Source organism: Actinoplanes sp. NPDC048967 (genome assembly GCF_040649415.1).
Lineage (GTDB): Bacteria > Actinomycetota > Actinomycetes > Mycobacteriales > Micromonosporaceae > Actinoplanes.
In genome coordinates this window covers 55206-111841 of sequence record NZ_JBEZFL010000004.1, presented here as the reverse complement: position 1 = coordinate 111841, position 56636 = coordinate 55206, and the positions used below count along the sequence as shown (strand labels likewise).

Here is a 56636-nt window from a genome sequence, read left to right as displayed (position 1 = left end):
CCGAAGTCGGCGGTCTCCTGGTACGACGTGGTGAAGCGCAGGCGCCCGGCGGCGAGGTTGCGCCGCAGCAGCTCGTCGAGACCCGGCTCGTGGAACGGCACCGCGCCGGCCGACAGGGCGGCGATCCGGGCCACGTCGACGTCGAAACCGAGCACCTCGTAGCCCAGCTCGGCGAAGCAGACGGCGTAGGTGGCACCCAGGTAACCGGTGCCGACGAAGGTCAGCCGCGGTCGCTCCATCAGTTCTTCCTTCCTCGGGTACGGCGTCATCGCGGGTCCTTGCGGTCCAGCACGAAGATCCGGATCTGCTCGAAGCCGCGGTACTCGCTCAGGGTGTACGCCGTGAGCAGGAAACCCTGGGTCGGACCGGGCATGCCGTCCATCGGGTCGAGGTTGGCCGCCGTCGTCGACACCAGCCAGATCCGCCGGGTGTCCCCGACACACGGTCCGGGATCGGCGCATTCGTGGGCGCCGAAGGTGCCGTTCTCCTGCGACGTGCGATCGACCAGCACGTCCCGCAGCAGGCCGAGGCGCCGCACCTCGTAGTCGAAGGCCCGGCGGCCGTTACGGGTCGTACCGGCGTAGGCGATGCCGTCACCGGGCCGCGCCACCGTGGCCAGGGCAGCGGCCGCGCTGCGGAAGTCGGGCTCGCCGTAGACCGGGCTGTGCCGGGCCGCCTGCTGTCCCGGCCCGCTGACGAGCAGTACCGCGGCCACCACCAGCAGGCCGCTCAGCGACAGCAGCCAGGTGGACCCGGCCCGGCGGGTGAACCGGGCCAGGGAGAAGCCCAGGGCACCGGCCAGCAGCGCCCACGCCGGGACGGTGAAGAGCAGGTAGCGGTGCAGGAAGAGATGCAGCACCGGGAAGGTGACGTAGCAGAACAGCGGCGGGAACAGCGCCCAGCTCAGCAGCAGGACCACCGGTCCCCGGTGGCGCGACCAGAGCAGCATCGTCGCCGACAGCGCCGCCACGCAGACCACGAGCGCGACCTGCCAGGAGCCGAAGATCCGCTCGGGCAGGCTGGTCAGCGCCGCGGCGTCGGCCTTGATCCAGGCGATGACGCTCGACTGCTGGGAGCCCTTGGCCGCCAGCGGCAGCGCGGCGGTCACCGCGATGAACGCCCCGGCGAACCAGCGCAGCAACCGCAGCTCACCGCTGGCCCGGAAGGCCCGCCACATGAACACCGCATGGGCCAGCAGCACGGTCAGGGTCACGATGTGCACGAGCCCGGCCAGGACGAGGCCGACGCCGTACCAGATCCACCGCCGCCAGGTCGGCCGTTCCATCGCCCGCAGCAGCAGCAGTGTCGCCAGGGTGGCGAAGCCGATCGCGAACGCGTACGGGCGGGCCTCCTGGCCGTAGCGCGTCGCCGCGGGCAGCCCGGCCACGATCAGCCCGGCGGTCAGGCCGGCCCCGGTGTCGAACAGCCGGCGGCCCAGCACCGCGACCAGCGCCGCGGTGGCGGCCATGGCGAGCGCGGACGGCATCCGCAGGCTGGTCTCCGAATCGCCGAAGACGTCGATCCAGAAATGCAGGACCAGGTAGTACGGCGCCACGACGGCGTCCACGTTGGCCAGCAACTTCGCCAGGTCCCGGAAGCTGAGGGTGGCGGCGTACCAGCTGGCGTACTCGTCGTTCCACATGCTCCGGGAGCCGATGCCGACCACCGACAGGGTGAGCGCGAGCAGGGCCGGCGGCAGCGCCAGGGCCACCGTGCTCAGGACGGACCAGCTCCGGACCAGGGGCGCCGGTACGTGCCCGTCCGGACGGCGCTGCCCGATGATCCGGGGGACGGCGGGGGACAACAGTTGCGCGTCGGTCATCGCTTCCTCATTCGGCCAGTGCCTCGTCCAGGACGCCCGCGAGCTGCTTCGCGTAGACGGACGTCAGGTGGTTGTCGTCGCGGTAGACGACGGTGCCGCCGATGACGGCGGGGCAGATCCTGGGCGTGCAGAACCACGCGGTGGAGTCGACGACCCGTCCGCCGTGGGCCTGCACCAGAGCCCGGACGATCCGCTGTCGGGGCAGGAACAGGGACCGGAACACGTCGAGATGACACTCGTTGACGGCGGTCGGGTGGGTCGCCAGGCACCGCGGCACGTCGTAGTGCGTGACCGGGGTGTCCGGGATGACGACCGGCAGCGCCCCGGCCCGCTTGATCCGGGTGACCGTGGCGGCCCAGGCCGAGGCCCAGTCCTGGTCGGGACCGGCGCTCGCCGCGACGTCCAGCGGGCCGCCCTCGCGGTTGCGGGCGGACATGACCACCATGGCCGGTCGCAACTGCTGGATCCGGTCCAGGGCCCGCAGCCGCCACTGGTCGCATTCCGCGTACGGAACGGTGGTGCCGACCTTGTTGACCCTGCCGAGGGCCGGTCCGCAGTCGGTCTTCGTGAAGACGACGAGCCGCCAGCCCCGCTTGCGGGCGATCGTGTCGACGGCGTCGAACCACTGCTGGGCGTGCGAGTCACCGAACAGCACCATGACCCGGCTGCCGGTCTCGACGCCGTGCCGCTCGCAGCCCCGGCCGATGTTGTCGGAGACGAACCGGCTCGCGGGTGGCACCAGGCATCCGCCGTCCCGGGGCGAACTCGCCGCCGCCCGCGCGAGGGCGGGTGTCAGCTCGCGGGGCAGGACCGTCGGGAGGACGCTGTCCCGGATGATCTTCTGCAGCTGCGGGACGGTGGCCGTGCCCGAGGCCAGCACGTCGGCGGGCTTGCGGGCGGCCACCGTACCCGTGGTCTGCGTACTCGGCAGGTGCGGTGCGGCCAGCGCGAGGGCCACGGTCGCCGCGGTCAGCGCGCCGCCCAGGGCGAGCGCCCGGCCGGGGCGCAGCCGCAGGCCGCGATGCAGGTGGATGCGGTTCTCCACGGCCGCCACCGACATGGCCGCCGGCACCAGCGCCCCGGCCACCACGGCCACCTCGGCCGCGGTCGTCAGCGGGCGTCCCAGCACGTACGGGGCGAGGACCAGCAGCGGCCAGTGCCACAGGTACCAGCTGAACGAGACCCGGCCGAGCTCCTGCACGGGCTTGAGCCGCAGCAGCCGGCGCGCACCCCAGGCCGGGCGGGCGCAGCCACCGGCGATCACCAGTCCGGCCCCGAGCACGGCCGGTACGACGTCCCCGACCGCGACCGCGGCGGCCACGGTTCCCAGCCCCAGCCAGGTGAGCACGGCGGCGGGCGTGGCCGGGAGAGCCGACAGCCGGCGCGCGCCGAGGGCGATCAACCCACCGACGCCGAACTCCCAGAGCCGGGCCGGCAGGCCGTAGCCGGTCCACGGGTTCGCCGCCGGCTCCAGCCAGAGGGCCAGCGAGGCGGCGCTCAGCATCGTCAGCAGCAGTGCGGCCGACAGCACGCTGGGGCGGCCACGGCGGGCCCAGGCCAGCGCGACCACGATGAGCAGCAGCGGCCACACCAGCGCGAACTGGACCAGCAGGGACAGCGGCCAGAAGTGCTGGAGCGGCGACACGTCGACCGGCACGGTGTCCTGGGTCGCCAGCCGCACGTTCATGGTGGCGGTCGCGGCGGCGACGGCGTCCCAGGAGACCGTGCTCCGGTCCGCCGGTGGCATCCAGTGCCAGGCCGCACCGAGTGAGCCGAGCACCACCACGGTCGCGGCCGGCACCATCCGGGTCGTGCGCCGGGCGTAGAACCGGCGCAGCGACAGCCGGCCGTCCTGGCGCAGCTCCCGGAACGCCGTAGCGGTCAGCACGAAACCGGAGATCACGAAGAAGAGGTCGATGCCGACCCCACCGCCGCTCAGGCCGGCCACGCCGACGTGACAGCCGACCAGCAGCAGGACGGCGAGCGCACGCAGGCCCTGCACGTCACGCCGGAAGACCGGCGGTTCGGGTGCCGGCACCGGCTGGGCCGCCGGCCGGGCCCGTTCGAGAAGCCCCGCGGTGCCGGTCATGACGCCACGACCGGGATGTAGGTGGGCATCTGGCGGGCACCCGGAATCGGCGGATCGGCGTCCGGACCGCCCGGCGCGTTCGGGTGCCGCTGCGGGGTGGACCGTCCGCCGAGCAGCAGCGGCCAGACGAAGTACAGCATCGGGCCGGCGAACAGCACCGTCGCCCAGAGCTGGTCCAGGCCGTAGTGCATGACTCCCAGCACGATGCCCGACCAGGTGAGCAGCTGGGCGGCGATGAGCCAGACCCGCAGCAGGCGCAGCACCCGCTTGGCGGTCGACGTGCGCTTGGCGGCGCCGGTCGGCACCCAGGCGGCGGTACGGCCGCGCAGGAAGTCGAACAGGGCCAGGGCGTGGCAGAAGCCGATGAGCATCTGGACCCGTACGACGGCCGGGGACCAGCGGTAGTCGGTGACCCGGGGCATCAGGGTCGACCACACGAAGATGGTGCCGATCAGCGGCAGATAGTTGAGCGGCCGGATCTGGTCCGGGAAGAACCACAACATCAGGAAGCCCGGCAGCTGACTCGTGAAGGCCGCGACGGCGGTGGTGATGTAGTAGAGGAACCCGGTCCAGAAACAGAGCTTCTGCTTGACGGTGAGCGCCGAGCGGTGGAAGTCCGGATCGGCCAGCAGGCTCATGCTGCCGGTGCACCAGCGGTACTGCTGGTTGGCGAAGCCGTCGAAGTTGTCCGGGCAGACGCCCTTGGCCAGATTCACCGGCACGTAACGCGTCCGGAATCCGGCCTTGGCCATGTTCACTCCGGTGTGGACGTCCTCGCTGTGCCCGATCTGCGCGAAACCGCCCGCCGCCCGCAGCGCACTGCGGCGGTAGACGGCATTCGTGCCGACACAGATGGCCGCGTCGACCGCGTCGCGGGCCGGCTGAATCCAGCGGTAGAACATCTCCTGGGTCGCGCCGGCCGAGCGCTGCAACCAATTGAAGTGCTCCTGCTGGACATCGAAGAATTGCGGCGACTGGACGATCCCGACGGCCGCATCGTCGAAGTACGGGGCCAGTTCGCGGATCATGTCGGCGCGCGGGGCGAAATCGGCGTCGAAGACATGAATGAGATCGCCGGTCGAGTTCTCGTATCCGTGGCGCAGGTTTCCGGCCTTCTTCAACTCTCCGCGGTTGGGCCGGGAAAGGTAGCGGAAGCCGTACTGCGCGGCGAGCTCGGCAACCGTGTCGCGGCCCGAGTCGTCCAGCACGTGGACGGTGAGCAGGCCCGGCCAGTCCAGGGCGGCGACGTGGCGGTAGGTGTTGTCCAGAATGGCGAGCGATTCACCGGCCGACGGCAGGAAGACGTCGACCGAGGGGTACGCCGCCGGCCGGTACTCCGCCACCAGGGCGTCGTGCTCGGCGCGGGAGCTGCGGCGCTTGCGGGTGCTCGACAGCAGGCTGATGAGCACGGCCACGACCTGCAGGGCGATGAGCTCGTAGAGCAGGCTGGTCCACATCGAGTTGGCCGCCAGCCGGGCCAGGCCGAACATGACGCCGGCGAAGGCCAGCAGGAACACGCAGAAGATCCAGCGGCCCTGGCGCCCGTAGTAGAGATACTTCTCATGATCGGAGGGCGGCAGCGGCACGTACTCCACCACTGCCTGGGGAGAGGTGCCGGCCCGCGAGCCTCTCTGTTGCCGAGTCTGTGCGACTACCACCGGTAAAGGCCTTCCGTATGTGATGACGGAGCCGACTCGGGGATAGAGCCATCGAACGACCGACGACCGCAGCTGAGCCGGCGGTAGTCAGTCGATCACCCGGAAACAGAGCTCGAATGCATTTTCGCCGACGTTCACCGGACCCGTACGGGTTAAGCCGATCGGTCGGCGATAAAGGCACCTTTCACGGCGCGGCGCGGTGGCGGAACCGCCGACGGATAGCTGACCTGCAAAGACTTCTTTTATGCCATTCAGGGACGGCGAAGAAACGAAAAAGAGACGGGACGGTGCTGGTGATGTATATCACACCAAGCACTGTCCGATGTGTTCAGCAATTGGTCAGCCGAGCCGGTCGAGAAACTCCACCGAGCGGCGGGCGGCCAGTGCCGTCGCGTCGGCGTCGTAGGACGGCAGCGAGCTGTCGGTGAACAGGTGCCGGTCGCCGGGGTAGACGAACAGCTCGGCCAGCTCGGGCCCGGCCGCCGCGACCAGCTCACGGGCGGCGTCGAGGTCGCCCTCCAGCGCGAAGATCGGATCCTGGTCCATGCCGTGGATCTGCACCGGCACGCCGGCCGGCCACGGTCCGAAGGTCCATTCGCCGCTGATCGGCACGCAGCTCTCGAACAGGAGGGCACCGCGGGCACCGGGTCGCGTCTGGGCGTACCGCTGGGCCTGGGCCGCACCCCAGGAGAAGCCCGCGTACGCCAGGGGCCCGGACAGCTCGGCCACCGCCCGGTCGGCGCGCTCGTCCAGGAGCTCGCCACCGACGCTCCTGACGAAGGCGACGCCCTCCTCGACGCTCGCCGGTCGCTCGCCGTCGAACAGCTCGGGGGTGTGCACGGTGTGCCCGCCGGCCCGCAGTTGCTCGGCGAACGCGAGCACCCCGTCGGTCAGACCCTGCACGTGGTGGAACAGCACGACGCCGGCCATCTCTACACTTCCCCTCATCGGACGACAGTGGTCGAATGATCCACGATAGTAGAACGGTCGAACTTTGTCGGTCAATGAGCAGATCCCCGACTACGACCTCGACGAGATGGTCGTGGTCACCGCCCCCGCCCAGCTCCGGGCGCTGGCCGACCCGCTGCGCAGCACCCTGCTGGAGCTGGTGCTGGAGCGGGCCGCGACGGTCACCGAGCTGGCCCAGGCGGTCAGTCGCCCCAAGGGCACGGTCGCGTACCACGTGAACCTGCTGGTCGACGCCGGGCTGCTCCGGGTGGTCCGGACGCGGCGGGTGCGGGCCATCGAGGAGCGCTACTACGGCCGGGTCGCGCGGACCTACTACATCGGGGCGCTCAACCGCCCCGAGGACAAGAAGGTCGTCGCCGCGATCAACGGGCTCGCCGAGGCAGCGGCCGAGGCCGCCCCGGCCCACGAGGCCGACGAGCTGCGGTGCCTGCTCGTGCACGCCCGCATCCCGATCGAGGAGGTCCGCAACTTCTGGGCCGAGGTCCAGGAGGTGGCCCGCCGCTTCGCCCAGATCCCGCGCTCGGGCGACCAGGCGTACGGCTTCGTCGCCGGTCTCTATCCCACCGACGCTCCGACCCTGCCGGACCCGCGGTCCACCACGAAGGACTGATCCTTCCTCTTTAGACCGTTTTAGGGGCATTCGCGTCCGTAGGGTGGCCGATTGCCGGGCGCGCGAGGTGCTCCGGCGATCCGAGGGAGTGACGCATGACCCGTCTGGCCGTACCGCTCGCTGTGCTGTTGGTTCTGGGGTTGGGTGCCGGACCGGCCGGCGCCGCGGCGGTGAGCCCGTCGAGCGAACCCGTCGAGTCGGCCGCGCTGATCAACGGGCGGGTGGTCCGCGACGCCGCGACCGCGCAGCGGCTCATCGACGCCTACTGGACGCCGGAACGGATGCGGACGGCCATCGCGGTCCCCGACCCGCGCGTCATCGAGGACCCGGCGCTGGAGCAGCGGGACCGGCCGGGCAACGTCGGGCGTCCGCAGACGGCAGTGCGGCCGGCCGGGCCGTCGGCCGCCGGCGGCACCAGGAGTACGGGCCGGGCGGTCAACCCCTCGGCCGGCGTGGGCAAGGTCTTCTTCACCAAGTCCGACGGCAAGAACTACGTCTGCTCCGGCAGCACGCTGAACAACGAGACCCGCAACCTGGTCTCCACCGCCGCGCACTGCATCCACGGCGGCAAGGGCGGCGTGAACCACGAGAACTGGATGTACGCGCCGCTCTACGCCGCGGGCAAGACCCCGTACGGCAAGTTCGCGGCGAAGTGGTTCCACGCCACCAAGGGCTGGACCCAGCACAGCTACCACTGGTGGGACTTCGCGTTCGTCAACGTGTGGCCGCTCGCCGGGGTGCGGCTGGTCGACAAGACCGGCGGCAACGGCATCAGTTTCAACCAGAGCAAGTCCATCGGGGTCACCGTGCTGGCGTACCCGTCGAAGGCGCCGTACGACGGGCAGAAGCAGGTCTCCTGCGTGACCAGCCTGCAGTGGGCGGCCGCCGCGCAGGTCAAGGTCTTCTGCGGGCTCACGCCGGGGGCCAGCGGTGGCCCGATGTTCCAGAACTTCGACCCCACCGTCGGCTTCGGCTTCACCAACACGGTGGTCGCCTACGTGTGGAAGAGCCGCAACTACGGGCCGTACTTCGACAGCGACGTGCTGACCGTCTTCAACCGGGCTCGCAACAAGACCTGATCAGGCGAGCAGCGACTCCCGCATCGTCCGGCCCGGATTGAAGGCGCCGGCGATGCGGTGCTCGGTGGGGGCGTACACGTCGACGGTGTTGTTGCGCCGCATCAGCTCCCGGACGGGCGGCGGCAGCGGCGGAGGCTCGTCCGGCATGGCGGCGCGCAGGTCCCGGGCGGTCGCGATCAGCCGGTCGGCGAGGGCGGCCCCGTCCACGTCGACCCGCACCCGGCCGTACTCCCAGCCGGCCACGGTGAGGTCGAGCACCTCGAACACGTGCGCCAGCAGCGGCTCGGGGTCGGTCACCCGTACGCTCCGCTTGGCCTGTGCGCCGACCACCGTGACGGCCGCAGCGACCTGGACGTACGGGTGCAGCCCGCCCGGCAGCTCGAACAGCGACCACCGCAGCTCCGGCCCGGCCGTCTGCCACAACGGCCGGTAGTTGCGGCGGTCCACCGCGAACCCGCGACCGGTACGCCGGTAGAGCTCCCCGGCCTGGGTGAACAGATCCCCGTAGGCGGCGTCGGCGAACTCACCCAGGATCCGGGTCGCCACGATCAGCCCGTCATCGTCGGTCAGCAGCCCGGCCACCGCTTCGGCCTGGGTCCCGAAGGGCGCGGGCACGTGCGCACCGAACCGCTGCCGGAGGTCGCGCAGCAGCGCCTCCTGCCGGGCCGGATCTTGCTCGACCCGCCGCTTGCCCAGCTGGAACCACCGCATGTCGCCTCGTCTCCGCAGTCACCTGACGAACGCGGCAATGCTAGTTGAGCCGGCTCACCGGCCGGCCCGCTGTCACGTGCCGCGGATGGTGAACGCCTTCGAGCTGCCGCCCACGGCGTAAGCGTCACCCGGTGCGTAGACCCGGTACGAGTAGCTCGCCCTGCCCGGCGGCGTGGCCACCACCGTGTAGCGGCCGCTGGCCCGGACCCGGCCGGTGTTGACGTTCTTCCAGGTGCCGCCCGTGTAACGCTGGAGCCGGATGACCTTGCCCTTGTTCAGTGGGGACGCCGAGCCGGTGACGTCGACGGCGGACCCGGCGGGCGCGGCGGTCCTGGCCGGTGCTGCGCTGACCTTGTACCGGCTGTAGCGCAGGTGGGCGGCGTCGATGGCGATGACCGTCCGCTCGTCCTGGCCGGTCGGCTTCCTGGACGTGCCGGGCACCCAGGCGCAGTGCAGCCACTCCGCCTGGTTCGCGGGCACCGTGCGGCGGAACGTGCCCGTCGAGTCGGTGCGGCCGTTCACCCGGAAGCCCCACTCGACGCAGCCGTTGTCGTTGCCGATCACCAGGGGTGCGTTCGGCCACGGCCGTCCGGTGTCGGTGTCCCAGACCCGTACGGTCATCACGACCGGCTTGCCGCGCTTGGCGGGCTCGGGGAACGTCATGTCGATGCCCGGCCGGTGCGAGCTCGTCACCTGCAAGGTTGCCGGGTCGATGACCGTGTCGGGGTCGATGTCCAGCAGGTTCCACAGCTTGTCGTAGGCGGCGAGGCGGTTGACGCGCGTCGTCCCCTTCCAGGCGCTGGTGACGGCCACCTGCCCCGTCCAGATGCCGTCCTGCGGCGTGCCCTCGGTGAGGGCCAGCGCGGCGTAATTGTTGGGCGCCTGGGAGAGGGTCACGTAGGGGAGGAGCCCCCCGACGCCGTCGCTGGTCTGTTCCACCCCGGTCTCGTCGGTGAGCCGTACCCGGATTTCGAGCATCACGGTCTGCAGGCCGGAGACGGTGACCGCCGAACGGGACAGCTCGATCGATCTGAGCTCCGGCGGCGTGGTGTCCGCCGCGGGCGCGGCGCCGGCGGGGCCGGCCGGAATGAGCACGGCCGGGCCGAGCAGGGCCGTGGTGAGAGAGATGGCGAGGAGCAGACGGCTGCGCATGACTGTCACGTCCTGGACTCGTGCATCACCGGCGGCGGACGTGCCGCGTGTCCACAAGGTACGCCTGTCGCCCTGCCTATGACTGTCCTCGGGGAAATCGGACGGTGACAGTGGTTCCGGTGGGCCGGTTCGGGGCCAGAGTGATGGTTCCGTGGTGGCGTTCGACCAGGACCCGGCTCAGCGTCAGGCCGAGCCCGGCGCCGGGGATGCCCGCCTGATGGGCGTTGCGGCCCCGGTAGAGGCTGCGGAACATGCTGGCCTGCTCGGCGACCGGGATGCCGGTGCCCCGGTCGGTGATGGTCAGCACGGCGAGGTCACCGTCGGCGGCCAGCGTGACGGTCACCGTGGAGTCGTCGGGGCTGAACTTGACGGCGTTGCTCAGCAGGCTGTCGACGACCTGGCGCAGCCGGCGCGGATCGCCGGGCACGGTCAGCCCGGCCGGTACGCGGACGTCGACGGTGATCCGGTGTTCCCGCGCCACCGGGGTGATCGCCTCCACGCCGGCCGAGGTGATCTCGGCCAGGTCGACGTCGACGCTGGTCAGCTGGGCATGACCGGATTCGAGGGCGGCGAGGTCGAGCAGCCGTTCGATCAGGGTGTGCAGCCGGCTGTTGTTGCGTTCGATGACCTCGATGAGGTTCCGGACCTCGCCGATCGTGGTCTCGTCGGGGGACTCGGCGATGAGGTCGGTGTAGGCGCTGATGGACGTCAGCGGCGTACGCAGCTCGTGACCGACCAGCGCGATGTATTCGTCGGTGGCCGCGGCCAGGTGCGCGGCCAGCTCTTCGGCGCGGCGCCGTTCGAGGTAGGCCCCGATGGTCCCGGCGATGCCCCGCAACAGCACCGCGAGCGCCGGCTCGGGCTCCTGCGGACTCCAGGAGAAGAACGTCAGGACGCCGTTGACCTGATCACCGCTGCGCAGCGGCACGGCGCCGGCGGCGCGGTACTTGGCGGCGGCGACGACCTGCGGCAGCAGCGGGGAACCAGGGGCGTGCACGTCCGGCACCCACAGCAGGTCGCCGCGCTGCCAGCACAGCCCGGCCAGCCCTTCGCCGCGGGCGATGGAGTCCGGCATCGGCATCGGCGTCGCGTTCTCGGCCAGGAACGCGGCGGCGGGCCGCAGCACGTCACCGGCCGGATCGACCAGCCACAACCGCAGGTAGGGCCAGCCGACGCCGGTGCCGACGGCCCGCAGGACCTCGTCGCCCAGGGTGAACGCGTCCGGGCTCCGCGACAGCACCGCGAGCACCTCGGTCGTGCAGTCCTGGAAGCGCCGCGCACGGTGCTCGACGGTGACGTCGTGCACCGCGGCGACGGCTCCCGTGATGGCGCCGGTCGTGTCGCGGATCGGCCGGGCGTTGATCGAGAGCCAGTGCTCCTGCCCGCCGGCGTCGCCGGCGAGCACGAGCGCATCGCGGACGTCCTCGCCGGCCAGGGCGCGGACCAACGGCAGCTCTTCGGTACGCAGCAGCGTGCCGTCGTGGTGGCGCAGCCCCGCCCGCGGCACCCACTCCTCCAGCGGCACCGGCCCGTCCGGGCTCCCGTCGCCGCAGAACAACTCGCTCATCCCCGGGCTGCGCACTGTCAGCCGGCCATCGGCGTCACAGGTGACCACCCTGACGTCGAGGCCCTCCAGCAGCGCCTCCACGAATGCCGCGTCGGGCGGGTCGGGCTGCACTGCGGCGCCGCCGGCGGCGGGCGGCGGGTCCTCGCCCAGTTGCCGGCGCAGGGCGGAGGTCAGCTCCTGGACACTGAACGGTTTGGTCATCACCGTGGTGGCGCCCACCGAGGCCAGCTGCGGGTCGCTGGGCGGCAGGTAGCCGGTGAGCAGCATGATCGGGATGTCCGCGAGCGCGGGATCGGCGCGCAGCGTGCGGCACAACTGCACGCCGTCCAGATGCGGCATGTCGATGTCGGTCACGACCAGGTCGGGCCGGCGCCGGGCCACCGCGGCCAGCCCGGCGCGTCCGTCGCCGACCACGGTGACGTCATGCCCGAGTCGTCGCACCACCTCGGCGACGATCCGCTGATGATCAACGTTGTCCTCGGCCAGCATCACCAGTGCCATGCCTCATTCTATTCGGGCAAAAGCCAGAAAAAGTCTGTTTCCGGACTACCGCCCGGACATCACCTCGATCAACGGCAGTGGATCGAGGTAGTCGCGGTACGACACGATCTGACCGTCGCGCACCCGGATCACGGCAATGACCGTCTGCCGGAACGGCGCGCCCGTCGCGACGACGGTGCCGTGGGCCTCGTACTCCACGATGATCACCTCCGGGTCGGTGGTCTCGTGCAGCACGAGGTCGCGGTAGTCGTCGAGCCGGATGAAAGCCTCGGCTGCCGCGGTCAGGTGCTGCTTGATCGCCGCGCGGCCCCGCACCTGCGCGGGCAGGCCCGGCGGCCGGTACGGCCACTCGAGGTAGCCGTCGGGGGCCATCAGCCCCACGAAGGTCTCGACGTCCAGCTCGCGCCCGGCCCGCAACACCCGGCCGACGATCTCCCGTGCCGTGCCGGTCATCGCTTCCCCCTCATGGATCAGGCGTTGATTCAACGACCGTAGAACGAAGGGTGTCTTGAGTCAACGTCCGTAGAATGAACGGGTGACCGACCCGAGCCCCAAGCCGACCCGGGCCCAGCAGCGCCGCCGGACCGAGGAGAACATCCTGGCCGCGGCCCGCCGGATGTTCGCCGACCTCGGCTACGACCGCACCACCATCCGGGCGGTGGCCAGGGATGCCGGTGTCGATCCCGGCCTGGTCATGCACTACTTCGGCTCGAAGGACGAGCTCTTCGCACGGGCCGCGAGCCTGCCCACGGACGAGCTGCCCGCCGGCAGTGCCGAGCAGCTGGCCGACGCGTTGCTCGCCTCGCTGGCCGGGCGCCTGGACAGTGAGCCGGTGGGCTCCCTGGCCGTCCTGCGCTCCATGCTGACCAACGCCGACGCCGCCGAGCGCTACCGGGCCGCGGGGGAGCCGCAGCTCAGCAGGATCAGCGCCGCGATCCCGGCCGCCGACGCCGACCTGCGGGCCGGTCTGCTCAGCGCGATCGTGCACGGCGTGATCATCGAGCGGTACCTGCTGCGCCTCGGCCGGCTCGCCGACGCCTCCCCGGAGCAGATCATCGACCTGCTCCGGCCGTGCTTCCAGCTGCTGGCCACGCCACCACCGCCGGATCCGCACCGGCCCGAATAGCCGGCTCAAACCTCCAGCGCGTCGCGGCGGCGCTGCGGCGGGCGCGGTGACGGCGGCGCGGCGCGGTCCTCGACGCGGGGGATCGGCCGGGTGGCCGGGTCGCCGTCCACGGTCAGCGTCTCGCCGTGGTGGGTGATCTCCACCGGTGGCCCGCTCACCTCGTACGTCGCCTCGCCCGGGGTGACCGTGACCCGCAGGCTGCTCTCGCGCCAGCGCAACCGGAAGCACATCCGGGGCAGGTGCTCCGGCAGCCGGGGCGCGAAGCTCAGCCGGCCGCCGTGGTCGCGCAGCCCGCCGAAGCCCATCACCAGCGCGATCCACGAGCCCGCGCACGCCGCGATGTGCAGGCCGTCGCCGCTGGACTCACCGCCCGCGCGCAGGTCCAGCAGGGCCGCCTCGGCCAGGTAGTCGTGGGCCAGCTCCAGGTGCCCGGTCTCGGCGGCCAGCACCGCCTGCGCGGGCGCGGACAGTGACGAGTCGCGGACCGTACGGGCCTCGTAGTAGGCGAAGTTGCGGGCCTTCTCCTCGGCGGTGAACGCGTCCGAGCGCAGCGCCATGGCGAGCACCACGTCGGCCTGCTTGATCACCTGCTTGCGGTACAGGTCCAGGTACGGGAAGTGCATCATCAGCGGGTAGTCGTCGTCCTTGGTCTGGGCGAAGTCCCACTCCTGGAGCTTGGTGAAGCCGGCCGCCTGCTCGTGCACCTGCCGCACCTCGGAGTACGGCAGGTGCAGGTTGTCCGCGACCTCGCGCCACGCGGCCAGCTCGTCGGCGCCGACGTCCAGGTCGTGCGCCTGCCCCGGGAAGCGGGCACAGGCCTCGGCCGCGCCGCGCAGGTTGTGCCGGGCCATCAGGTTGGTGAAGACGTTGTCGTCCATCAGCGCTGTGTATTCGTCCGGGCCGGTGACCCCGGCGATGTGCCACTCGCCGTCGTCGGCCACGTGCGCGACCCGGCACCACAGCCGGGCGGTCCCGACCAGGATCTCCAGTCCGGCCCCGGCCAGGAAGTCGTCGTCCCCGCTGGCTGCGGCGTAGCGCAGCACGGCGTCGGCGATGTCGGCGTTGACGTGCAGGGCTGCCGTACCGGCCGGCCAGTAGCCGGAGCACTCCGCGCCGCTGATCGTCCGCCACGGGTAGCTCGCGCCGGCCAGGCGCAGCTCCCGGGCCCGGTCCCGGGCCGCCCCGAGGGTGCCGTGCCGCCAGCGCAGGGCCAGCCCGACACAGGCCGGGTGGGTGTACGTCAGCACGGGCAGCACGAACGACTCGGTGTCCCACAGTGTGTGGCCGTCGTACCCGTTGCCGGTCAGGCCCTTCGCCGCGATCGGGTGCGGTCCGGCCTGGGCGCCGGCCTGCAGCACGTGGAACAGGCCGAACCGGACGGCCTGCTGCACCTCGGGGTCGCCGTCGAGCTCCACGTCCGCGGCCGCCCAGAACTCGTCCAGATACTCCCGCTGGTCCGCCATCAGAGCGTCGAAGCCGAGCGACACCGCCGCATCGCGGTCCTGGCGGGCCCGGTCCGCCGACGCCTGCGCGCCCCAGGCGTACGCGAGGAACTTGTCCACCCGCAGTGTGCCCTCGCCGGTGATCGTGCAGCGGATCCGGTCCGGCTCGCTGGTCACCTGCTGCGGGCCGGTGGTGTGGTGGCTGACGGCCGCGGCGACCGCGAGGTCGCTGCGCCGGGTGCGGTGCTCCAGGACGTCGTCGCTGTGCCGGACCGGCCGCAGCGCGTTGTGCAGAGTGGTCGCGGCCCGCGGGTCGTCGCGCTGCTCCGGCTGCTCCTCGTTGGCCAGCAGATCGGACTCGACGCGCAGCCGCACACCCGGGCCGGCGGTCACCTCGTAGCGGATCGCGGCCACCGACGGGTGCGGGAAGGAGACCAGGCGGGTGCTGACGATCCGCACGGCTGCGCCGGCCGGCGACACCCAGGCGACCTCGCGGCGCAGGGTGCCGGCCCGCAGGTCCAGCACGCGTTCGTGGGAGACGAGCTCACCGGTACGCACATCGAACGGCTCGTCGTCGACGCACAACCCGATCAGTTTGCCGTTCGGCGCGTCCACGATGGTCTCGGACAGCTCCGGGTAGCCGTATCCGGCCTCGGCGTGCTGGAGGTCGCGCAGCTCGAAGAACGAGTTGAGGTAGGTGCCCGGCATGCCCTGGGGCTCGTTCTCGTCCAGGTTGCCGCGCAGTCCGATGTGCCCGTTGGCCAGTGCGAAGAGGGATTCGGCGTGGCGCAGTCCGGCGGTGCTGAGCGACTCCTCGGACAGCCCGGTCTCGCGGACGCACCAGGGCTCGGCCGCGGCGAGGTCAGCCACGGGCGGCCGTACCGGAGAGGTCCGGGCGGCCGCCGGCGTGCCCGACGGTGGCGCCCGAGGCCGCGGTCGCCCGGCGGGCGGCCTCCGGGTACGGATCACCGCGCAGCAGCGACGCGGTCAGCGCGGCGACGAACGCGTCCCCGCCGCCGGTGGTGTCGACCACCTTGTCGTCAGTGAGCGGGACGTGCACGTCCCCGTCGGCCCAGACGAAGAGGTTGCCGTCGTCGACCGCGACGGCGATCAGTCGTGGTCCCTTCGCCAGCAACTTGCGCGCCGCCTCCCGCATGTCCTCCGGCGGTACGCCGAGCAGCAGCTCCGCCTCCTTGTCGTCGGCGCGCACCACGTCGGCCCGGGCCAGCAGCGCGTCGTCCGAGGTCGCGCCGTCGAGAACCACCAGCCGGCCGGCCTCGTGCCCGATCCGGGCGGCGGCCGCGCACACCTCGGCGGGCTGCTGGAGCTGGACGACCACCGCGTCCTGGCGGCGGATCGTGTCGGCGCGCTCCTCGACGTCGGCCACGGTGAGCAGCGGCAGGTGCTCGATGTAGCGGTACTCCGTACCGGAGAGAACCTCGACGATCAGCCCGGTCAGCACCCCGCGGCGCCGCACGACGGCCGACACGTCGATGCCGTCGCGCTCGGCCCGCTCCAGCAGGACGTCGCCGATGGCGTCGTCGCCGGCCACGGCGACCAGCGTCGGCCGCACCCCGAGCTGGGCCAGTCCGACCGCCTGGTTGGCGCCCTTGCCGCCCAGCTGCTCGCGCCGGTCGGTGGCGTCGGCGGAGGACCCGGGCTCGGGAAGGTCATCAACGGACAGCACAAGATCCCGGGCGAGCTGACCGACCACGGCCGCAGTTGGTGTCGTCACGGACCGTCTCATACCCGGAACAAGGCCCGTTGCACGAACCGGCGGCTGAGAGGCAGCTGACAATCCTGGCCGGGTTACGCCGCCGGCGAACCGCCTTGTCGCCGGGGGACCCGCGCTGATCAGATCGGTCGATGGACATCCTCATCCTCGGCGGCACCCGGTTCCTCGGCCGGGAGGTCGCCCGGCAGGCCGTCGGCCGGGGCCACACCGTCAGCTGCCTGGCCCGGGGCCACAGCGGCGGCCCGGCGCCCGGCGCCCGGCTGGTCACGGCCGACCGGCGGGACCCGGCCGCCTACGACGAGGTACGGCAGCTGTCCTGGGACGCGGTCGTCGAGGTCTCCTGGCAGCCGGGCTTCGTCCGGGCCGCGCTCGACGCCCTGGCCGCCCGGACCGGGCACTGGACGTACGTGTCGTCCGGCAACGCCTACGCGACCTTCGACACCCCCGGCGCGGACGAGTCGTCGCCGCTGCGGGAGCCCACCGACCAGGACGAGGCCGATCGGGAGCGCTACGGCGAGGCCAAGGTGGCGTGCGAGCAGGCGAGTGCCGCCGCGCTCGGCGACCGGCTGCTCATCGCCCGGTCCGGCCTGATCGGCGGCCCCGGCGACACCAGTGGCCGTTCCGGCGCCTGGGTGGCCCGCGCCGCCCGCGCCCCCGAGGAGCCCCTGCTCGTCCCCGACACTCCCGGCGTGCCTACCCAGGTCGTCGACGTACGGGACCAGGCCGCCTGGATTCTCGACTGCGCCGAGCGCGGCGCCACGGGCGCCTACGACGTCGTCGGGCCCACGGTGCCGTTCGGCGAGTGGATCGAGCTGAGCCGCCGGATCGGCGGGCACACCGGCCCGGTGGTACGCGTGCCGGGGCGGTGGCTCGTCGAGCGCGGGGTCGAGCAGTACATGGGCGTCGACTCGCTGGCGATGTGGCTCGTCGAGCCGGGCTGGGAGGGCTGGTCCACCCGTACCGGGGCAGCGGCGGTCGCCGCCGGCCTGCGCCACCGCGACCGGGCCGAGCTGATCACCGACGTCCTCGCCTACGAACGCGCCGAGGGGCTGGACCGGCCGCGCCGGGCCGGCCTCAGCCCCGAACGGGAACGCGCTTTGCTGGCGGACTTCGCGGCGGCGTCACCACTGCCCTGACGCCGCCGCCGCCCTCTCAGTCGGTGTTGCGGCCGCTCAGCTTGTCCCGCAGCCGGTCGACCAGGCCCACGCCGGGCCCGACGAGCTTGTGGAACAGCTCGTTGTTGGGCGCGGCCGGGTGGGGCCGGGTGGGTGCGAGCTTCTTGGCCGTCTCGACCTTGCCGGCCAGCTCGATCAGCTCCTCGCGCGGAATCCGGCGCCGCAGCTCGGGGAACTGCTCGGTCTCCTCGTCCTGGACGTGGTCGGCGAGCAGCGCGTCGAGCTCCTGCAGCGCCGCGGTGAACTCGGCGCCCGACGCGTCCGCTCCCTCGAGCTTCTTCAGCGCGCGTTCGATCTCCTTGTGTTCCTCGACGTCGTGCTCGACGGCCTTGTCACCGTCGGGCAGGTGCTTGCGCATGGCCGGGTAGACGTACATCTCCTCGGCGACGGCGTGGCGCACGAGCTCGCTGATGGCGGTGTCGGCCAGATCGCGCCGCTGCTGCGGATCGGTCGTGGACCGGATCTCGGCGAGCAGGGCGATGACCTCACGGTGATCCTGGGTGAGGATGTCGACGACGTCGCCGGCGGTGGGGCTGCTGGTCATGATTCCTCCGCGGGGTGCTGGGCATGGTTGCGCCTGGCGCCTACCCCGGATGCCGGCGGTTACTCCCGTTCCTCGGGCACGGCGAGCGGGCGGGCCGGTGGCTGGGGGAGCATGGCGGCATGAAGGTGCATGACAACATCGACAGCCGGCTGCGGGAGTTCATCGTCAGCCAGCCCATGTTCTTCGTGGCCACCGCACCGACCGGTGCCGACGGCCACGTCAACGTCTCGCCGAAGGGGATGAGCGGCACCTTCGCGGTGCTCGACGAGCTGCGGGTGGCGTACCTGGACTTCCACGGCAGCGGGGCCGAGACCACCGCGCACCTGCGGGAGAACGGCCGGATCACGCTGATGTTCTGCGCGTTCGACGGCAAGCCCAACATCGTGCGCCTGTACGGCACCGGCCGGGTGGTCACCGCCGGCGACCCGGGGTACGCGGACCTGCTGGCCTCGTTCGCCGCCCCGCCGGATCTGCACGGACTGCGGTCCGTCATCGACGTCGCCGTGCACCGGGTCAGCGACTCCTGCGGTTACGCGGTGCCCCTGATGACGTACGAGGCTGACCGTGACCTGCTGACCCGCTGGAGCTCCCGGCGCAGCGACGAGGAGCTGGCCGAGTACCGCCGGCGCAAGAACAAGGCGAGCATCGACGGCCTGCCCGCCTTCGACTGAATTCGCTGTCCCGCCCTGGCCCCCGGCAGTTAGGGTCGGGCGGCGAGTGACCCCAACTAGGAGCTGAGAGATGCCCGGTCGTCCGAGCGCGCGTTGACGTCGTAGGCCGCATGCGGCCGGTCATCGCGTGCTGCCCCTGATCGCGCGGCACAGCGAATCCTCTCTGCCTCCTCCCAAGGGATCACTGTGCCTTCTTCCGCTGTCTCCCGTCCGCTGTGGCGTGACTCCGACTTCCGCCGGCTCTGGGCCGGCCAGACCGCGTCCCAGCTGGGTGAACACGCCAGCCTGGTGATTCTGCCGCTGTTCGCCGTCCTGACGCTGCACGCCGACGCCGGTCAGCTGGGCGTCCTGCGCGCGGTCGGGCAGGCGCCCGTCTTCCTGCTGTCGCTGCTGGTCGGTGCGTGGGTGGACCGGTGGCGTACCCGCACGGTGATGGTGCTGGCGGACCTCGGCCGGGCGGTGGCGCTGGCCGGCGCGGTCCTGGCCGTGCTGCTGGGCGGGATCGGACTGCCGATGCTGCTCGTGGTCGCCTTCACCGTCGGGGCGCTGTCGGTGTTCTTCGACCTGGCCTACCAGGCCTCGCTGGTGCGGCTGCTGCGACCCGATCAGCTGGGACAGGGCAACAGCCTGATCGAGGGCAGCCGGTCCGCGGCCCAGATGGGCGGCCCGGCCCTCGGCGGGATGCTGGTGTCGCTGCTCTCCGCGCCGATCGCTGTGGCGTCCAGCGCGCTGTTCTTCGTCCTTTCGTTCGCGTCCATCGTGCGGATCCGCCGCGCGGAGTCGGTTCCCGCGCGCACCGGGCCCGTTCCGCGGATCTGGCGGCAGATCCATGAGGGCCTGCGTTTTGTCGTCGGCGACGCGTTCCTGCGGACCGTGGGACTCGCCTCGGCGGCGTACCAGTTCTGCTTCGCGGCCACGATGACCGCGTACCTGGTCTTCCTGCCGCGGGAGCTGCAGCTGTCGGGCACCGCCATCGGGCTGGCCCTGGCGGCTACGGGGCCGGGCGCGCTGGTCGGCTCGCTGCTGGCCGCGCGGCTGCCGAGCCGATACGGGTACGGCGTCGTGCTCGTGACCGCGGCGCTGATCGGCGACGGCGTGCTGCTGTGCGTGCCGGCCCTGCACGGCCCGCCCGGGGTGACGGTCCCTCTGCTGGTGGCGATCAACTTCGTGTTCGGCGCCTTCGGTCAGCTGATCAACGTGACCGTGATGGTGGTGCGGCAGGCCGTCACGCCGTACGGGATGCAGGGCCGCGCGGCCGCGACGATCAACTTCGCCGGGATGGGTCTGTTGCCGTTCGGCTCGCTGGCCGGCGGCTTCCTCGCCCAGGAGTGGGGCCTGCGCACCAGCCTGCTGGTGACAGCAGCGGGCCTGCTGCTCTCGCCGCTGTTGATGGCGTTGTCGCCGATCGCCCGCCTCGGCCGCGACCTGCCCGCTCCGCGCGAGTGATATCCGGGTGCGGCCCGGCGGCGCTGGACGTAGGGTTCCCGGCTTGTGGGCAGAGCAGCGGAGATCCTGGTCCCGGCGCGCCTCGGCGCGGGCTTCCGCTGGCTGATCGCGTCGTCCTGGTCGACGAACCTCGGCGACGGCATCGCCACCGCGGCCGGCCCCTTGCTGCTCGCCTCGCTGACCCACGATCCGTTCCTGATCTCGCTGGCCGCCATGCTGCGCTGGGCGCCTCCGCTGGTGTTCGGCCTCTACGCCGGTGTGCTGGCCGACCGCCACGACCGCCGCCGGGTGGTGATCGCGGCGAACCTCGCCCGGGTCGCGGTGCTCGCCGTGCTGACCGTCACGCTGGCCACCGGGACCATCTCGGTCGCCGGGGCGCTGGTGGCGCTGGGCCTGCTCGCCACCGCGGAGGTGTTCGCTGACAACACCGTGACCACGCTGACGCCGATGCTGGTGCACCGCGACGATCTCGCCCTGGCCAACTCCCGGTTGCAGACCGGGCTGCTCACCCTGGACCAGCTGATCGGCCCGTCGATCGGGGCGGCACTGTTCGCCGCCGGAGTGGGCTGGCCGTTCGCCGCCGAGCTCGTCCTGGTCACCGCGGGCGTGCTGCTGATCTCGAAGGTCGTGCTGCCGCCCCATGGCCGCTCCACGGGCCGGAGTCGTGGGGACGTGCGCCGCGACATCGCCGAGGGCTTCCGGTGGGTGCGGCACAACCCGGCGGTGCGCACGCTGGTGCTGACCATCATGATCTTCAACGTCACCTTCGGTGCCGCCTGGTCCGTGCTGGTCCTGTACGCGACCCAGCGGCTGGCCCTCGGCGCGATCGGCTTCGGTGCGCTCACCACGGTCATGGCCCTGGGTGGCCTGGTCGGCACGGGTGTCTACGGCCCGCTCACCCGCCGCGTGAGCCTGGGCAACGTCATGCGCGCGGGACTCGTCCTCGAGACGCTCACCCACCTGGCCCTCGCCCTGACCACCTCGGCGCCCGTCGCGTTGGTGATCTTCTTCGTCTTCGGCGCGCACGCGTTCATCTGGCACACGACCTCGATCACCATCCGCCAGCGGGCCGTCCCGGCGCACCTGCAGGGCCGCGTCACCAGCGTCAACACCATCGGCCTGTACGGCGGGCTGGTGGTCGGCTCGGCCATCGGCGGCACCCTGGCCACCCACTACGGAGTGACCGCGCCGTTCTGGTTCGCCTTCGCCGGCTCGGCGGTCTTCGTGCTGCTGCTCTGGCGGGAGACCAGCCGCATCGCGCACACCGACGACACGGTCGGCGCCGAGCCGTCGTGAGGCTGCCTCACACCCGGCGCAGCACCGAGACCACTTTGCCCAGCACGACCGCGCGGTCGCCGTCGATGGCCTCGTACGCCGGGTTGCGGGGCTCCAGCAGCACGTGACCGCCCCGGCGGCGGAAGACCTTGACGGTGGCCTCCTCGTCGATCATCGCGGCGACGATGTCCCCGTTGTAGGCCTCGCTCTGGCGCCGCACCACCACGATGTCTCCGTCGCAGATCGCCGCGTCGATCATCGAGTCGCCCCGTACCCGGAGGCAGTAGAGCTCGCCCCGGCCGACCAGCTCGCGCGGCAGCGTCAGGGTCTCGTCCAGGGTCTCCTCGGCCAGGATCGGGCTGCCGGCGGCGATGGACCCGACCACCGGGAGGGTCACCGTCGTCGCGTCGCCCTCGGCCCGGGCCGGCGGTTCCAGGAACATCCGGACGTCGATCGGGCGGGTGGTGGCACCACCCCGGCGCAGGAAGTCCCGTTCCTCCAGGATGCGCAGGTGGCGGCTGACCGACGACGTCGAGACCAGCCCGACCGCGTCGGCGATCTCGCGGGTGGACGGCGAGTAGCCGTACCGGGTCGCCCAGTCCCGGATGACGGACAGGATCGCCCGCTGCCGATCAGTGAGCGTGGACGTGTCGAGGTCCTCAGCCAGTAGCACCTCACGATCTTGACCTATCCGCCTCGCCGGGGGCCGTCCGGCACGCCCATCGGGCCGGTCCGGGCCGCTGGACGGCGGGGTAGGGTCGGTGCGGGCCCGGGGGCACACGGAGGTGGATCATGGTGCGGGTGACCCGTCGACTCGCCCTCTGGCAGGCAGATCTCGACGGCGGCGTCTGCGCCGCCCCTGAGGAATGCGTCGAGACCTTGCGGGACCGCGCGGCCATCCCGCTCGTGCTCGAGCACCGCGAGCACGGCGTGACGCCCGCCCGGCAGGTCTTCGAGACCGCCCTGCGCCAGGACGTCGAATGGCAGTTCGGCGACATCGTCTGGCCGGCCGACCTGCGCCCCGGCGTGCTCGTCTCCGTGTCGTGGCAGTCCGCCAAGGACGAGATCGTGGTGCGGACGGCTCCGCTGGAAGAGCCGATGCGGGTCGACGGCGTGAACTACTACCACGAGTACGACCCCAGGGTCGTCACCCGCGAGTTCGACGCCGGCAGATCCAACCGGGGCCAGGTGCTGCACGCCGTACGCAAACTCGGCCGCGTCTTCACCGACGGCAGCGCGGTCCTCGCCGAGTCGGGACTGGCCGCGCACTGCGGGCTGGGCCGGGGCGCCCGCGGCACGTTCCTGCTCCGCAACGCCGTCGACCAGCTGATCCGCGAGGGCTACCTGACCCGGGTGCCGGGCAGCGTCGACAAGGCCGGCTACCCGTCCTACCCCGCCGTCGAGGGCCAGAAGCCGGCCGAGATGCTGTTCTACGCGCCCCTGGTCGAGCCGGCGCCGTACCCGGGTGATCCGGACTTCGACGAGGGCGAGGGAGCCGACCGCCGCGACCACTGGGTCAACGGCTTCGTCCGCAGGCTCCCGCCGGGCGCGCAGCCCTCGGAGAAGCAGGTGACGCTGCACGAAAAGGCGGTCGAGAGCGAGCAGGTCCCGGCCAGCCCGCTCGCGCCCGGCTACACCTTCGTGAAGAAACATCACCGCACCTGAGCCCTCCTTCCGCTCCGCTTGTGGATCCACCACAGGGCAAGCGTGGTTGCGAGAGCGCCGAGGGTGAGGTCGTAGCGACCGCCGAGCCCGACCACGGCGTCCAGCATGAGGAAGAACGCGAGGATCCCGGTGACGACCCACAGTCCGTCGCCCGTCGTCAGGCGGCGGCGGATCAGCACGGCGGCCGGCGCTATCGGGAGCAGGGCGGCCGCTGTGCCGATCGGCCAGCTGACGCCGGTCGACGGGACGGTGTAGACGAGGACGAAGTGGGCTGCCGTCGCAGTGAAGGCGATGAGGCCGAGGAGGCGAGGCCGGGGCGTCCGGGATCCCGGTTCCGACCGGCGGGGAATCCGTGGTGTCAGGAACGCGCTCCCGGCGAGCAGCACGCACAGACCGCCGGCGGCGAGCAGCTGACCAGCCGGTACGCGGGCGAAGTCGGCGTAGGTCAGTACCGGCACGGCCAGCAGGGACAACCCGGCGACGGCCAGGCCGGGGCGACCGGCCCACGGACGTTGCCGGGCGGCGGGGAAGGCCCGTTCGACGAGCAGGACCGACGCGCAGATGCTGACCGCGATGTGGAAGGCGGTCAGGTGCGCGGCGATCAGCAGGTTGGTGTGCCAGACCTCGCTGTAGGAGCCCACACCCACGCTGTCCCAGTACCGCGGATCGAACCAGAAGCGGTCGACCAGCGCCTCCTCGTAGACGGCGTAGGCGGCGGCCAGCAGGCACAGACCAGGCCGGCCCAGCCGGTAGCGGTAGGTGAGCTCGCGGCAGATGAGCGCGCCGCAGCCGTACAGCGCGATCATCACCGGAAGGCGCCACGGCTGGATCAGGTCGAGCGGCGGCGTCGCCGTCGACAGTGTCTCGCCGAGAAACGGAGCGGTCAGCAGCAGCGCGAGAGCGGGTTTGCGGGCGTTCACGCCGACCAGCGGACCACCGACGGCGGGATCCCGGCTGCCGACTTCCGGCTACGACTGCGGGCCACAAGTCGGGAGCGGGCGGGCCTCCTGGCCCGCTCGCTCCCGGTGCCCCGCGGTCAGTCGGCCCGGCTGCTGATCGTGCCGTGCGGGTCGAGGACGTACTTGCGGGCCGCGCCCTGGTCGAACTCCTGGTAGCCGCGCGGGGCCTGGTCCAGGGGGATCGGGGTGGCGTTCACATTCTTCGCGATCTGCACCCGGTCGTGCAGGATCGCCATCATCAGCTCGTGGTTGTACTTCATCACCGGGCACTGGCCGGTGACGAACGAGTGCGACTTGGCCCAGCCCAGCCCGAGCCGGATCGACAGCGAGCCGTGCTTCGCCGCGTCGTCGACGCCGCCCGGGTCGCCCGTGACGTAGAGGCCCGGGACGCCGATCGCGCCGCCCGCCCGGGTGAGGTCCATCAGCGAGTTGAGCACGGTGGCCGGCATCTCGGTCTGCGCGTTCTCGCCGTGTCCCCGCGCCTCGAAGCCCACCGCGTCCACGGCCGAGTCGACCAGCGGCTGGCCGATCGCCGGCGCGTCGCGGCCGAGGATCTGCTGCACCTGTTCGGCCGGGTCGCCCTGGGACACGTCGACCGTCTCGCAGCCGAAGCTGCGGGCCTGGGCCAGGCGTTCCGCGTTGAGGTCGCCGACGATGACGACCGCCGCGCCCAGCAGGAACGCCGAGGTGGCGGCGGCCAGCCCGACCGGGCCCGCGCCGGCGATGTACACGGTCGACCCGGTGGTCACGCCGGCGCTGACGCACCCGTGGTAGCCGGTGGGGAAGATGTCGCTCAGCATGGCCAGGTCGAGGATCTTCTCCATCGCCTGGTCCCGGTCGGGGAACTTCAGCAGGTTCCAGTCGGCGTACGGCACCATCACGTACTCGGCCTGCCCGCCGATCCAGCCGCCCATGTCGACGTAGCCGTACGCCGAGCCGGGCCGGTCCGGGTTGACGTTGAGGCAGACGCCGGTCTTGCGTTCCTTGCAGTTGCGGCACCGGCCGCAGGAGATGTTGAACGGCACCGAGCAGATGTCGCCCACCTTGATGAACTCCACGTCCGAGCCGGTGTCGACCACCTCGCCGGTGATCTCGTGCCCGAGCACCAGCCCTTCCGGTGCGGTGGTGCGTCCCCGGACCATGTGCTGGTCACTGCCGCAGATGTTGGTGGCGACGGTCTTGAGGATCGCGCCGTGCGGTGTCCGGCGGCCGACGTTGGCCTTGTTGACGCCCGGACCGTCCTTCATCTCGTACGTGGGGTAGTCGCTCTCACGGACCTCGACCTGCCCGGGGCCCTGATAGACAACCGCTCTGTTGCCCGTCATGTTGTGCTCCGTTCCTGCTCGCCCTCGCCTGTGGGCCGGACCTCCCATGCTTCTCGCGTCGTTGGTCAAAAAGAACCATCAATATGTACGAGACATGCCGATAGTCGCATCAGGCGCATACGTGGCGCCCTTCTCCCGGTACATGGTCGCGTCGGCCGCGGCCAGCAGGGTGTCCGACGTGGGGTGCTCGAGCTCCGCCGCCGAGGCGTGCCCGACGCTGACGCCGATCCGCAGGTCGTGGCCGTCGTGGTGCAACGGGGCCGCGACGGCGTTGCGGAGACGTTCGGTCACGGCGGCGACGTCGTCGACCGCGGCGGAGACCACCACGAACTCGTCGCCGCCCAGCCGGGCCACGGTGTCGGTGTCCCGTACCGTCGCGCGCAGCCGCCGGGCCACCTCGACGAGCACGAAGTCGCCGGCCGCGTGCCCGTACCGGTCGTTGACGGGCTTGAAGCCGTTGAGGTCGAGGAAGTGCACCACCGGGCCGTCGCCGGCCCGCTGCCGCAGCGCGGCGCTCAGCCGCACGTGCAGCTCCTGCCGGTTGACCAGCCCGGTGAGCTGGTCGTGGGTGGCCCGGTGGGCCAGCGCCGCGCGCACCTGCTCCTGCTCGCGGACCACCAGGGTGAACCGGATGAGCACGATGACGGTGAGCATCACCATGGCGCTGAGCATGGTCAGCCGCTGGATCGCCTGGTCGCCGAGCCGGACGTCGTTGATCACGGGCAGCGTCAGCAGCGAGACGCCCAGGAACACCACCCGGGCCGGGTGCAGGCGTTGCGCGTCGGCCCGGCGTGAGCCGGCCGGTTGGTCGGCGTCGCGGTTGAGCAGGGCCGCGGTGAACAGGCTGTTGGCCAGCAGCAGCACGCTGTCCAGCCGGGCGGTGTCGAAGTCCGGGAAAACCGGCGAGACGGCTGAGATGGTCACGTCTCCGGCGAAGGTGAGGGTGAGGGCGGCGATCAGGTACCGGGTGGCTCCGGTGCGCTCGCCGGGGGAGAGCACCACCAGCGCGCCCGCCGCGAACAGCAGCACGTCGCCGAACGGGTAGAACGCGGCGAACAGCACGGAGAGCGACATCGTGTTCCCGGTGACCTCGGGAGCCACCATGAACTGCCAGAACAGCGCCGCCACCACGGTGGCCATGGCGAGCACGTCGAGGGCGGCCTCGCGGAGGCGCCCCGGTGCGCGGAGCCGGACCAGCAGCACCATGCCGGCCGCCAGCAGGGGGTAACCGAGCACCCACAGCACGTCGGCCGCCGACACGTCCCCCAGCTCGCCGAAGTGCCAGATCAGCGCCGCGTAGAGCAGGTCACCACCGAGCCAGGCGGTCAGGGCGGCGGCCATCAGGCCGTGGGCGGTCCGGTCCCGGCCGGTCCGCCCGCGCACGCCCAGCCAGGCCAGCACCACCAGCAGACCGAAGGCGATCGTGTACGTGACCTGCGCCGTCACCGAACCCGGGAGCAGCACCGTGGGCAGCCCGAGGATGACGGCGAGCACGGGTACGGCACCGGCGGGCAGACGCTTCACAGAACTCTGATCGGCCGCGAGTCACCCGGGCAAAGCGCTGGACCAGGCAGGCCGGGGAGTGGTCCGGTTGCGATCAGGGCGCTCACCAGCTGTGCAGAGTGCCGTCCTCCAGGCGGTTCACCGGCAGGGAGGCCGGCCGGTACGGGTACCGCGCGGCCAGCTCCTCGTCGATGTCCACGCCTAGCCCCGGCTCCTCGGACGGGTGCAGGTAGCCGTCGGCGAAGCGGTAGCTGTGCGGGAACACCGCGTCGGTCTCGGCACTGTGCGGCATGTACTCCTGCAGCCCGAAGTTGGGAATGCTGAGGTCGAGGTGCAGCGCGGCGGCCAGGCAGACCGGCGACAGGTCGGTCGCGCCGTGCGAGCCGCTGCGCACGTGGTACAGGTCGGCCAGGTCGAAGATGCGGCGCAGATGGGTGATCCCGCCGGCGTGCACGACGCTGGTCCGGATGTAGTCGATGAGCTGCTCGGTGATCAGTTGCCGGCAGTCCCAGACGCTGTTGAAGACCTCACCGACGGCCAGCGGGGTGGTGGTGTGCTGCCGGATCAACCGGTAGCCCTCCTGGAGCTCGGCCGGCACCGGGTCCTCCAGCCAGGTCAGCCCGTACGGCTCCAGCGCCCGGCCCAGCGCGGCGGCCTCGATCGGCGTCAGGCGGTGGTGGGCGTCGTGCAGCAGGCGCAGGTCAGGGCCGAACTCGGCGCGGACCCGATCGAAGACTCCCGGCACGTGAGCCAGGTAACGCCGGGTCGACCACACCGCCTCCGTGGGCAGGGCGGACCCGGCCGGCTCGTAGTTGCGAGGGTCGGCGGTGACGCCGTACGTGCCGGTGAGGCCGGGCACCCCGGTCTGCACCCGGACCGCCCGGTAGCCCGCGCCGACGAGCCGGCCCACGTCGGTGAGCACGTCGTCGACGGTCTCGGCCGCGGCGTGGCCGTACACGGTGACGCCGTCGCGGCTGCGCCCGCCGAGCAACTGGTACACCGGCAGGCCGGCGACCTTGCCCTTGATGTCCCACAGCGCGGTGTCCACGGCGGCGATCGCGCTCATCGTCACCGGCCCGCGCCGCCAGTACGCCCCCTTGTACAGCAGCTGCCACGTGTCCTCGATCCGCGCCGGGTCCCGCCCGAGCAGCAGAGGCACGACGTGCTCGGCGAGATAGGCGGCCACGGCCTGCTCGCGCCCGTTCAGCGTGGCGTCGCCGACCCCGGTCACACCGGCGTCCGTCACCAGCTTGAGGGTCACGAAGTTGCGGCCGGGCGACGTCACGATCACCCGGGCCTCGGCGATGCGCATCTCAGTCCCCCTCGTCGCGGACCCGGGCGACCAGCTGGGTCGGGTTGACGAAGCGCAGCGCCAGCACCAGGAGCACCAGCATCATCGACGTGTAGATCACCGCCATCGCGTCGATGGACTGCTGGGCCCGGATCCCGGCCGCCGACATCGAGTAGTACAGGGCCACGACCAGCGTCTGCGAGTCCGGCCCGGCGGTCAGGAAGGTCAGCTCGAACATGCCCACGGTGCGGACCAGCACCAGGATCGAGGCGGCCAGGATGCCCGGCACCAGCAGCGGCGCCAGGATCCGGGTGAAGACCTGCCGGGTGCCGGCGCCGCACATCCGCGCCGCCCGTTCCACGGCCGGGTCGATCTGCTCGATGAACGGCGTCATGGTCAGGATGACGAACGGCACCGACGGCACCAGGTTGGCCAGCACCACCCCGGAGAGGTTGCCGGCGAAGCCGTACTTGTAGAGCACGGTGGCCAGCGGGATGCCGTAGGTGATCGGCGGCATCAGGATCGGCAGCAGGAACAGCAGATAGAGCAGCCGGCGCCCGGGGAAGCTGCGGCGGGCCAGCACGTACGCGGCCGGCACGCCGATCAGCACGGAGATGCCGACCACCAGCGCCGACACCTCCAGGGTCACGATCAGCACCGGCAGCAGGGTGAACTCGTCCCAGGACTGGGCGTACCACTTCGGGGTCCAGCCCACCGGCAGCCAGGTGTCGAACCACTGGGTGCCGAACGAGCTCACCACCACCGAGCCGATGACCCCGGCCAGGAAGACGAAGAACGCCAGCACCACGCCCCAGACGAGCCAGGCCATCGGGGTGGCCACGATCCTTCGCGGGGCGGCCATCAGCCTTTGCCCCCGGCCGTCGACCCGGTGTAGAGCAGCGCCCGCCAGCCCAGCACCGCGGCGATGACCAGCAGCTCGACCACGCCCATCAGCACGGCCACCGCGGAGGCCAGGGGGTAGTCGTAGCGCACGTACGCGGCGTCGTAGGCGGCGATCGACATCACCCGGGTCGTGCCGGACGGGTCACCGACCAGCACCGCCGACGGGAAGACGCTGAAGGCCAGCACGAACGTCAGGCAGAAGGTGGTGGCCAGTCCGGGCGCGAGCAGCGGCAGCGTGATCCGCCGGAAGCGCTGCCAGCGACCGGCGCCGAGGGTGGCCGCGGCCCGTTCCAGGGTGGGGTCGATGCCCGACAGGTACGACAGCACCAGCAGGAAGGCGAACGGGAATCCGGTGATCACCAGCGAGAAGAAGACACCCCAGTAGTTGTTGGTGAGCCGTACCGGCGCGTCCACCAGGCCGGAGCTCAGCAGGGTCCGGTTGAACCAGCCGGTCGGACCGAGGAAGTTGAGCAGGCCCTGGGCGGTGAGCACCGTACCGAGCGTGATCGGCACGACCAGCAGGGTGGTCAGCAACCGCTTGCCGCGGAACCGGCCCCGCATCCGGTACGCGATGGGCACCGACGCCAGCACGTTCAGCAGCGCCGCCGGCAACGACAGCCGCAACGTGGTGAGGATCGTGTCCCGCAGGTACGCGTCCGTGAAGAACTCCCGGTACGCCCCCAGCGCCCCGCCCTCCGTCGGCTGGAAGGACAGGCCCACGCCGTACAGGAAGGGGTAGATGAAGAGAACGAGCACGAACAGCGCCGCCGGGATCAGCAGCAGCAACTGCCGGTCGATGCCGCGCTCGGCGAGGCGGTGCCGCAGCGCCGGCCGGGCCCCGCCCGAGGCGGCGTTGATCGCGGTCATCGCGGGTCCGCCGGAAAGACCAGCAGTCGCCGCGGCTCGACGGTGACGGTGATCCGGTCGCCGACCGCCGGCCGGTCGACGGCCCGCAGGTTCAGCGGGATGCCGCCGGCGGTCCGCGCCTCGACCGCCACCTCGCGGCCCTGATACTCCACGACCTCGACGACGGCCGGCACCCCCGTGCTGCCTTCCGGGCCGATCCGCAGATCCTCCGGCCGGATCCCGGCGATCACCTCGCTGCCCGGCGCCGGCTCACCCACCGGCGTGCCGGTCAGCTGCTGCCCCTCGATCTCCACGGTGATGCCCGCGCCCTGCCGCGCGCCCGCCCGCACCGGCAGCAGATTGCGGTAGCCCATGAAGTCGGCGACGTGCCAGTTGGCCGGCTCGGTGTGCAGCTCCTCCGGCGTGCCGATCTGCTGCACCCGGCCCGCGCGCAGCACCACCAGCCGGTCGGCCAGCGACAGCGCCTCCTCCTGGTCGTGGGTGACGTAGACGGTGGTCAGCCCGAGCGACTGATGCAGCCGGCGGATCTCGGTCCGCATCTCCAGCCGCAGCTTGGCGTCCAGATTGGACAACGGTTCGTCCATCAGCACCAGGGACGGCTCCAGCACGACCGCGCGGGCGATCGCCACCCGCTGCTGCTGTCCGCCGGAGAGCTGCCCGGGCAGCTTGCCGGCGTGCTCCTCCAGGTGCACCAGCCGCAGCGCCTCGTCGACCCGGCGGCGGATCTCGGCCCGCGGCACCCGCCGCATCTGCAGGCCGAACGCGATGTTCTTGCGGACGGACAGGTGCGGGAACAGCGCGTAGTTCTGGAAGACCATGCCGAATCCGCGCCGCTCGGGCGGCAGTACGTCCAGGCGGGTCTCGTCCTGCCAGATGCTGCCCCGGGTCAGCGGCAGCAGGCCGGCCAGGCAGTTCAGGGCGGTCGACTTGCCGCAGCCGGACGGGCCGAGCAGCGCGATGAACTCACCCCGCCGGATGGTCAGGTCGAGATCGGCCAGCGCCGCCTGCCCGCCGAAGCTGCGGCTGACCCCGTCCAGGCGCAGCGTCTCGAAGTGGCCCGGACGCGTTCCCGGCGTGCCCGTCCGGCTCGGTGCCGCGGCCGTCATGACGCCTGCCCGCTCACTTGGCCACCTTCGCGCCGCCGATCTCGCGGTCCCACCGATCGAAGGCGGCGACCAGTTGCTTGGAACCCAGCGGCACCTCGAGCGGAGCGCCCGCGATCAGGCTCGCGTACTCCGGGCGGCCGAACTCCTCGATCGCGGCCCGGCTGTCCGCCGGCGCCATCGCCAGGTCGACGTCCTTGACCGCCGGGCCCGGGTAGAAGTAGCCCTTGTCGTACGCCTTGGCCTGCTGCTCCTTGGTGAGCATGTGGGCCAGCAGCAGCAGGATGGCCGACTGCTTGTCGGTCGACACGCCCTTGGGGACGACGGCGTAGTGCGCGTCGGTGACCCAGTGGAAGCCCTGCAGGGTGCCGATCGCCGCTTCCTTGGGCACGGTGCCCAGTACCCGCGGGTTGATGTCCCAGCCGGTGGTCGACGCGATGATCTTCGCCGAGCCGTTGGCCAGGTTCTTCATCGTCTCGCCCGTGCTCGACGGGTAGAGCGTCACGTACTTGTTCAGCTCGGCCAGGTAGGCCCAGGTCTTGTCCCAGCCGCCGGTCGGGTCCTTGGGGTCGGAGTCGCCGAGCAGATACGGCAGGCCCATCAGGAACGTACGGCCGGGGCCGGAGTTGGACGGCCGGGCGTACTGCACCGCGCCCGGGTTGGCCTTGGCGTAGGCCAGCAGCTCGGACGCCGACTTCGGCGGGTTCGGCACCTTCGCGGGCAGGTACTCGATGAGCGGGCCGGACGGGTAGTAGGTGACGGTCACCCCGGAATCCCCGGCCAGCTGCTGCATGGCCGCGGCCCCGGGCAGATACTGCTGTACGCCGGGCAGCCGGTCCCGGTACTTGGTCAGCAGCGGGTTCCACAGGCCCTGCTCGATGCCGGCGGACAGCCCGTCCACGCCGGTCAGCACCAGGTCGATGTCGACCCGGTTGGCGTTCTGCTGGGCCTTGACCTTGCCGACCAGCTCGGGCGCCGGCGACTTGGAGTAGGTCACCTTGCTGACCACGCCGGAGTTCTTGGCCACGAAGTCGTCGATCATGCCCTGGGTCAGCTGCAGGTTGCCGGCCACGTCCAGGATGTTGAGGGTCACCGCCTTGCCGGGCTTGGCGGGCACCTCCCCGTCGGTGTCCTGGGCGGAGCCGCCGGAGTCGGGGGCGCTGCACGCGGTCAGCAGCAGCAGGGCCGCGGTCGCGGCGGTGACAGCGCGTCTACGGGCGAGTGGTGGCATCGGAAGCCTTCCTCGAGGAGATGAGTCTCAGGCGCTCGGTGCGGGGCCGGTGGAGCCCCGGACCATCAGTTGGGTGCCGAGCTCGCGGCGGGTGGTGCCGAACTTGTCCGGGTCCTGCAACAGGCCCAGCAGCAGGTCGACGCCGGCCCGGCCGCAGCTCTTCATGGGCAGGCCGACGGTGGTCAGCGAGGGGTGCACCATCGCGGACAGGGCGATGTCGTCGAAGCCGAGCACGCTGATCGCGGCGGGCACCGCGATCCCGCGCGCGTTCAGGCGGCTGAGCAGGCCCAGCGCGATGACGTCGTTGTAGGCGATGACGGCCGTGACCCCGGCCGCGAGCACCTGGTCGGCGGCGGCGACCCCGCCGTCGAACTGCGGCTGGACCGGACCGACCTCGACCAGCTCGGCCCCGGCCGCGGCGATGGCCAGGCGCAGGCCGCGCACCCGTTCCCGGTTGGACCAGGACGCGCGCGGCCCGGCGACGTACGCGATCCGCCGGTGCCCCAGGGCGGTGAGATGGGTGACGGCCTGCCGCATGCCGTCGACGTTGTCGAAGGTGATCGCCGGGAGGCGGCCGACCCGGCGGTTGAGCAGGACGACCGGGGTCAGCGCGGCCACACCCCGTAGCTCCTGCTCGCTCATCCGCGGCGAGCACAGCACGATCCCGTCCACCTGTTTGGCGAGCGTACGGACCAGCTGGGCCTCCGCGGCCGGGTCCTCGTCGGTGTCGGCGAGGAAGACGGCGTGGTCGGCCTCGCGGGCCCGGGCCTGGATGCCCTTGACGACGCCGGGGAAGAACGGGTTGCCGAGGTCCGGCACGATGAGCCCGAGATTGCCGGTGCGGCCGGTGATGAGGCCGCGGGCGGCGCGGTTGGGGGAGTAGTCGAGCTCGGCGGCCGACCGCTGGACGCGTTCCCGGGTCTCGGCGCGCACCAGCTCCGGTGTCGAGAGGGCACGGCAGACGGTGGACGGCGACACCCCGGCCGCCCGGGCCACGTCCTTGATCGTCACCGCCATCGGTTGCCTCCGCATCGTCCGGGGACTGGAGTGCTGCGGAGAGTGTGAAATCCTTTGCGGAGCGTTGTCAATAGATGATCGTCGACGTTTCCGCACGCGGCTGAAATCGTTTGCGGCACGTTCCCGGCCGCCGCCCGGCGACGACAGCGGGTCCCACTCGGACGATGGCAATCCGGCGGCTCATTCGTTAGGGTCACTTCGATGGGTGGCCGCGACCCATCCGCACTTCGGGGGAAGGTGTCGTGAGGCTTTCAGCTCTTTCGGGCGTGCTGTGCGCAGCAGCCCTGGTCACCGCGTCGCTGTCGCTGCCCGCCGCCGCCACCGCGGCTCCCGCCGCCGCCAAGGCCGCCATCCCGTCGGCGCCGTGCGCCCCCGGTGGCGTCACCGCGGCCGACCGGGCCGTCGCGCAGCGTCTGCGGCCGGCGATGACCGGCCAGCGGCTCGGCCCGGCTCTGAGTGGATACAACGTCTCCTGCGCCCGGGCGATCGTGCGGCACGTGATCGGCCGCGGCCTGCCCGCCCGGGCGGCGGTGATCGCGGTGACCACGGCCATCACCGAGAGCACCCTGCACAACTACACCCTCGCCGTCGACCACGACAGCCTCGGCCTGTTCCAGCAGCGCCCGTCGATGGGCTGGGGCAGCCCCGAGCAGCTGCTCGACCCCGGCTTCGCCACCGGCGCGTTCCTCGACAAGATGCTGCGCACCCATTCGGCCGGCAGCTGGCAGGCCGGCGACATCGGCCAGATCAGCCAGCGGGTGCAGGTCTCGCGCTACCCCGCGGCGTACGGGCCGGAGGCCAACGACGCGCGGCTCATCGTCGGCCAGCTGTGGACCAGCTCGACCGGCTCGAGCGCCACGACCGGCACCGCCAAGGCGCCGAAGAAGTCCACGCCGAAGAAGCCGTCCGGCCCCTTCAGCAAGTCGCTGCTGCAGACCGTGCCCGGGCTGCCCGGCACGTTCGACGACCGGCACCAGGTGCTGCTGGCCGACTGGAACGGCGACGGGCGCTCCGATCTCGTCGTGCTGCAGCAGTCCGGCACGACCAGCGGCGCCACCGAGGTGCGCATCGTGAGCGGCGCCAGCGACTTCCAGAACCTGCTGCTGCACACGGCCATTCCGCTGGGCCCGACCGACGCCCGGACCACCTTCGCCATGACGGACTGGAATTTCGACGGCCGCCCGGACCTGGTGGTGACGCAGAAGTCCGGCACCGCGAGCGGCCGTACGGAGGTCCGGGTCCTCGACGGCGCCTCGTTCCTGCGGCGTTACCTCCAGGAGACGGCCACCGTGCTCGGCCCGAGCGACGACTGCTACGCGTTCGCCGTGGCGGACTGGAACGCCGACGGGCGCGTGGACGTAGCCGTGATCCAGAAGTGCGGGACGAAGAGCGGCCGTACGGAGGTCCGGGTCCTCGACGGCGCGGCCAACCTCCAGCGCTACCTCCAGGACAGCCCCACGCCGCTGGGCCCGACGGACGCTCGCCACACCTTCACCGTCGCGGACTTCAACGGCGACCTCAATCTCGACCTCGTGGTGACCCGGAAGTCCGGGGCCAAGAGTGACAAGACGGTGCTGCAGGTGCTGGACGGCGCCTCGCAATACCGCAACCTCCTCGGCAAGCCGATCACCGCGCGCGTCTCCACGGACGAGCGGCACAGCCTGTCGGTGCTCGACTGGAACAGGGACGGCCGGCTCGACCTCGTCGTGGTGCAGAAGTACGGCACCGCCGCCGGTCGCACCGAGGCGAAGATCCTCGCGGGCTGACGACGGGTCCGGCCACCGGGCCGGACCGGTCGCCTCCGCCGGCTGGGGGCTACGCCGCGACCCGCGGCTGCACCGCCGCGGGAATGGCGGCCACGACCGGCGCGCCGGCACTCGCGCCCGCGGAGCCGATCCCGAGCGAATTGCCCACCACGTTGGCGCCCTGCGAGTAGCCGACCAGGACGAACCGCTGGTCGGGGCAGGCCTGCGCCTGCTCGGACACGTGGCTGACCAGGGCCCGGTTGCCGGCAGTGGGCGACGTCGGGCTGACGCTGGCCGGATGGTCGACCGGGTGGCTGGTCAGCGTCGTGCCCGCCGCCCGCCGCCCGCCGCCGGATCGTGGCGAACACCGGGTCGCCGACGATGAGCCCCAGCCGGCCGGGCTCACCGGTGCCGCGGGCGACGACCACGTCGACGTCCGCGCATGCCGCGGCGGCCGCCGCGGGACCGGCCGCGATCACCGCACCGCCGGTGGCGAGCAGCGCAGCGGTGAGCAGGACGCTGACGCGTCCCCGGCCGCCGGGAAGGGAAGGCGCATGTGGATCACCTCTGCTTCGGGTGAGGGCTGGTGGAGGCCCGAAGCTAACGAGGCGCCCGTCATCGCGGTGCGCATCCGCGCGCCGCCGGCGGCAGCACCGAGGCGGCGACCGTCGCGCCGCTGCACGCGGACGTGCTGGGCTCGACGGCCGAGATGGTCCGCGAGCTCCGGGAGCAGGTCCCCGAGTTACGCGGCGTCCCAGGAGCGCGAGGCCCGGGCCCAACAGCGCGGCGTCGACCTGGCGCGGCGCCGGTACGTCGAGCTGCTCGACCAGCACGTGGGCCGGGCCGGGACCGGCGCGAGATCTACCGGGCGGTGGGCGCGAACGAGATGCGGGCGGGCCGCAGCCTGGAGTCGCTGCACGCGGCCGTACGGATCTGGGCGCGGGTGGCGAGCCGGCGGCTGCGGGCCTTCGCCGGGCGCCACGCGCTGCCGCCGGCCGTCGTGGCCTGGCTGGCCGAGGCGATCTTCGACATCGACGAGGTGGCCCGGACCTCGGCCGAGCGCTACGCGCAGGCGCAGGAGGCCGAGGCCGGGGAGCTCGACCGCCGCCGGCGGTGCCTGCTCGAGCTGCTCATCGCCGACCCGCCGCCCTCGCAGCGGGCGCTGGCCGCCGCGGTCCACCGGCCGTGGTCAACGGCCTGGCCCGGCACCACGCGGCGGTGGGACTGCCGGTCGAACCGATGGACGCCGGCAGGTCGCTGCGCTGGGCCCGGCTGGCCCTGGAGCTGTCAGCCAAGGGCCGCATCCCGCGCCGGCGCGTCATCTGGTGCGCCGATCACCTGGCCACCCTGGCCGTGTTCCAGGACGAGGCGCTGCCGGCCGCGCTCGCCGAGCGTCGCCTGGCCCCGCTCGGCGGGTTGCGCGAGGACAAGCGCCGGCTGCTCGCCGAGACCTTGCTGGCCTGGCTGAGTTTCCATCAGACGCCACCGAGGTGGCCGGCCACCTGCACGTCCACCCGCCGACGGTGCGGCACCGGTTGCGCCGGCTGACCGAGCTGTTCGGGGACCAGATCCGCGACCCGCGGCTGCGCTTCGAGCTGGAGCCGGCGCTGCGCGCGTTCATCATGTGACGAGCTCGTTCAGCGCGCTGCTAGTGGCCGCGTCCGCGGGCAGGAACGCGGGTGACGCGGACCGGCTCCGGGACCTGGTGACGTTCCGCTGGAAGGCGGTCGGGCTGGGGATCCTGCTGCTCGGCGCGGACGGCCGCATCGTCAGCGACTTCCAGTTCATCGAGAGCTGACCAGGACCGCCGTCACCACAGCCCGGTGGCCTTGGCGAGCCCGCCACCGGCCGCCGCCGCGACCGACGCGACCAGCAATGTGGCGCACAGCCGGTCGGTGAGCCGTTTGTTCGCGGCGGTGGGGTGGTCGAGCAGCGCCACCACGACTCCCCAGGCTGCGGCCAGGCCGGCAGTCACCAGGCCGACTGTTGTACTCACCACCCCAGCCTGCCCTGGCCGGTGCCGGGTGCGGCCCAATAGCCGATGACATGACGGTAAACAGCGGACCCCGTCTATCGGCCGGGTGCTCCCGCCAGCGCCAGCCGGTGCTCGACCCGCTCGGTGACCCCGCGCAGATGCGGCAGCCGTACGTGGTCCACCAGCGCGTTCCACGAGGCCGGGCCGTGCCGCCGCAGCATCTCGTCGTGGCGCTGGCCAGCGGTCACCCGCCGGCCGTCCGGGCCCACCGTCTGATCGGCGTAGGTCAGCGCGTCCGAGATCAGCCCGCTGTCGTCCGGATAGGCGGCGAGCTCCTCCGCGAGCCCCCGGACGGCGGCGACGAACCTGGCTCCCGAGTGTTGCGCCACCAGGCCGATGATCGCTGCCGGCCAGGCCAGCCGTTCGAGGTGCCGGGCCCCGTCGAGCGGATGGAAGCCGGTCACCACGGTGCGCTCGGCGTAGCCGATGTCGTGCAACCAGGCGGCCGCGACGAGCACGTCCCGGTCGATCTCCAGGGGCGCGGCGAGCTCGGCGGCCCGCGCGGCGACCCCCGCGGTGTGCCGCCAGCGGTTGCCCAGCGGGGCCAGCAATTCGTACGCGAGCTCCTCGGCGGTGTCGGGGAGCGTCGACAGTCCTGCGCGCATGGCTAGATGCTAGGGACCTGGACATGAGCGGCAGTTGTCCAGGACAAGACCTCCTGCTGAATCCGGTCGCGGCGACGACTTACCAACGGCCCCGGCGGTCACTAATATGAGCTCCTCTCACTTCCGAGGAGTCGTGGCCATGGATGCGCTGCCCAGCTTCCCGTCGAGCTTCGTGTGGGGCGTCTCCACCGCGGCCTATCAGATCGAAGGCGCCGTCAGCGAGGACGGGCGCGGCCCGTCGATCTGGGACACCTTCGCCCACACCCCCGGCCGGGTCCGCGACGGCGACACCGGCGACGTCGCCTGCGACCACTACCACCGGTGGCCCGAGGACGTGGCGCTGCTCAGCGAGCTCGGCGTGGACGCGTACCGGTTCTCGATCGCCTGGCCGCGCGTCCAGCCGGACGGTTCCGGCGCGGTCAACCCGAAGGGCCTGGACTTCTACGACCGCCTGGTCGACGAGCTGGTGGCGAGGGGCATCGCCGCGGTGCCCACGCTGTTCCACTGGGACCTGCCCCAGGCCCTGGAGGACGCCGGCGGCTGGCTGAACCGCGAGACCAGCTACCGCTTCGCCGAGTACGCCGCCGCGGTCGCGGACCGGCTCGGTGACCGGGTCGGCCGCTGGATCACGCTCAACGAGCCGATCGTGCACATGGCCCAGGGCTACGCCTTCGGCACCCACGCGCCCGGCCGGGAGCTGATGTTCGACGCCCTGCCGGTGGCCCACCACCAGCTGCTCGGGCACGGTCTCGCGGTGCGCGCCCTGCGCGCCGGCGGGGCGGCCGAGGTGATGATCACCAACAACTGCACGCCGGTGGTGCCCGCGAGCGACTCGGAGGCGGACCTGGCCGCCGCGGCGGTGTACGACGGCTTCCACAACCGGCTGTTCCTGGACCCGGTGCTGCTGGGCGAGAATCCGCTGCTGGACGGCGCGCCCTGCGTCCGGGACGGGGACCGGGAGATCATCGCGACCCCGCTCGACGCCCTCGGTGTCAACTACTACAACCCGACCCGGGTCGCCGCCGCGCCCGACGGGTCGCCGCTGCCGTTCGAGATGTTGCCGATCGAGGGCGTCCCGACCACCGCGTTCGGCTGGCCGGTCGTCCCCGGCGGGCTGCGCGACCTGCTGGCCGGACTGCACGACCGGTACGCCGGCACGCTCCCGCCGATCTACATCACCGAGAGCGGCTGTTCCACGGTGGACGAGGTCACGCCGGACGGGCGGATCCACGACACCGCCCGCATCGACTACCTCGACGGTCATCTGCGCGCGCTCCACCAGGCGATCGGCGAGGGCGTCGACGTACGCGGGTATTTCGTCTGGTCGCTGCTGGACAACTTCGAGTGGGCCGAGGGGTACCAGCAGCGGTTCGGGCTGGTCCGGGTCGACTACGACACTCAGCGCCGTACCCCGAAGGACTCTTTCGGCTGGCTGCGGGCCGCCCTGCGGGACCAGAGATGACCGCGCCCGCCGCGGCGGTGGAACCGGCGCGGGTGGGCGCCCGCTGGATCGGCCTGCTGTCGCTGGCCAACCTCGGGCTGTGGATGGGCTACTTCGGTCCCCTGCAGGTGCTGCTGCCCAACCAGGCGCAGGACCTGGACGGGATCGACAAGACCACCGCGCTGGGCATCATCACCGGCGCCGGTGCGCTGGTCGCCGTCCTGGTCGGACCGATCGCGGGCGCGCTGTCGGACGCGACCTCGGCCCGGACCGGGCGGCGGCACACCTGGATAGCCTCCGGTGCCCTGCTCGGCTGCGCGGGGCTGGCCCTGCTCTCCGGGCAGCGCACCCTGATCGGGCTGACCCTGTGCTGGTGCGTCGCGCAGGCCGGCCTGAACACGTTGCAGGCCGGGCTCTCCGCGATCGTCCCGGACCGGACGCCGGTGCGGCAGCGCGGCCTGGTCTCCGGCTGGGTGGGCCTGACCCAGTCGATCGGCGTGGTCCTCGGCGTCCTGCTGGTCACCCTCGTGGCCGGCGGCTACTTCCTGATCGGGTCGCTGGTCGTGCTCACGGTGGTGCCGTTCCTCCTCCTCACACCGGATCCGGCGGTCCCGGCCGGCGCCGCCCCGCGCTTGACCCTCCGCGCCCTGGCAGCCGTCTTCCGCTTCGATCCGCGGGCCAACCCCGACTTCGCCTGGGCCTGGGCCACCCGCTTCCTGGTGCAGCTCGGCAACGCCATGGCCACGCTGTACCTGCTGTACTTCCTGCGCGACCGGGTGCACCACAGCAGCCCGGAGGACGGGCTGCTGCTGCTGATCCTGGTCTACACCGGCACGACGGTGCTCACCGTGGTGGCCGGCGGCATCGTCTCGGACCGCAGCGGCCGGCGCAAACCGTCGGTGATCGTGTCCGGCTACGTCATGGCAGCCGCGGCCGGACTGCTCGCCCTCTGGCCGACCTGGACCGGCGCCCTGATCGCCGCCGCCGTGCTCGGCCTCGGCTTCGGCGTCTACCTCTCCGTCGACCAGGCCCTGATCACCCAGGTGCTCCCGACGGCCGAGGACCGGGCCAAGGACCTCGGCATCATCAACATCGCCAACTCGGCGCCGCAGGTCCTCGGCCCGGCCCTGGCCTTCCCGATCGTGGCCCACCTCGGCGGCTACCCGGTCCTCTACCTGGTGGTCGCCGCGGTGACCGTGCTCGGCTCGGTCCTGGTCACCCGGATCCGCTCGGTCGACTAACTCGCCGCGATCGCCTGCTCCCACATCCGGGTGTAGGCCTCGGCTCCGCTCATCAGCTGCTGCCGCAGCAGGGGTCCGTCGCTGCCGGCGTGACGGATGAGGTCGGTGGTCCAGTCCGCGTAGAGGCCGTACTGGGCCACGCCGTCGGTGTTGAGGTCGAAGGTGCGCGAGCCGTAGACCTGCTTGCTCACCGTGGTGCCGTTGGGCGCGGTGAACGGGTAGGTCAGCGGGTCGGTCCCGCGCGGCGGCGCCTGCGGGCCCAGGCCGTTGACGTCGCTGCCGAAGCCGTAACCGGTGATCGAGGCGCCGTGCGGAAGCGCCTTGTTGGCACGCCACTCGGCCAGGAAGCCGGGCTCACCCTCGGCCGGGTCGGCCGCGAAGGCGTACGAGGCCACGAAGCCGCCGCGGGCCACGATCCGGTCGACCAGCGCCCGGTCGGCCCACGTGTGCACCGAGGTCACGCCGGGGTAGCGGGCCGCGTCGACTAGGTCGAGCACGGCCTGCGCGGTCTTCACCCCCATGTGGTCGAGGTGGATGATCATGCCGCGGCTGATCATCTGCTGGATCAGGTACGTGCCCAGCGCGGTCAGCCCACGGGTGTTGCAGATCTTGCCGCTCGGGTAGACCGGCAGGATCGCGCCCGCCGGCAGGCCGAGCGGTCCCAGCTTGAGCAGCTCGGCGAAGTCGTCGCTGACCAGCGGCTGCTCGTTGTCGGACGGCCCGGTGCAGCTGGTCGCCGTCCACCAGTGGCCGGTGGAGAGCAGGTTCGCCACGTTCAGCGCCGCCCCGGTGACCCCGGCGTCGAACCGGGTGCCGCCGAACGCGTTGTCGAACTTGTGCACCGGGTACAGCCCGGAGACGCCGATCGCCTGGAGCTCGTCGAGGCCGGCGTCGATGTCGGCCCGGGTGCACTGGGCGACGTCCTTGATCTCGCGGCAGCCGAAGACCTCGGAATTCTCCACGCCGACGAGCACGGCCAGCTTGCCCTGGGCCGCGATGGCCCGGACCTCGGCCGGCGTCCGGGCGATCCGGAACCAGCCCTTGCCCTTGCCGCCGTGCTGGGCGTCGATGTAGTCCTGCATCGAGGACAGGTACGTGGCCTGCACGCGCAGCTGATCCATCTCGTCGCAGGACGTGTCCCGGTACGGGAACAGCTCGCAGATCACCCGGTTGGCGACCAGTAGCGCGTTCAGCACCCGCTCACCGGAGCGCCAGGCCCGCTCGATGCTGCGGTAGTACGACGCCTCGTGCAGCAGCGAGTTGTGCTGCGGCCAGTCACCGAAGGTGGGCCAGCCGTCCTCCGCGGAGTTCACCACGTCGGTGCCGCCGATGATGCCTTCGAACAGCGCGCCCACGTTGAGGCTCGCGTGTGAGGAGCAACCCGCGAGGGCGTCCCGTACGCCGCCCGGGGCCCACGCCTCGCCGCAGTGCAGCCGCCCGCCGAACGCGGCGCCGGCGGTGATGTGCGCGTGCGCGTCGATGGTGCCGACGAGTTTGCCGCTGCTGTCCACGCCCGGCGCGGCGGTGCCGCTGACGCCCGGGTCGACGTCGGGCGGGGTGTAGCAGCCTGAGGCCGAGGTGAGGGCGACCGTGTGGGAGCTGCCGCCCGCGCCGAGGCTCCACAGGAACGAGCCCATGATCTGGCCCGTGGCGGTGTTGGTGAAGCGGTACTTGTCGCCGCTCACGGTCACCGTGTAGTCGGCGCGGTCGCCGTACGCGTCGCCGGCCAGGATGAAGCCCGCGACGCTCTGGTAGGCCGGGGCCCCGGAGGCGTCGAAGAGCTCGTAGCGGGACAGCTGGGTGGCCTCCAGCCGGAACGGCGTGGCGGCCGAGGCGGAGCCCGTGAAGCCGTAGCCGGCCGAGCTGCGCACCACGTAGCCGAGGGCGCGGGAGCCGTCATAGACCTGCAGGGCGGCGCAGGTGCCGTCGAGGGCGTCGGCGGCGGCGGTGATCGGCGCGGCGGCGGCCGCGGTGGGGGACACGGAGAGAGCCACTGCCGGTAGGAGAACGGCGAGGGCGAACGCGAGGGGTCGGCGGCGGAGGGGGAAAAGAGGCATGGGGGCACCCGCTTGACTCACGCTGGACTCGCTCCAGCAGCGCGAACGTCAGCAAAGACTGTGCTCGACGTCGATGTCTGTCAAGGTGAGTGCGAGAAACATTCACTTTGTCCGATGACGCTGGAGGGGTCACGCGCCGCCGTTGATGGCCCCCGTACGCAGGGCGCCCTCCTTGACCTTCCACTTGGCCAGCAGCTCGTCGTAGGAGCCGTCGTTGATGAGCGCGTACAGGGCGGTCTGCACGGCGGTGGCCAGCTCCTTGCGGTCCTTGGCGATGCCGATCCCGTACGGGATGGCCTCGATCTGGGGTCCGGAGAGCTCGAGGGCCGGCATCTTCTCGACGTCGAGGGCGGCGATCGGGAAGTCGTTGAGCGCGGCCTGGGCCTTGCCGTCGCGCACGAAAGCCGACGGTGTGTCGGACAGGACGACGGTGAGCTTCTTCGCCCCGCAGGCCTTCTTCTGCGCCTCGGCCATCTCGACGAAGACGGTCTCCGGCTGGGCGGCCACCTTGCGCCCGCACAGCCCGGGCATGCCGCCGATGTCGCCGACGCCCTTCGCGACCACGATGGACGTGCCGGCGTTGAGGTAGTTGACGAAGTCGGCCTTCTTCTGCCGTTCCGCGCGGTCGAACATCGACGACATGGAGAAGTCGATCTTGTGGGTCTCGACCTGGTCGAGCAGGTCGCCGAAGCCGACGTTGCGCCACTCGACCCTGAGCCCGAGGCGCTGGGCGATGGCCTCGCCGAGTCCGACATCAAGCCCGGCGAAGGTCGGGCCCTGCATGAAGGTCATCGGCTCGAAGGTGGGATCGGTGCCGCCGATGAGCACACCCGACTGCCTGATCGATTCCGGCAGGGCGGCCCGGGCCTCGGCGAGCCGGTCCACCGGCCGGCCGATCTCCGGCTCGGAATCCGCGCAGCCGGCCGCCGTCGTGAGGGTCACCGCGACGCTCAGCAGCAGGGGAACGATTCTCATGAGACCTCCTGGACACGCCTGAAGGTCTGTTCGGCCGGGGTCCCGACCGCCTGAGCGAGAAGATGCCCGGTATGAGGGTATTTCGGATAATCTGGCGGTGAGGAGGTCCTCCGTGACGTTCACCATCCGGCGTCAGATCGCCGCCCTGGCCGTGGCCGGCTTCATCCTGGTCATCGTGGCCGGCGCGATCGGCTACCGCGGCACATCCGCCATCGCCGCCCAGCAGGCCACCGCGCGGAACTCGGCCGCCGCCCTGCAGGCCGTCCAGTCCGCCGACCTGGCCCGGGCCCTGTTCCGGGGCAACGTGCTGGCCGCGCTGGTCACCAACAACGCCACCGAACGCCAGACGGTACTGGACCGCCTGGGCGAGAACGTGGCGCAGGCCCGGGCCGGCATCGACGACGTGATCCGCTACGTGCCCCAGCTGCGGGCCCAGGCCGACGGCGCGCTGCCGGTGCTGGACCAGCTGATCGCCTCCGGGCAGCGGATGGTGACCCTGGCCAGCCGGGTCGCCTCGGACCCGACCCGCTCCGGGGCGCTGGCCGCCCGGCCCGCGTACGACGAGGTGGACGCGAAGGCGGCGCAGACCCTGGACGCGCTGAAGGCGGCGATCACGCTGCGGGTGAAGCAGTCCTACGACGAGGCCAACTCGGTGGCGACCAGCGCGAAGCTCCTCACCCTGATCACCGGTCTGCTGGCGGCGATGGTGCTGGGCGGCGCGGCGCTGTTGCTGGCCCGCCGGATCGCCCGCCGGATGGACCACTGCCTGTCGGCGGCCCGGTCGATCGCGGCCTACGACCTCACGGTGGACGCCACCCTGCCCGGCGGCGACGAACTGGCGCAGCTCGGCGGCAGCCTGAACGCGATCGTCGGCTCGCTGCGCCAGGCCCTGATCGAGATCGGCGGCAACGCGGGCTCGGTGGCCGCCGCCTCCGAGGAACTGACGGCGACCAGCCGCCAGCTGTCCCAGGGCGCCGGTACGGCATCGTCGGAAGCGGCCGAGGCGAGCCGCGACATCGGCCTGGTGACCTCGAGCGTCGAGGAGACGACGGCGGCGGCCCGCGGCCTGGAGAGCTCGATCCAGGACATCACCACGGCCGTGACCGAGGCCGACACGGTGGCCAAGGAAGCGGTCGAGCTGGCCGTCACCACGAACCGCACCATCGACCGGCTGCGCAGCTCCAGCGAGGAGGTGTCCGCGGTGGTCAGCATCATCACCGCCATCGCGGAGCAGACCAACCTGCTGGCCCTGAACGCGACGATCGAGGCGGCCCGCGCCGGCGAACAGGGCAAGGGCTTCGCCGTGGTGGCCGGCGAGGTGAAGGACCTGTCCCGGGAGACGGCGTCGGCCACGGGCGACATCGCGGCCAAGGTGACGGCGATGCAGACGGACACGGCGGGGGCGTTCGAGGCGATCACCCGGATCAGCGAGGTGATCGACCGCATCGACGAGCTGCAACGCTCGATCTCCACGGCGGTGGAGGCCCAGACGACCGCGACCGGGCAGATCGTGTCGAGCATCGCGGCGGCGGTGACGTCGGCTGCCGGCGTATCGGACTCGATCGGCCGGGTGGCCGGCACGACCACGTTGACCCACGAGGCAGCCACCCAGACGGAAGCGGCGGCGGTCGAGCTGTCCCAGCTGTCGCAGCAGCTACGAATGGTCTCCGACAAGTTCCGCCACTGACCGGTCGCCCGAGCTCAGCCTGCGGTCACGCGGTAGATGGCCCCGGCGAGGTCGTCGCTCACGTACAGGGCCCGGTCCGGACCCTGCACCGCCATGACCGGGCGGCCCCAGCGTGAGCCGTTCTCCAGCTGGAAACCGGTCAGCAGCGTCTGCTGCGGGCCCAGCGTGCCGTCACGCCAGGCGAAGAACGACACCTCCGGCGGCCGGGGCGGGTTGCGGTTCCAGGAGCCGTGGATGCCGGCCAGGGCACCCGGTCCGTACTCTCCGGCCAGGCCCGGCGCCGTGGCGAAGCTCAGTCCCAGCGGCGCCGAGTGGGCGCCCATGCCCTGCTCGACCGAGGGCAGCGCGGCGCAGTCGAGCTTTGTGCCGCCCGGGTTGTTCTGGATGTCGCGCACGAACGGTCGCCGGGTGTAGCTCAGCGGCGAGTCCTTGGCCCCGGGCTCCAGGTCGGGCTCCGGATTGCAGTACGGCCACCCGAGGTCACGTCCCTGCGTCAGCCGGGCCAGCGGCTCGAACGGGTGGTCGTTCACGTAGTCCTGGATGACCCGGCCCTCGTCGGAGTCGCCGTCCCCGTCGTAGTCCCGGTCGTACGGGTATGCGATGTTGTCCCGGTTGTTGACCGCCGTCCACACCGCGCCGTCGGGGTCGACCGCCAGTCCGGTGCCGTTACGCACCCCGCGCGCGAAGACTGTGGGCGTTCCGCCGCTCGCCGGGGCCCCCAGGATGGACGCCCGCTCGGGGGTCGCGTCCCGGTCCTCGGCCGACACGTTGCCGGTCGAGCCGACCGAGACGTAGAGGGTGCCGTCCTGGCCGATCGCCACGCTCTTGAGTGCGTGCGCGTAGGCGCCGCCCAGGTCGGGGCTCTTCGCGTCGGGCAGATTGTCGATCACGACCCGCCGGCCCGACACCGCGCCGGCGGCGTAGGTGAAGGCGTCCACCTGGTCGCTCTCGGCCACGTACAGCGTGTTGCCGGCGAAGGCCAGCCCGTGCGGCTGGTTCAGCCCGTTGACCAGGGTGCGCTGCACCGGCGCGGCGTCGCCCGGGCTCGGGACCAGCTCGACGACATCACCGGACTTGGGCCGCGAGACCAGCAGCCGGCCGTCCGGCGTCCAGGCCAGCAGCCGGGCGCTGGGCACCCGGGCCCAGACGGTGACGGCCCAGCCGGGCGGGGCCTGCAGGGACCGGCTCTGGTCGAACGGCGCCGAGCCGGTGCCGGCGAGCGGGCGTACGGTCGTGCTGACCAGCGCCGGAACCTGCGCGGAGGCCGGCGCCGACGACACCGGCACGGTCGCGCGGGGCGCGGCGCCGGCGGGCGTGGCCGCCGGCTGGTCGGAGGAGCACGCGGCCAGGACGAGCGCCAGGCCACCGGCGACTGCTGCACGCACGACCGTCTTCATGGTGCATCTCTACCCACTGGTCGCGCCGGCACGCAACCGGATCAGTCCCGATGGGCCACGATGTTGAGCACGTTGCCGTCCGGCGCCCGGACGAAGAAGCGGCGTACACCCCACGACTCCGTGGTCAGCGGGTGCACGATCTCGTAGCCCAGCCGCTGCGCCTCCTCGTAGGCCCCGTCGACGTCGTCGGTGAGCACGGAGATCACCGAATTCTCGGGTGCGGTGGCGTCACCGGTCACCAGCTGCACGTTCGCGCCGCCGTCGGGTGAGGTGTAGCGGGCCACCCAGCCCATGTTGAACTCCTCGGTGCTCAGGCCGAGGAAGCCGGTGTAGAAGTCCTTCGCCGCCTCGATGTCGGGCACGGGAAGGTTGGTCATGATGCGTCGGGCGCGCATGTGCTCCTCCTGCCTGCGCCGGCCTTCAGCGAGGCGGCGGTCTCGACCGCACGGAGGGCCTGGTGCCGGGCTGCCTGCAAGGCTATGTCACCGGGCGGGCCGTCGCCCGCGACGTGCGAGGTGCCGTACGGGTTGCCCGACCGGAACTGGATCGGGTCGGTGTAGCCGGGCGGCACGATGATGCCGCCCCAGTGGTGGAACACGTTGCCCAGCGCCAGCAGGGTGGACTCCTGGCCGCCGTGGGCGGTGTTGGAGGCGGTGAAGGCCGAGTAGACCTTGCCGGCCAGGCCGCCCTGCGCCCACAGTGGGCCGGTGCTGTCGATGAAGGCCTTGAGCTGGGCGGACACGGTGCCGAAGCGGGTCGGAGTGCCCATCAGCACCACGTCGGCCCAGGCCAGGTCGTCGAGGCTCGCCTCGGTCAGGCCGGTGGTGTCCCGCAGATGCCGGCCCCAGGCCGGATTCGCGTCGATCGCCTGCGGCGGGGCCGACTCGGCGATCCGGCGCAGCCGGACCTGAGCGCCGGCTTTCGCCGCCCCTTCGGCGGCGGCCTGCGCCAGCGCGTGCACGGTGCCGGTGGCGCTGTAGTACACGATCGCGGCGTTCACGGATTCCATGGATTCGTCTCTCCCGGTCGGATGAGCGTCGGGGTGCAGTGGTACGACGACAGAGCACCGCAGAATGTGAGGTGGCCCGCCGGCCTCACAATCCGGCGCGGTGTCTCGTCGGACCCGGGGGAGGACGCGACGATCGAGGAGGCCGGCGCAACCATGAGCGAACGACGGCAGCTGATCAATCTCGCGTACCGGTTGCTGGGCTCACTGGCCGACGCCGAGGACGTGGTGCAGGAGACCTACGCCCGCTGGTACGCCATGCCGGCCGCGCAGCAGGAGACGATCGGGTCACCGGGCGCCTGGCTGACCCGAGTGGCCGGGCGCATCTGCCTCGACCAGCTGCGTTCCGCGCGCTCGCGGCGGGAACGCTATGTGGGCGAGTGGATCCCGGAACCGCTGCCCGACCGTACGGGGCTCGGCGGGCGGCCCGGCGCGGCGACGGCCGATCCGGGCGACCAGGTCACCCTCGACGAGTCGATCAGCATGGCCTTCCTGGTCGTGCTCGAGTCGATGACCCCGGCCGAGCGGGTCGCGTTCATCCTGCACGACGTCTTCCGCTACTCCTTCGCCGAGGTGGCCGAGATCGTCGGCCGGACGCCGGCGGCGTGCCGCCAGCTGGCCTCGTCGGCCCGCCGGCGCCTGCCCGCCGCATCCGCGCCGGCGCCGCCGACGGCCCAGCAGGCCGGCCTCGTCCGCGCCTTCAAGCACGCCTGGGCGACCGCTGACATCAACGCCCTGATCGACCTGCTCGCGCCGGACGCCACCGCGATCGGCGACGGCGGGGGACGGGTCCGCGCCGCGCTCGAGCCGGTGCGGGGCGCCGAGCAGGTCGCGCGGTTCTTCGCCGGTCGGGCCGGTGCGATGCCCGGCATGATCGTCCTGGAACGTACGGTCAACGGCCGTCCCGGCCTGGTGGTGCGGCTGACCGGCGGCACCGTGTCGGTGATGGCGTTCGACATCGCGGGCGCCCGGATCACGCACATCTGGGCCGTCCTCAACCCCGACAAACTCCGGCTGTGGACGGCGGACTGATCCACAGGTGGCCCACCTGGGAGTCCCCGGCGGCCGTATTGTCGCCGGATGACGCAGACACAGACCCACACTCTGGCCGTGCCGGGCGCCGACCTGGTCTACGACGTCCGCGGTCCGCTGCCACCGGCCGGCGGCCGGCCCGCGCTGCTCATGATCGGCCAGCCGATGACGGCGGAGGGCTTCAACGCCCTCTCCGGCCACTTCACCGACCGTACGGTCGTCACCTACGACCCGCGCGGCCTGGGCCGCAGCACCCGCAAGGACGGACGCTCGGACCACACTCCGCGGCAGCAGGCGGCGGACCTGCATCTGCTGATCGAGGCGCTGGGCGCCGGCCCGGTCGACGTGTTCGCCAGCAGCGGGGGCGCGGTCACCGGGCTGGAGCTGGTCGCGGCGTACCCCGGCGACGTCGCCACCCTGGTCGCGCACGAGCCGCCGATCAATGCGGTGCTCCCCGACGCCGCGGCCGCCGAACGGGCCCGGGCCGGCTTCCACGAGGCCTACCAGGCCAAGGGCAACGGCGCGGGCATGGCCGCGTTCATCGCGATGACGTCGTGGCAGGGCGAGTTCACCGACGCCTACTTCGCCCGGCCCGCGCCCGACCCGGCGATGTTCGGCATGTCCACCGACGACGACGGCACCCGCGACGACCCGCTGCTGTCGAAGAACTCGTGGGCGATCAGCGACTACCGCCCGGACGCGGCGGCGTTGACCGCCGCCCCGACCCGGATCGTGGTCGCGGTGGGGGAGGAATCCGCCGGGGTGTACACGGGGCGTACGGCGCTGGGCGTCGCGGCGCTGCTGGGCCAGGAGGCCACGGTCTTCCCGAGCCATCACGGTGGCTTCATGGGCGGCGAGTTCGGCTACGCGGGCAAACCGGAGGAGTTCGCGGCGAAGCTGCGCGAGGTGCTGGACGCCGGCTGACTGTCACCGGCATCGACCAGCTCCGCACCCCGGTCCGCGGCGGAACGCTCGAACTGCGCGAAGGCCGAGGACGGGTCGGTGCTCCGGATGCGGTCTGCCACGTCCCGGGGCGAGCAGGTGTCGAGCCATCAGCCGATGGACGAGGCGCCGCAGATGGCGTGGTCGACGAAGGCCTCGACGACGTCGTCCAGGTCCCGGTTGAGGCCCGGCGTGACCGCGACCGTCACCTGACGGCGACCGTCCGGCGTGGAGAAGGACCAGGCCTGGTAGGCCAGGGCGTCGCCGTCATTGCCGTACACCTGGACGCCGCAGGCGGTCGTCCGCCAGGACAGACCGAGCCCGTACGTCCGCGCGCCCTCGGCACCCTGCGTCTTCATCGCGTCGAGCAGGTGATCGGGCAGCAGCCGTCCCCGAAGCAGGGCGGCGAAGAACCGGTTGAGATCCCGCGTCGTGGAGATGATCTCACCGCCGGCGTTCAGCACCGACGGGTTGGACTCGGTGTAGTCGACCAGCCGTGTCACGCCGTCCCGCTCGATCGGCACGTAGCCGTGCGGATGCGGACCACGGATCCACGGCGAAGCGCCCGGTACGGAGGTGCCCCGCAACCGCAGCGGCCGGATCACCCGGCGCTCGATCTCCCGGCCGTACGGCCGGCCGGTCACCTCCTCGACGATCTGGCCGAGCAGCAGGTACCCGGTGTTCGAGTACGCGAAAGCAGAACCCGGCGGCTCGAACGTGACCGGATGGGCCAGCGCCTGCCGCACCATCTCGGCCGCGGTCCGGGTCCGCCACCGGTCATCGAGGAACTCCGGCCGAGGCGGCAACCGCAACGTACGCAGATGGTCGAACAAGCCGCTGGTGTGGTTGAGCAGGTGGCGCACGGTGATGCGATCGCCGTCGGGAACGATCCCGGGCAGCCACGCCTCCACCGGATCGTCCAGCCGCAGCCGGCCCTCAGCGACGAGTTGCAGAACGACGGTGGCGAGGAACGTCTTGGTGATGCTGCCGGCCCGGAACCGGCCGTTGACCGGGACCGGGCGGGTGGTGCCCACTTCGGCCACGCCGCTGGTGCTGCGCCAGGTGCGGTGCTGATCCCGTACCTCCGCGAAAGCGCCCACGGCGCCGGCGGCCACGACATCATCAAGCCGCAGCTGCAGATCGGCCCGATCAGGGCCGGGCGGCCCGGCAGCGACGGCGGCCGGCGCGGCAATCACCGCCAGCGCCGCAGCGACAGTGACCAGCGACTGGAGCATGCGCGTCATCCCGACCTCCCCGTGAGGATCCCCAGACGGAGCCTGTCGCAGCGACGGCAACGATCACATCGGGGAACGCCCTTGGTGGAGCTCCCGGATCAGGCGCCCAGCGTTGAGAGCGGTGCCGCATGGATGCCTGTGCCGTGGACGTATCGCAGGTCGCCCTCCGCGATGACGCGGGCGGCGTGCGGCAGGACCGGCCGCGAACCGATCGTGTCGACGGCCATCCGGCGGATGACCCGGTTGAGCCGGCCGGAAGCCCTGGTGACGGCGGCCCACAGCCAGGCGCCGGGATCCCCGAGCTCCGGTACGGCCGCGGCCCACGCCGAGGCACGTTTCTCCGTGTTGTGGTTGGTGTGACTCCACTGCAGTCCCTGGGTGCCGGAAAGGCCGCCATAGGTGAGCTGGATGAGACCCCACCCTTCGCAGGTGTAGCGGAACGTCGCGGCCCCGGACCCGCCTGGCAGACAGGTGATCCGCCGGCGCACTGGCTCGGTCCGGAACCGTCGACGAACAACGCCAAGTGCCACGCACCAGAGGGGAGGTCGGCGAAGGTCCGGAACTCCCGCAGCTCGTGGTCGGGCTCGGAGTTGAACTCGAAGACCCGCAGCCCGGAATCGAACACGGCTGCAAGCACGACAGGCCAATCCTCGTCCGCGGCATAGAAGTCCAGGTTCGGCACCGTCTCACTATGCCGGTTGGTTACCACGCTGCTCCGAGGCGGCACCTTTCTCTGCCGCCGCGGCCTTCGCGATCGCCAAAATGGATTCGACGTCGAGAAGGCGTTCCAGCGTGGCCAAGGCAGCCGAGTCGGCGCGCTGGAGCTGAGTGTCGAGCTCGGCGTAGTCGTCAACAGACTCTCGCAGGTTCAATTCATCCCTTCCTTGGCCGTCACCGGGCCGGGGACGGCGACCTTGTCCGAACTGAGTTCTCGCCGCAGCCGGTTGCGGGCGTGTCTGAGATGAGATCGGACCGTCGCTTCCGGCTTACCGACGTGAGCGGCGATCTCGCTGACGTCGAATCCGTCGTAATACCAGGCCATGGCCCTGCGCTGCTCGTAAGGCAGGCGGCGGATCAGGGCGAGAACCCGGCGCTGCTCCTCGTCGAACTCGACGAGATCCGGATCGGTCCGGATTCCGTCGGCGAGCCAACCGCCGCGCACCGCCTTGGCCGGTGCGGCCCTGGCACGTTCTGCTTCCGCGATGTAGGCCCGTTCCGCCACGACTCGCACCCACGCTTCCGGGTGGTCGATCTCCTGCCATTTGAGGCAGGCCTTCGCCATGGCCTCCTGGATGCTGTCCTCGGCTTCTTCCCTGCTCGCGCCAATTTTGATCAGGAACAGGACAAGGCGTGCGGTTGATCGGCGGACGAACTCGTCAAACCCGTCTGGGCTCAAGACCATAGGTTCGAAACCCCTTTCGCTGTCCTGTAGAGGGAGAGCGGTCCGGCCGCGTGCAAAACCTGACGCGTGACCCGTCAGCCGGCGACGGGCTTGCACGATCGGGCCCGGCAGTCCTTCTTCCTGGCATGAACGGCGACGCACCGCGGAGGCGCTCGACGTCCGACCGTCCGATTGCGCGGACCGACCGGGGATCCGCTCGACAACGAACCGTCGTCATCGTGACAGACACCTGTCTCGCCGGAGTCGGCACGCTCTACCTCACCACCCGATCCGTCGCCGTCGTGATAGCGGGCTGCTGCCTTGCTGTCCTCATCGTGACGCTGACCCTGGCGACCAGAACCGGCCGTTGAGGCCCGAGGGCGAAACCCGGTCGCACTCAGGTCGGTTGTTCCGGGCCCGCCCTGGATGGCGGCCGCGGTCCCCGAAGGGCTGAATTCCCCGCTCGGACCTGGGTGGACCTCGCCGGCGCTGCGATGATTGAGCGCCGCGTGCTCGACGACGGCGACCAATCGTGATGGTGAGGAGTCTGGATTGAGTCCCGACTCGACGCGAGACTTCGACGCTTTCTGTGGCGGTTTCCGGACGTCTGCGCTGCCGGGCAACCAGTCCGCGAGCTTCGCGATTCCGGCGCTGGAACCCGGCCACTTCTTCGTGCCTCCGATTCTGCTGGAAAAGGACGCGCACGCCGATCCGGAGATCACCCTCGTATCGGCGCGCGGTGCTGCCGGTAAGAGCATGGCCGCCAAGGAACTGGCCAGCCGGCTGCAGGCGCCGCTGTGGCGCCTGGATCTGGCCAAGGCCGTCGGGGCGGCCTCGCTGCAACTGGCGCTCAGTCAGTATCTGCAGAGCCATGACGTGGTGGCGCGGCTCGACCAGGTAGAACTGCCGCTCATCGTCATCGATTCGCTCGACGAAGCCCGGGCCCAGGTCTCGGGGATCTCCTGGCGCGATTTCATCGAGTCACTCGGAGAGCTTGCCCGCAACGGGCTGCACTACGTCCTGTTCGGCCGGGAACGCACACTTGAAGACCTCTGGGCCACCCTCGGTGATCTGGGGTTGTCCGTGGCCTGGTGGGAGATCTCGCATTTCGAGCCCGCACAGAGCACCGAATACGTCGACGGGGTCGTCGCCGAACGCGATCCCGACACGGACCGTTCCTCCGCCGAATATGTCGGCGCCCGGGACGCCCTGATCTCGTCCCTGCGCAGCGCCGCCGAGGGCGCCTATGCCGAGACGTTCGCAGGCTATCCGCCGGTCCTCGACGCTGTGGCCGCCACACTGATCAAACGTCCCAACTTTCTTGCCCTCCGCCAGCAGTTCGAGCATCAGGGGCTGAGGGCGGAGGGGCGTATCAATCTTCTGCAGGGCATTCTCGACGGCCTGCTGCTGCGGGATCAGACCAAGGTCAAAGACCTGGCGGTCGAGCTCGGACTCGAGGCGAAGGACGTGTACGGCCCGCGGGAGCAGGTCGGGTGGCTGTGCCACTTCCTGGAGAAGGCGGAACCACCCGCTCTCGGATACATCACCGACCCGGCCGTACGCCAGGAGTACGTCAAGCGGATCGCCACGTTCGCCGGCGATCACCCGTTCCGCGCGGAGAGCAGGTGGGCCAGTCCGGTGTTCGAGGCGTACGTCGCGTCGACCGAGTTCGACGGCTCGGTGTTCTCGGCGTCGCGCCTCATCGAGATCGGCGATACGTCCGGGTTGCTGCTGGATTTCGTGGGCACCAAGTCGCAGCTGATCATCAGCGAACCGCAGTTCGCCGCGCTGCACGCCTCGATCATCGCTTCCGAATGGACGGAATCGATGACCAGCACCAGCATCAACCAGATCGACGGGCTCACCTACGAGGGCGTGTTCGCGATGAAGCGGGGCCGGGAAGGCGTCCGCGTCACCAAGTTCGAGCTGTCGACCGGCACCACCGACGTCCTGCAGATCCTGGGCCCGCTGGCCGAGTTGTCGATCCGGAGCCGGGGCACGGTCGTCGTCCCGGGCAAACCTCAGGGGACCGTGCTCGGCCCGGACCTCTTCGTCCGCGCGAACGCCGTCCGGTTCGAAGGGCCGGCGCTGGAGTTCGCGCGCCGGCCCGACCTGGACGTCGCCGGAGACGAGGAGCCGTCCGTCGTGATCGAGGCTCTCGAGTCGTTGCAGCTGCCACAGACCTCGACCCAACTGCCGCCGGGCAGCGAACTGGAACTGCGGGTGTCACCGACGATCAAGATCCGCTACCCCTGGTACGAGTACCGCCTGGAACTCGCGGACGAGGAGACACCGAACCAGAAGGTGATCCGCTTCCTCAACAAGCTGATGAACCTCACCCGGAGCCACGGGCACTCGGGGGAACGCGGTGTCTTCATCAAGAAGTTCCAGGGCCGGCAGCCGTTCGCCACCTCGGAGTTCAATGTCGCGCTCCACGCGCTCGTCGCCGCCAGGGTCGTGCGCATCGACGACGAGATCGTCTTCCTCCGGGCCGAGTGGGAGGCGTACCGGTACAGCGGCAAGGCCATCAAGGGCCAGCGTCAGCTCGACGACGTCATGGACGCCTGGGCACCGGTGATCAAATCGATCGAGGCGGCGCTCACCCCACGGTGACGGGAGTGTCCGCTCCGGCTGCTCCGGCCCGGGCACCACGGTCTCTTCGGTACGCGATGACCCGTCCCGCAGCCACCCGCCCGCCCACTCGATCAACGTCGAAGCCGGTTTCGGGCAGCTTCTTGGCTATGTCCGGCCCGCCCGCCGACCCGATGACGTGGCGGCGTCCAGCAGCCGGGCAAGCCGGCCGACTTCGAGACGATCCTTGCCAAACGCGTAACACACTCGTTACGCTTCCGCGGTGGACGAGGTGGCGGCGGCGATCGCCGATCCGGTGCGTCGCGACATTCTGGTGATGTTGCGGGAGCGGAGTCTGCCCGCGGGGGAGATCGCCGACCGGTTCGCCATCAGCCGGCCCGCCGTGAGCCGGCACCTGCGGGTGCTGCGGGAGAGCGGGCTGGTCCGCGACACGCTCGTCGGCCGCCGGCGGCTCTACGAGCTCGACCCGTCGCGGCTCGGCGAGCTGATCGAGTGGCTCGATCAGTTCACCGCGGCCACCGGCTGGGAGCGCCGCTTCGACGCCCTGGAGACCGAGGTCTACCGCACCCGTCGCGAGCGCCGCCGAGGCGGCCCGACCGACCGACGACAGGAGAACACGGCATGATCAGCTCACCCACCGGCCGGCTCTTCCCCACCGGCGCCGGCGGCGATCTTGTGGTCAGCCGTACGTTCCGCGCCTCGATCGAGGACGTGTGGGCCAGCGTGACCGAGTCCGACCGCACCGCCCGCTGGTTCGGCGCCTGGACAGGCGATGCCGCCCCCGGCAACACGATCAAGGTGCAGATGGCTTTCGAGGAGCAGGCGCCCTGGTTCGACGTCCGGATCGACGCGTGCGAGCCGCCACGCCGGCTGGCGGTGTCGATGACCGAGCAGTCCACCAACCGGCAGATCGAGCTGCTGCTGTCGCACAGCGAGGGCCGGACCGAGCTGCGGCTCGTGCATCGCCTCGACACCGTCGCCGAGACCGGCGAGATGGGTCCCGGCTGGGAGTACTACCTCGACCTGCTGGTGGCGGCCCGGGACGGCCTGCCCGTCCCGAGCTTCGACGACTACTACCCGGCCATGAAGCCGTACTACGAGGGCCTGCTGACTCCCACCGAACCGGCCTGACCGCTGATCTTTTCTGAGCCGCGCTCACAGTCGTCGATCCGAAACGGCCTGAGATCCGTATCACTGTCAGGGCCGGATGCAGGGATCCGGCGAGCGGAGGCGCCACGGTGAACGGCAGACATGGCAAGGAGCCGCCGCGGTCCGGACCGTCCCCGGACGCGCCCGACACCCGGGACTGGTTCGAACCGCGGGCCGCCGTGACCGAGCCGACGCAGGCCCTGCCGCTCGTCACCGCCTCGCCGCCCCGGCTGCCGCCGCCGATGGTGGTCGCCCGGGCGGTGATCGTCTACCAGGAACGGCCGCGGCGGCCCTGGCGGCTGTGGGTCTTCACCGTGGCGATCGTGGCGCTGACCATCGGGGTCGTGCTCGGACAGACGGCCGCGTTCGACCCGGTCTACCGGCCCGCGGCCGGCGCCCAGGTCGAGCCGCTCCCACCGGGCATACCGACACCATCCGGGCCGGTGCCGAGCACCCTCGAGCAGCCGTGGCCGGACGCCGCCCATCGGATCACCACGCCGCTCGGCTCGGTGCGGGCGCGGCGCCTGGAGGTGGCCGGGGCCTCGGCGGTGCTGCGCGTCCGCGGCGCGGACCTCGGCGAGAACCTGTTCGACATCGCGACGACGGACCGCAGCGCGGTGCCGAGCCTGACCGAGAGCAAGCAGGGCTCGCGGCTCGAACTGACCCCGACCACCGAGCCC

At 71.6% G+C, this 56636-nt stretch carries 56 protein-coding genes and 1 pseudogene (2 of these 57 cut by a window edge); 22 read left to right on the top strand and 35 right to left on the bottom strand.

Annotated elements, in window-relative coordinates; translation table 11 throughout:
* The 5 genes and pseudogenes from AB0C12_RS18185 to AB0C12_RS18165 all read right to left on the bottom strand — a co-directional run.
* Window positions 1-239, bottom strand: a pseudogene (locus tag AB0C12_RS18185) (UDP-glucose/GDP-mannose dehydrogenase family protein) (its annotated part extends 1114 nt beyond the left edge of the window); the annotation flags it as partial.
* Window positions 240-265: 26 nt separating this feature from the next.
* Window positions 266-1822 (bottom strand): glycosyltransferase family 39 protein, encoded by a 1557-nt coding sequence (locus AB0C12_RS18180; protein WP_360549286.1) that lies wholly within the window; start codon window positions 1820-1822, stop codon window positions 266-268.
* Window positions 1823-1829: 7 nt separating this feature from the next.
* On the bottom strand, window positions 1830-3911 hold the full coding sequence (locus AB0C12_RS18175) for an acyltransferase family protein (protein WP_360549284.1): 2082 nt from the start codon (window positions 3909-3911) through the stop codon (window positions 1830-1832).
* Window positions 3908-5497: a cellulose synthase catalytic subunit gene (locus AB0C12_RS18170; protein WP_360549282.1), complete on the bottom strand. Its 1590-nt coding sequence runs from the start codon at window positions 5495-5497 to the stop codon at window positions 3908-3910. Before AB0C12_RS18170 ends, AB0C12_RS18175 begins: the two co-directional genes overlap by 4 nt.
* 411 nt (window positions 5498-5908) lie before the next feature.
* Complete coding sequence (locus AB0C12_RS18165; protein ID WP_360549280.1) at window positions 5909-6517, bottom strand: dienelactone hydrolase family protein; 609 nt, start codon at window positions 6515-6517, stop codon at window positions 5909-5911.
* Between the two features lie 46 nt (window positions 6518-6563).
* Between AB0C12_RS18165 and AB0C12_RS18160 the strand changes: the two genes are divergently transcribed.
* Window positions 6564-7148 carry a winged helix-turn-helix domain-containing protein gene (locus tag AB0C12_RS18160; RefSeq protein ID WP_360549279.1) on the top strand — a complete coding sequence of 195 codons (585 nt, stop codon included), beginning with the start codon at window positions 6564-6566 and terminating at the stop codon, window positions 7146-7148.
* Between the two features lie 95 nt (window positions 7149-7243).
* Window positions 7244-8227 carry a hypothetical protein gene (locus tag AB0C12_RS18155; protein WP_360549277.1) on the top strand — a complete coding sequence of 328 codons (984 nt, stop codon included), beginning with the start codon at window positions 7244-7246 and terminating at the stop codon, window positions 8225-8227.
* Here AB0C12_RS18155 and AB0C12_RS18150 read toward each other — a convergent pair whose 3' ends face one another.
* From AB0C12_RS18150 to AB0C12_RS18135, 4 genes are all read right to left on the bottom strand, one after another.
* Window positions 8228-8938 carry a hypothetical protein gene (locus tag AB0C12_RS18150; protein WP_360549275.1) on the bottom strand — a complete coding sequence of 237 codons (711 nt, stop codon included), beginning with the start codon at window positions 8936-8938 and terminating at the stop codon, window positions 8228-8230.
* 72 nt (window positions 8939-9010) lie between these two features.
* Window positions 9011-10090, bottom strand: coding sequence for a hypothetical protein (locus tag AB0C12_RS18145; RefSeq protein ID WP_360549273.1), 1080 nt, complete (start codon window positions 10088-10090; stop codon window positions 9011-9013).
* Window positions 10091-10166: 76 nt separating this feature from the next.
* The gene (locus tag AB0C12_RS18140; RefSeq protein WP_360549271.1) at window positions 10167-12158 is read right to left on the bottom strand and encodes an ATP-binding protein; all 1992 of its coding nucleotides are present in this window, start codon (window positions 12156-12158) and stop codon (window positions 10167-10169) included.
* Between the two features lie 45 nt (window positions 12159-12203).
* Window positions 12204-12611: a nuclear transport factor 2 family protein gene (locus tag AB0C12_RS18135; protein ID WP_360549269.1), complete on the bottom strand. Its 408-nt coding sequence runs from the start codon at window positions 12609-12611 to the stop codon at window positions 12204-12206.
* A gap of 82 nt (window positions 12612-12693) precedes the next feature.
* Here AB0C12_RS18135 and AB0C12_RS18130 point away from each other — a divergent pair, with 82 nt between their 5' ends.
* Entirely contained in the window at window positions 12694-13284 is a 591-nt protein-coding gene (locus tag AB0C12_RS18130) for a TetR family transcriptional regulator (protein ID WP_360549267.1), read from the top strand.
* 5 nt (window positions 13285-13289) lie between these two features.
* Here AB0C12_RS18130 and AB0C12_RS18125 read toward each other — a convergent pair whose 3' ends face one another.
* Together AB0C12_RS18125 and AB0C12_RS18120 are read right to left on the bottom strand one after the other, a co-directional pair.
* On the bottom strand, window positions 13290-15596 hold the full coding sequence (locus AB0C12_RS18125) for a glycosyl hydrolase family 65 protein (RefSeq protein WP_360549265.1): 2307 nt from the start codon (window positions 15594-15596) through the stop codon (window positions 13290-13292).
* Window positions 15589-16461, bottom strand: coding sequence for a PfkB family carbohydrate kinase (locus tag AB0C12_RS18120; protein ID WP_360549263.1), 873 nt, complete (start codon window positions 16459-16461; stop codon window positions 15589-15591). The genes AB0C12_RS18125 and AB0C12_RS18120 overlap by 8 nt, the downstream gene beginning before the upstream one ends.
* 131 nt (window positions 16462-16592) lie before the next feature.
* Here AB0C12_RS18120 and AB0C12_RS18115 point away from each other — a divergent pair, with 131 nt between their 5' ends.
* On the top strand, window positions 16593-17597 hold the full coding sequence (locus tag AB0C12_RS18115; protein ID WP_360549262.1) for an NAD-dependent epimerase/dehydratase family protein: 1005 nt from the start codon (window positions 16593-16595) through the stop codon (window positions 17595-17597).
* 16 nt (window positions 17598-17613) lie between these two features.
* Here the strand turns inward: AB0C12_RS18115 and AB0C12_RS18110 are convergent, their stop codons facing one another.
* Complete coding sequence (locus AB0C12_RS18110) at window positions 17614-18180, bottom strand: hemerythrin domain-containing protein (RefSeq protein ID WP_360549260.1); 567 nt, start codon at window positions 18178-18180, stop codon at window positions 17614-17616.
* A gap of 119 nt (window positions 18181-18299) precedes the next feature.
* On the opposite strand from AB0C12_RS18110, the gene AB0C12_RS18105 reads away from it, so the two are divergent.
* The 3 genes from AB0C12_RS18105 (at window position 18300) to AB0C12_RS18095 (ending at window position 21593) form a co-directional block, all read left to right on the top strand.
* Window positions 18300-18851: a pyridoxamine 5'-phosphate oxidase family protein gene (locus AB0C12_RS18105; protein ID WP_360549259.1), complete on the top strand. Its 552-nt coding sequence runs from the start codon at window positions 18300-18302 to the stop codon at window positions 18849-18851.
* Between the two features lie 186 nt (window positions 18852-19037).
* Window positions 19038-20297, top strand: coding sequence for an MFS transporter (locus AB0C12_RS18100; RefSeq protein ID WP_360549257.1), 1260 nt, complete (start codon window positions 19038-19040; stop codon window positions 20295-20297).
* A 45-nt stretch (window positions 20298-20342) separates the two neighbouring features.
* Complete coding sequence (locus tag AB0C12_RS18095) at window positions 20343-21593, top strand: MFS transporter (RefSeq protein ID WP_360549255.1); 1251 nt, start codon at window positions 20343-20345, stop codon at window positions 21591-21593.
* A 7-nt stretch (window positions 21594-21600) separates the two neighbouring features.
* On the opposite strand, the gene lexA is transcribed toward AB0C12_RS18095, so the two are convergent.
* Window positions 21601-22245 carry a transcriptional repressor LexA gene (gene lexA, locus AB0C12_RS18090; RefSeq protein WP_360549253.1) on the bottom strand — a complete coding sequence of 215 codons (645 nt, stop codon included), beginning with the start codon at window positions 22243-22245 and terminating at the stop codon, window positions 21601-21603.
* A 119-nt stretch (window positions 22246-22364) separates the two neighbouring features.
* On the opposite strand from lexA, the gene AB0C12_RS18085 reads away from it, so the two are divergent.
* On the top strand, window positions 22365-23237 hold the full coding sequence (locus AB0C12_RS18085) for a hypothetical protein (protein ID WP_360549251.1): 873 nt from the start codon (window positions 22365-22367) through the stop codon (window positions 23235-23237).
* Here the strand turns inward: AB0C12_RS18085 and AB0C12_RS18080 are convergent.
* The 9 genes from AB0C12_RS18080 to AB0C12_RS18040 form a co-directional block, all read right to left on the bottom strand.
* Entirely contained in the window at window positions 23225-24157 is a 933-nt protein-coding gene (locus tag AB0C12_RS18080; RefSeq protein WP_360549249.1) for a hypothetical protein, read from the bottom strand. The genes AB0C12_RS18085 and AB0C12_RS18080 overlap by 13 nt on opposite strands.
* A gap of 116 nt (window positions 24158-24273) precedes the next feature.
* Entirely contained in the window at window positions 24274-25521 is a 1248-nt protein-coding gene (gene fdhA / locus AB0C12_RS18075) for a formaldehyde dehydrogenase, glutathione-independent (protein ID WP_360549247.1), read from the bottom strand.
* 78 nt (window positions 25522-25599) lie between these two features.
* The gene (locus tag AB0C12_RS18070) at window positions 25600-27045 is read right to left on the bottom strand and encodes a GGDEF domain-containing protein (RefSeq protein ID WP_360549245.1); all 1446 of its coding nucleotides are present in this window, start codon (window positions 27043-27045) and stop codon (window positions 25600-25602) included.
* Between the two features lie 82 nt (window positions 27046-27127).
* Window positions 27128-28336: a D-mannonate dehydratase ManD gene (gene manD, locus AB0C12_RS18065; protein WP_360549243.1), complete on the bottom strand. Its 1209-nt coding sequence runs from the start codon at window positions 28334-28336 to the stop codon at window positions 27128-27130.
* A gap of 1 nt (window position 28337) precedes the next feature.
* Window positions 28338-29177 carry an ABC transporter permease subunit gene (locus AB0C12_RS18060; protein ID WP_360549241.1) on the bottom strand — a complete coding sequence of 280 codons (840 nt, stop codon included), beginning with the start codon at window positions 29175-29177 and terminating at the stop codon, window positions 28338-28340.
* The gene (locus tag AB0C12_RS18055) at window positions 29177-30085 is read right to left on the bottom strand and encodes an ABC transporter permease (RefSeq protein ID WP_360549239.1); all 909 of its coding nucleotides are present in this window, start codon (window positions 30083-30085) and stop codon (window positions 29177-29179) included. Before AB0C12_RS18055 ends, AB0C12_RS18060 begins: the two co-directional genes overlap by 1 nt.
* Window positions 30082-31191: an ABC transporter ATP-binding protein gene (locus tag AB0C12_RS18050; protein ID WP_360549237.1), complete on the bottom strand. Its 1110-nt coding sequence runs from the start codon at window positions 31189-31191 to the stop codon at window positions 30082-30084. Before AB0C12_RS18050 ends, AB0C12_RS18055 begins: the two co-directional genes overlap by 4 nt.
* A gap of 13 nt (window positions 31192-31204) precedes the next feature.
* Window positions 31205-32419 (bottom strand): extracellular solute-binding protein, encoded by a 1215-nt coding sequence (locus tag AB0C12_RS18045; protein WP_360549235.1) that lies wholly within the window; start codon window positions 32417-32419, stop codon window positions 31205-31207.
* Between the two features lie 27 nt (window positions 32420-32446).
* Window positions 32447-33436, bottom strand: a complete 990-nt coding sequence (locus AB0C12_RS18040; RefSeq protein ID WP_360549233.1) for a LacI family DNA-binding transcriptional regulator — start codon at window positions 33434-33436, stop codon at window positions 32447-32449.
* Between the two features lie 242 nt (window positions 33437-33678).
* On the opposite strand from AB0C12_RS18040, the gene AB0C12_RS18035 reads away from it, so the two are divergent.
* On the top strand, window positions 33679-35202 hold the full coding sequence (locus tag AB0C12_RS18035; protein ID WP_360549231.1) for a VCBS repeat-containing protein: 1524 nt from the start codon (window positions 33679-33681) through the stop codon (window positions 35200-35202).
* Window positions 35203-35251: 49 nt separating this feature from the next.
* On the opposite strand, the gene AB0C12_RS18030 is transcribed toward AB0C12_RS18035, so the two are convergent.
* Together AB0C12_RS18030 and AB0C12_RS18025 are read right to left on the bottom strand one after the other, a co-directional pair.
* On the bottom strand, window positions 35252-35587 hold the full coding sequence (locus AB0C12_RS18030) for a cutinase family protein (protein WP_360549229.1): 336 nt from the start codon (window positions 35585-35587) through the stop codon (window positions 35252-35254).
* A 455-nt stretch (window positions 35588-36042) separates the two neighbouring features.
* Entirely contained in the window at window positions 36043-36213 is a 171-nt protein-coding gene (locus AB0C12_RS18025; RefSeq protein ID WP_360549227.1) for a hypothetical protein, read from the bottom strand.
* 153 nt (window positions 36214-36366) lie between these two features.
* Here AB0C12_RS18025 and AB0C12_RS18020 point away from each other — a divergent pair, with 153 nt between their 5' ends.
* The 3 genes from AB0C12_RS18020 to AB0C12_RS18010 are packed head-to-tail and all read left to right on the top strand — an operon-like array spanning window position 36367 to window position 36979.
* A complete protein-coding gene (locus AB0C12_RS18020; RefSeq protein ID WP_360549226.1) occupies window positions 36367-36729 on the top strand; it encodes a hypothetical protein in 363 nt (120 codons plus the stop codon).
* Window positions 36717-36809, top strand: a complete 93-nt coding sequence (locus AB0C12_RS18015) for a hypothetical protein (RefSeq protein ID WP_360549224.1) — start codon at window positions 36717-36719, stop codon at window positions 36807-36809. Before AB0C12_RS18020 ends, AB0C12_RS18015 begins: the two co-directional genes overlap by 13 nt.
* The gene (locus AB0C12_RS18010) at window positions 36806-36979 is read left to right on the top strand and encodes a hypothetical protein (protein ID WP_360549222.1); all 174 of its coding nucleotides are present in this window, start codon (window positions 36806-36808) and stop codon (window positions 36977-36979) included. Before AB0C12_RS18015 ends, AB0C12_RS18010 begins: the two co-directional genes overlap by 4 nt.
* Window positions 36980-36991: 12 nt before the next feature.
* Here AB0C12_RS18010 and AB0C12_RS18005 read toward each other — a convergent pair whose 3' ends face one another.
* Window positions 36992-37177, bottom strand: coding sequence for a hypothetical protein (locus AB0C12_RS18005; protein WP_360549220.1), 186 nt, complete (start codon window positions 37175-37177; stop codon window positions 36992-36994).
* Window positions 37178-37251: 74 nt separating this feature from the next.
* A complete protein-coding gene (locus AB0C12_RS18000) occupies window positions 37252-37821 on the bottom strand; it encodes an HDIG domain-containing metalloprotein (RefSeq protein ID WP_360549218.1) in 570 nt (189 codons plus the stop codon).
* A 139-nt stretch (window positions 37822-37960) separates the two neighbouring features.
* Between AB0C12_RS18000 and AB0C12_RS17995 the strand changes: the two genes are divergently transcribed.
* Together AB0C12_RS17995 and AB0C12_RS17990 are read left to right on the top strand one after the other, a co-directional pair.
* A complete protein-coding gene (locus tag AB0C12_RS17995) occupies window positions 37961-39283 on the top strand; it encodes a GH1 family beta-glucosidase (protein WP_360549216.1) in 1323 nt (440 codons plus the stop codon).
* A complete protein-coding gene (locus tag AB0C12_RS17990; protein ID WP_360549214.1) occupies window positions 39280-40503 on the top strand; it encodes an MFS transporter in 1224 nt (407 codons plus the stop codon). The genes AB0C12_RS17995 and AB0C12_RS17990 overlap by 4 nt, the downstream gene beginning before the upstream one ends.
* Here AB0C12_RS17990 and AB0C12_RS17985 read toward each other — a convergent pair.
* Window positions 40500-42497, bottom strand: a complete 1998-nt coding sequence (locus tag AB0C12_RS17985; RefSeq protein ID WP_360549212.1) for a hypothetical protein — start codon at window positions 42495-42497, stop codon at window positions 40500-40502. The two genes, AB0C12_RS17990 and AB0C12_RS17985, sit on opposite strands and share 4 nt — an antisense overlap.
* Window positions 42498-42689: 192 nt before the next feature.
* The gene (locus AB0C12_RS17980) at window positions 42690-43535 is read right to left on the bottom strand and encodes a transporter substrate-binding domain-containing protein (RefSeq protein WP_360549210.1); all 846 of its coding nucleotides are present in this window, start codon (window positions 43533-43535) and stop codon (window positions 42690-42692) included.
* A 112-nt stretch (window positions 43536-43647) separates the two neighbouring features.
* Between AB0C12_RS17980 and AB0C12_RS17975 the strand changes: the two genes are divergently transcribed.
* Window positions 43648-45222, top strand: a complete 1575-nt coding sequence (locus AB0C12_RS17975; protein ID WP_360549208.1) for a methyl-accepting chemotaxis protein — start codon at window positions 43648-43650, stop codon at window positions 45220-45222.
* Window positions 45223-45236: 14 nt separating this feature from the next.
* On the opposite strand, the gene AB0C12_RS17970 is transcribed toward AB0C12_RS17975, so the two are convergent.
* From AB0C12_RS17970 to wrbA, 3 genes are read right to left on the bottom strand one after another with little or no spacing between them, the layout of a single operon-like run.
* Complete coding sequence (locus tag AB0C12_RS17970; RefSeq protein ID WP_360549206.1) at window positions 45237-46607, bottom strand: gluconolaconase; 1371 nt, start codon at window positions 46605-46607, stop codon at window positions 45237-45239.
* Window positions 46608-46660: 53 nt separating this feature from the next.
* Complete coding sequence (locus tag AB0C12_RS17965) at window positions 46661-47014, bottom strand: VOC family protein (protein ID WP_360549204.1); 354 nt, start codon at window positions 47012-47014, stop codon at window positions 46661-46663.
* Entirely contained in the window at window positions 46993-47628 is a 636-nt protein-coding gene (wrbA, locus tag AB0C12_RS17960) for an NAD(P)H:quinone oxidoreductase (protein ID WP_360549202.1), read from the bottom strand. The genes AB0C12_RS17965 and wrbA overlap by 22 nt, the downstream gene beginning before the upstream one ends.
* 153 nt (window positions 47629-47781) lie before the next feature.
* Here wrbA and sigJ point away from each other — a divergent pair, with 153 nt between their 5' ends.
* Window positions 47782-48657, top strand: a complete 876-nt coding sequence (gene sigJ / locus AB0C12_RS17955) for an RNA polymerase sigma factor SigJ (RefSeq protein WP_360549201.1) — start codon at window positions 47782-47784, stop codon at window positions 48655-48657.
* A gap of 48 nt (window positions 48658-48705) precedes the next feature.
* Window positions 48706-49581, top strand: coding sequence for an alpha/beta hydrolase (locus tag AB0C12_RS17950; RefSeq protein ID WP_360549199.1), 876 nt, complete (start codon window positions 48706-48708; stop codon window positions 49579-49581).
* Window positions 49582-49709: 128 nt separating this feature from the next.
* On the opposite strand, the gene AB0C12_RS17945 is transcribed toward AB0C12_RS17950, so the two are convergent.
* From AB0C12_RS17945 to AB0C12_RS17930, 4 genes are all read right to left on the bottom strand, one after another.
* Window positions 49710-50843, bottom strand: a complete 1134-nt coding sequence (locus tag AB0C12_RS17945; RefSeq protein WP_360549198.1) for a serine hydrolase domain-containing protein — start codon at window positions 50841-50843, stop codon at window positions 49710-49712.
* An 89-nt stretch (window positions 50844-50932) separates the two neighbouring features.
* Complete coding sequence (locus AB0C12_RS17940) at window positions 50933-51322, bottom strand: hypothetical protein (RefSeq protein ID WP_360549196.1); 390 nt, start codon at window positions 51320-51322, stop codon at window positions 50933-50935.
* A 201-nt stretch (window positions 51323-51523) separates the two neighbouring features.
* Window positions 51524-51706 carry a hypothetical protein gene (locus AB0C12_RS17935; RefSeq protein ID WP_360549194.1) on the bottom strand — a complete coding sequence of 61 codons (183 nt, stop codon included), beginning with the start codon at window positions 51704-51706 and terminating at the stop codon, window positions 51524-51526.
* Entirely contained in the window at window positions 51703-52230 is a 528-nt protein-coding gene (locus AB0C12_RS17930) for a sigma-70 family RNA polymerase sigma factor (protein WP_360549192.1), read from the bottom strand. The genes AB0C12_RS17935 and AB0C12_RS17930 overlap by 4 nt, the downstream gene beginning before the upstream one ends.
* 224 nt (window positions 52231-52454) lie before the next feature.
* Here AB0C12_RS17930 and AB0C12_RS17925 point away from each other — a divergent pair, with 224 nt between their 5' ends.
* The 5 genes from AB0C12_RS17925 to AB0C12_RS17905 all read left to right on the top strand — a co-directional run.
* On the top strand, window positions 52455-52586 hold the full coding sequence (locus AB0C12_RS17925) for a hypothetical protein (protein WP_360549190.1): 132 nt from the start codon (window positions 52455-52457) through the stop codon (window positions 52584-52586).
* Window positions 52587-52767: 181 nt separating this feature from the next.
* On the top strand, window positions 52768-54828 hold the full coding sequence (locus AB0C12_RS17920) for a hypothetical protein (protein ID WP_360549188.1): 2061 nt from the start codon (window positions 52768-52770) through the stop codon (window positions 54826-54828).
* Window positions 54829-55069: 241 nt separating this feature from the next.
* Window positions 55070-55432 (top strand): metalloregulator ArsR/SmtB family transcription factor, encoded by a 363-nt coding sequence (locus AB0C12_RS17915; protein ID WP_360549186.1) that lies wholly within the window; start codon window positions 55070-55072, stop codon window positions 55430-55432.
* The gene (locus tag AB0C12_RS17910) at window positions 55429-55938 is read left to right on the top strand and encodes an SRPBCC family protein (protein WP_360549184.1); all 510 of its coding nucleotides are present in this window, start codon (window positions 55429-55431) and stop codon (window positions 55936-55938) included. Before AB0C12_RS17915 ends, AB0C12_RS17910 begins: the two co-directional genes overlap by 4 nt.
* Window positions 55939-56045: 107 nt before the next feature.
* Window positions 56046-56636, top strand: partial view of a hypothetical protein gene (locus tag AB0C12_RS17905; protein ID WP_360549182.1) — the 5' portion only. The gene runs 405 nt beyond the window's last position; the window shows 591 of its 996 coding nt (coding positions 1-591); it begins with the start codon at window positions 56046-56048; its stop codon lies off the right edge, out of view.

Coding starts and splice junctions, on each gene's coding strand:
- AB0C12_RS18180 (WP_360549286.1), bottom strand. CDS start 1,822: ATGACCGACGCGCAACTGTTGTCCCCCGCCGTCCCCCGGATCATCGGG.
- AB0C12_RS18175 (WP_360549284.1), bottom strand. CDS start 3,911: ATGACCGGCACCGCGGGGCTTCTCGAACGGGCCCGGCCGGCGGCCCAG.
- AB0C12_RS18165 (WP_360549280.1), bottom strand. CDS start 6,517: ATGAGGGGAAGTGTAGAGATGGCCGGCGTCGTGCTGTTCCACCACGTG.
- AB0C12_RS18155 (WP_360549277.1), top strand. CDS start 7,244: ATGACCCGTCTGGCCGTACCGCTCGCTGTGCTGTTGGTTCTGGGGTTG.
- AB0C12_RS18150 (WP_360549275.1), bottom strand. CDS start 8,938: ATGCGGTGGTTCCAGCTGGGCAAGCGGCGGGTCGAGCAAGATCCGGCC.
- AB0C12_RS18145 (WP_360549273.1), bottom strand. CDS start 10,090: ATGCGCAGCCGTCTGCTCCTCGCCATCTCTCTCACCACGGCCCTGCTC.
- AB0C12_RS18140 (WP_360549271.1), bottom strand. CDS start 12,158: ATGGCACTGGTGATGCTGGCCGAGGACAACGTTGATCATCAGCGGATC.
- AB0C12_RS18135 (WP_360549269.1), bottom strand. CDS start 12,611: ATGACCGGCACGGCACGGGAGATCGTCGGCCGGGTGTTGCGGGCCGGG.
- AB0C12_RS18115 (WP_360549262.1), top strand. CDS start 16,593: ATGGACATCCTCATCCTCGGCGGCACCCGGTTCCTCGGCCGGGAGGTC.
- AB0C12_RS18110 (WP_360549260.1), bottom strand. CDS start 18,180: ATGACCAGCAGCCCCACCGCCGGCGACGTCGTCGACATCCTCACCCAG.
- AB0C12_RS18105 (WP_360549259.1), top strand. CDS start 18,300: ATGAAGGTGCATGACAACATCGACAGCCGGCTGCGGGAGTTCATCGTC.
- AB0C12_RS18085 (WP_360549251.1), top strand. CDS start 22,365: ATGGTGCGGGTGACCCGTCGACTCGCCCTCTGGCAGGCAGATCTCGAC.
- fdhA (WP_360549247.1), bottom strand. CDS start 25,521: ATGACGGGCAACAGAGCGGTTGTCTATCAGGGCCCCGGGCAGGTCGAG.
- manD (WP_360549243.1), bottom strand. CDS start 28,336: ATGCGCATCGCCGAGGCCCGGGTGATCGTGACGTCGCCCGGCCGCAAC.
- AB0C12_RS18060 (WP_360549241.1), bottom strand. CDS start 29,177: ATGGCCGCCCCGCGAAGGATCGTGGCCACCCCGATGGCCTGGCTCGTC.
- AB0C12_RS18055 (WP_360549239.1), bottom strand. CDS start 30,085: ATGACCGCGATCAACGCCGCCTCGGGCGGGGCCCGGCCGGCGCTGCGG.
- AB0C12_RS18050 (WP_360549237.1), bottom strand. CDS start 31,191: ATGACGGCCGCGGCACCGAGCCGGACGGGCACGCCGGGAACGCGTCCG.
- AB0C12_RS18045 (WP_360549235.1), bottom strand. CDS start 32,419: ATGCCACCACTCGCCCGTAGACGCGCTGTCACCGCCGCGACCGCGGCC.
- AB0C12_RS18040 (WP_360549233.1), bottom strand. CDS start 33,436: ATGGCGGTGACGATCAAGGACGTGGCCCGGGCGGCCGGGGTGTCGCCG.
- AB0C12_RS18025 (WP_360549227.1), bottom strand. CDS start 36,213: ATGTCGAAGATCGCCTCGGCCAGCCAGGCCACGACGGCCGGCGGCAGC.
- AB0C12_RS18000 (WP_360549218.1), bottom strand. CDS start 37,821: ATGCGCGCAGGACTGTCGACGCTCCCCGACACCGCCGAGGAGCTCGCG.
- AB0C12_RS17995 (WP_360549216.1), top strand. CDS start 37,961: ATGGATGCGCTGCCCAGCTTCCCGTCGAGCTTCGTGTGGGGCGTCTCC.
- AB0C12_RS17990 (WP_360549214.1), top strand. CDS start 39,280: ATGACCGCGCCCGCCGCGGCGGTGGAACCGGCGCGGGTGGGCGCCCGC.
- AB0C12_RS17980 (WP_360549210.1), bottom strand. CDS start 43,535: ATGAGAATCGTTCCCCTGCTGCTGAGCGTCGCGGTGACCCTCACGACG.
- AB0C12_RS17965 (WP_360549204.1), bottom strand. CDS start 47,014: ATGCGCGCCCGACGCATCATGACCAACCTTCCCGTGCCCGACATCGAG.
- wrbA (WP_360549202.1), bottom strand. CDS start 47,628: ATGGAATCCGTGAACGCCGCGATCGTGTACTACAGCGCCACCGGCACC.
- sigJ (WP_360549201.1), top strand. CDS start 47,782: ATGAGCGAACGACGGCAGCTGATCAATCTCGCGTACCGGTTGCTGGGC.
- AB0C12_RS17950 (WP_360549199.1), top strand. CDS start 48,706: ATGACGCAGACACAGACCCACACTCTGGCCGTGCCGGGCGCCGACCTG.
- AB0C12_RS17945 (WP_360549198.1), bottom strand. CDS start 50,843: ATGACGCGCATGCTCCAGTCGCTGGTCACTGTCGCTGCGGCGCTGGCG.
- AB0C12_RS17910 (WP_360549184.1), top strand. CDS start 55,429: ATGATCAGCTCACCCACCGGCCGGCTCTTCCCCACCGGCGCCGGCGGC.